Genomic DNA, 57,671 nt, shown 5'->3' on the forward strand with positions numbered 1-57,671 from the left:
TTAGAAAAATGTTCTTAGCCTGAGCAACTACGCAACCCTAAAACTATTCAAGTTTCTAGCGCAAGACAAACGTGCTTATTTGGAAGCGTAGTTTACTTGGGTAAACGAGTCCCAGAATCAATCGCCAAACAGTCACCGCGCAAAAAACTTTAGAAAAATTTTCTTAGGCTAGGCAGCCGTGCCACCCTTAAGTCATTTAAGTTTCTGATGCTAGGCAAATGTATTAATTATGAGGCGTTGTTTACTTAGGTAAACGAGCTGAGTAATTAACACATTTAACAACGCAGCAGGAAGTTAAATTAGTCTTCAGCGATCTCGTCAGCATACTCATCTGCCGACAACAAGCCATCCAAATCGCCCGCATCAACCAACTTCATCTTGAACATCCAGCCATCACCATATGGATCGCTATTAATATGTTCAGGTGAATCTTCGAGCTCTTCATTCACTTCTAGAATAGTTCCTGCTAGTGGTGCATAAATGTCAGAAGCTGCTTTGACAGATTCAACGACTGCAATTTCGTCACCTACATCTACTTCGCTGTCGACATCTGGCGCGTCAACGAATACTACGTCACCCAATAATTCTTGTGCATGATCTGTGATACCTACGGTAACTACCCCATCACCTTCGTCACGAATCCACTCATGGCTAGATACATATTTTAATTCTGCTGGAATCTGGCTCATTTAAACATTCCTCAATGATTAGCCTGTTTATCGGCTTGATGTTAATTGACGGTCAATTGTCGCTCAAAAAGTAAGCGTATTGTATATGAAACTTTTCGTCTGCCCAAGCAGAAACCACTGCCTGGGCCTACTGATTCGACTATATCAGTGACTTGCCTTGACGGACGAAACTAGGCTTTACCACCTTGGCTGCCAGTTGTTTTTTACGCACCTGAACCAAGACCTTTTCTTCGTTTAAATCACGATTGACACGCGCCATGGCGATACTCTTGCTGGTGGTTGGTGACATGGTACCTGAGGTGACCACACCGACAATTTCGTCATTAACGACCACTTCCTGGCCTTCACGCATGATGCCTTTATCTTCAAGCACAAGACCGATGAGCTTGCGTGGCGCGCCTTGTTCTTTCTGTTCAGCCAAAGCTTTACGACCGACGAAATCTCGATCTTCTGGTTGCCAGGCGATGGTCCAGCCCATATTGGCCTCAAGTGGCGATACGCTTTCATCCATATCATGGCCATATAAATTCATACCGGCTTCCAAACGCAAGGTATCTCGCGCTGCTAACCCACATGGCTTAACGCCCGCCTCAATCAATTGATTCCAGAATTCGATGCCTTTCGAGTCAGGTACGATAATTTCGTAGCCATCTTCACCGGTATAACCAGTGCGTGCTACAAACAGGTCACCAGCTTGCGCTGCGACAAAGGGCTTAAGGTCTGCTACCACAGCTTTCTGCTGGTCGCTCATGATGCTTTGCGCCTTTTCAACCGCATTAGGGCCTTGCACCGCAATCATAGCCACATCAACGCGCTCTTCAATGGCCACGTCAAATTGCTGAGCCACATTTTCCATCCAGGCCAGATCTTTATCGCGAGTAGAAGCATTGACCACCGTACGGTAATGCGTATCGGTCAAATAATAAACGATAAGATCGTCGATAACGCCGCCTTCTTCGTTCAACATGCCGCTATAAAGTGCCTTGCCCGGCTCTTTTAGCTTATCCACATCATTGGCAAGCAAATAACGCATGTAGGCCTTGGCTTCACCGCCCGTAACTTCAACAACTGTCATGTGTGACACATCAAACATACCCGCATCTTGGCGGACTGCATGATGTTCATCAATTTGAGAGCCATAGTTGAGAGGCATATCCCAGCCACCGAAATCAACGATTCGCGCATTGGCATCGACATGAGCTTGATAGAGAGGGGTTTTGTTGGCCATTAAGGTGGTGTCCAGTGGTTCATTTAATGGCCAGCGATTATACAGGGGAAAAGGGCTTAAAAGAACCCTGTGACGCTAGAATTAGCGCTCTAAATAACCTTTAATTATGGTTTACTTATTGACCAATAGATTGTCCCAATAGCTTAGACATAAAAGTTGCCGAGGAGGGACATATTCCAGCAAACTGCTTCGATTGTGCGATTGCCTCTGGAGCCATGGCTCTGTCCGCTACCTGGTAGCCCAATTTGCTAAAAAAGGGAACTGCTGTGGTGGTTAATAAATACAGCTCTTTGATGCCCTGTATGTGCGCTGCTTCTTCAGCATGTTTCAACAGCAGCACGCCCAAGCCTTGTCCACGCTCACTGTCCGCTACTGCCAGCGATCGCACCAAAGCATGGTCACCATGTAGCTCTATGCCGACGACTCCAATGATCTGGTCATCCTGCTCCAAAGTGAATAGCTGAACAAACTTTTGATAATCTACGTCTTGCAAATCTTCAACTGACAGTTGAGTCGCTTGTAATAGAGTTTCTACTGCAAGGTTATAGGTCACAGGGCCTGAAGATAATTTATACATGGTGCCGTCACTTGGAGGAATAGATAGTGCTATGGCTATTTTACGCTTGTCTTTTAGCTTTAGAAACGGATTTCGTTCAGTGAAATCTGTTAAGACTCACTTTTCTTGATCAGATAAATCACAGGCAAAATTCCGACGGCCACTAACAGAACCGCGGGCAAGGCTGCTACCTCCCACTCACCCTCTGATGTCAGCTCATAGATTCGAACTGCCAGCGTGTCCCAACCAAAAGGGCGCAGCATCAGTGTCGCTGGCAACTCTTTCATTACTTCGACGAATATGAGTAATAATGCGGTAAATACACCAGGGCGCAACAGAGGAATATAGACCCGCCAGAAGCGCTCCTTCTGGTTAGCACCAAGGCTGGCAGCTGCTTCAACCACGCTGGGTTTAATCTGTGACATGGAACTGGCCACCGGGCCATAACCTATTCTCAAGAAACGGATGACGTAGGCCAGGATTAGGGCAAACAGGCCGCTGGCCAGCCATTGACCCTTAATGCCGAATAGCCCCGCAATACCACCATCAATCCAGTTAAGTGCCATCATGATGCCTACCGCCAATACCGTTCCCGGTAATGCATAACCCAATTGTGAAAACTCGATCGCCAAATTACGACTGGTTGACTCCCGATTGCGTTTCGCCCACACCATAATTCCAGCTACCACCAGGGTAATCAGAGCCGCAACGACCGCTAGAATCATGGTATGACTTAATAATTCAAGCGTGCCATCGGTATGTCGCTCATAGGTTTTAATTGCCCAAACCAGCAGTTGGATCACTGGCAAAACAAAACCCAACGCAAAAACGGTCCAGGCAAAGATTTGTACCAGCCACCCCCACCAGCCGGTTAGTGGTTGGCGATATTCTTTCAGCGCGATGCCAGTCTGATCGTAGCGACTCTGGCCACGTCCCCACTTCTCCACTAACACCGATAAAGCCACAAATAACAATAAGATACAGGCCAATTGTGCGGCGGTTCCAGCACTAAAGAAGCCATACCAGGACTTATAAATTGCCGTGGTAAAGGTATCGAAGTTGAAAATCGCTACCGCGCCAAAGTCGGCCAGGGTTTCCATCAATACCAGCCCCAGACCTGCGATCCAGGCTGGACGCGTAAGCGGAATCACCAAACGCCAGAAGGCCTTGGCGCGACTGTAGCCCAGAGTTCTGGCGCTTTCATAACTAGTGCGGCCTTTGCGCTGCAAGGCACTGCGCATCAACAAGTAGACATAAGGATAAAGCGACAGGGTAAAAATTAAAGCCACACCAAAAACGTTTCGCGTATCCGGTAACCAGGCCACTCCTAAGCCTACTGCTTCAAGCATGTGCTGTAGCGGCCCCTCATAATCGGTAAAACCAAGCAGCGTGAATGCCAGAATATAGGGCGGGATCGCCAGCGGCAGCATCAGGCCCCATTGCAGGATCGAGCGACCTGGAAAGTCGTGCATCACAATCAGCCAGGCCAGCGATACTCCAATCAGGAAACTACCAACCCCCACCAACAACACCAGCCAGAAGGTATTGCTCAGGAGTTGAGGTATTTGGGTATTCCACAGATGTTGCCACAGCTCTGGCTCAAGGTTGAACCATGAAAATAGCAGAGGCAGCAACGGCAAGAGACAAATCAACAGAATGGCCCATAGAAGGAAACCATCCACTTTCTTTAAAACGCCAAAACGCCAGCGTTTAGTGCTGGCGTTCTGAGAGGTCTGTCGATCAGTATTATCAGTCAATATGATTCGCTTATTTTAAATTATCGATAACCTGCGCGATCCATTAACTTAACAGCAGCAGGCTGTAATTCTCCAGCTTTGGATAAGTTGGTGCTATCAGCTTTAAACTCGCCCCAGGCTGCAACTTCTTCGGTTGGCTTGACGTTTTTATTTGCTGGGTATTCCATATTTAAACCGGCAAACATCTGTTGCGCTTCTTCACTCGCCAACCATTCGATCAATTTTAGCGCATTTTCTTTGTTATCAGAATGCTTTGTGATCCCAGCTCCTGAAACATTGACGTGCACGCCGTATCCTTCTTCCGCTTGACCAGGCCAGAACAACGCCAAGGGCAAGTCAGGCGACTCTTTCTGTAAACGACCAAAGTAGTAAGTATTTACTATTCCCACATCACATACACCTGCAGTGATGGCATTCATAACCTTGGTGTCATTCGAAAAAGGATCGGTTGCCAGATTAGCGACCCAGCTTTCCACGATCTGTTGAGTCTTTTCTTCGCCATAACGAGCTATTAGCATCGCTACCAACGACTGGTTATAGACTTTTTTCGAAGTGCGCAAACACAGGCGACCGTTCCATTGTTCTTCTCCCAATGCTTCATAGGTGGTTAATTCTTCCGGTTTAACGCGCTCAGTACTATAAACAACAGTCCTTGCACGAACAGTCAAACCGAACCAATGATTCTCGGGATCCTGTAAACTATCAGGAATAGCAGCTTCTAAAGCTTGTGATTCAATGGGTTGTAGCACATCTTCCTGTGTTGCTAACCAAAGATTGCCTGCATCGACCGTAATTAAAACATCAGCTGGGGTGCGCTCACCTTCAGCTTTCAAGCGACTGATGAGAGCTGCTTCGCTATCAGTTATGTAATTGATTTCAATCCCGGTTTCGGCAGTGAACTGCTCAAAGAAAGGCTTGACCAAGTGCTCCTTGCGCGAGGTATAGACCACAATTTCTTTGTTGTTGTCGTTAGATTGTGTTGCCGCTTGCGTCTCTTGAGATTGAGCTTTGGATTCATTTGATTGTGCAGACTCATCAGAACAAGCGCTTAATACCAATAATGCAGTTGCTGACAAGCCAGTGAGCCATGTTTTCATCATAGTTATAACACCAGTAGTTCATATGAGATAAGTGCGTAAATGATAATTATTATCATTAAATATTACAAGGGGAGGATGCTATTATTTCTGTTTTATTAAGAGAGGGGATGATGTAGATCAAGGTTTTATGGTCACATTTTGCCTTTGTGTTTCGCTTCTCAGCGAGTTACTTTTCACACAATGAACATCAGAACAAGACGGTTGCTTTGTAATGATACCCCTAGGGCAGGATCTGCGTCACGACACATCCTACGTTGGCATCCAAATCGTTAGTTAATACGAGCCACTCTTATACGACCTTTTTATTTCTACAACTTCGACTGAGTAGGATTCATACCAGCGTTGTTTGCCTAGTTGCTGTGCCGCTAGATGTTCGGGATGCTGTTTCCAGGCTTTGATATGTTCTTCTGATGGCCAGTAGGATAGTGCTATTTCCAGATCACCTTCGGTGACTGCATTAAATTCCAGACAGCCAAATTCAGTTAAGGCCAATTCACGCATGCGGTTCGCCGTCTGAGAGTACTGATCATCAAACTGACGAACTTTGGCTTTAAAAATGACAACATACATCAGATGCTATCACTCTCAACTTTCTGATAGGTATATATATCGCCAGAAGAGAGACTTTGGTATACCAGTTCCTGCTTTGATGCTTTTACAATTTTGTAAGCGTCATAATTATTAGCATTAGTCGGGTCAGAGTTGACCGGCTTGTTATCTTCGAGACTACCCTGGAATATTGTAAAATATATTCCACCTGAAACTCCCCACAGACCAAACTCTTCCTGCTTAAAGACAAGATCACCTTTTTCGGAATAAAGCTCAAAGATGATAGTGTAATTGCCGTCAGCAGCTCGCTTAGTGATGGCTTTCCTAGTATGACCGTTTTCAGTCTCCTGAACCGACATCCACTCGCCAATAAACATTTCTCTCTGCGATTCCTTTACCTTAGAAATGGGAACCTTTGCATCTCTTATTGGGCTTAGCTCTGCTGCAAAGAGTCCCTGAGAAATAAGTAACATAATGAATGGTAAGATCAACTTCATAAAACACTCCTTTTTTATAATCCCATCGCATGTTTAATCAGATGTTGCTTTAGCAATGGATGCTGATTGGTTAGTGCCAAACCATAGCTTCGGGTCATTTGTATTAACGGCATTTCCTGTTCAAAGAGTAATTTAAATCCTTGCATGGCTTTTTGCATCATAAATATATCGCCTTTGCGCGCTCGCTCGTAAGGTCGCAGGTTTCTTTTCAGGCCTATGTCCTGTTGTTTGCCATGGCTTCTCTCAATAGTTTCTGCAAGCTCTATTACATCACTCAAACCAAGGTTAACGCCCTGGCCTGCTAACGGATGAATGGTGTGGGCAGCATCACCAACCAGTGCTATACGATCTTGCACCAGTGACTCTGCTGTACGCTCAATTAACGGAAAGGCGACTCTCTGGCTGGTTTCCAGACATTGACCAAGCGTGAACTCAAAGGTCTGCTCCAGTCGCTGCAAGAATTCTTTATCTTTTAACGCCATTAATTGATCGACATAGTTGCTTTTGACTGACCAAACGATCGAGCAGTGATGTTTATCGGTTAATGGCAAAAAGGCTAATGGGCCATTATGGTCAAAGCGCTGCCAGGCTGTGTATTGATGTGGATCTTCAGTTTTTATTGTGGCGACAATCGCCTTATGGCCATAAGGTTTATTCTTGATGTCGATACCACTGTTTTTCCTGAGCCATGACATGGCACCATCGGCAGCAACCAGCAGCTTGGCTGAAATAGTTTTACTATCGGCAAGTTCAATATTCGCCTGCTCCGCCTGATACGTAACCCTGTTGCATTTTTGCGGAGATATAAAGTCAATATTTCGATAGGGTTTTATTGCCTGAAACAGGCTACGACGCAGCACACGATTCTCGATAATATGCCCAAGGTTAGGTTCAGCTAATAGATTAGCATCAAATTCAATCTTGCCTCGACTGGCTTCACCATCCCACACCGACATCTTTTGATAAGCTGTTTTTTCATTCTGATCAATAAAATCCCAGGCACCAGTTTCGTCCAATAATTTCTGGCTGGCTCGGGTAATGGCACTAACACGGAGATCAAATTCTTTGCTGTCCCAGCTCATTACCACAGGTTTTGGATCTATGATGGCTATTTTAAGTTGCGATTGTGCCAGTCGGGCAGCAAGCGCCAGACCGACCATGCCACCACCAACAATAATCAGGTCATAATCAGGGTTACTGTGTTGCATACTGACTCTCGTTCAAACAGCCGTTAATGATGTTCTCATCGAATTTTTTTTGCTCAAGAAGACGCCATAACTCAGGCATCTTTTGCTCGACATTAGCGGATAATGTTTCTTTGTATTGCTTACGATTCTGACGATCCGACTTAAGTTTTTTCCGAATATCTCTAGCAGCATTTTCGATCATAGCATCAGTTATATCATTGCGTTGATAGCCTGGTTTTATAACCTCAGCAAATCGCTGCGCAAAAATATCATCAAAATCCTTAGTAATGTCGATCCAGCCCAGTAGCACGAGTCTCAACTCGAGTTGTCGTTCAGATTGTGCACTCTGATCTTTCGCCATTTGCTTGGCTACCTTTGCACCATAACTACTTATCATGCAACTGGTCATGGCACTTAAGCCATCTACCACTGCCATATAACAAAAGTGTTCGGCGCTGTTTAGGTTTCCAGAACTAAAGTAATAGTAACGCTGTGCAAGCTCTAAATTGGCTGCTTTATCACCATCCTGCGCTAAACGCATTAAGGTTTCTGTTGAGTATTTGTCATAATCCGTTTTTTGGTAAAACTTTGACTCTTTGACTGGATAGCCTCTTCCTACTTTCCACTGATAACGCTCAGAGTCAAAAGTATCAGAGACCCACTGATCGTGATACAAAACCCAGTCTTGATAACGATTTACTTCATTGCACAATTCAGCAGTAACCTGCTCTGAATAATTTTCAGCAGGACGAACATGCTTTGCACAAGCGGAAACGGACATAACACAAAGTATCAGTCCGCTTATCATCATACAAAAATGTACTTTGGTACATGTATTCATATTAACTCTTTCGCCATAAAGCACTGAGCATTATCCAAATGGAGACCCTCAAAGTAAATCGGTCTCAAAACATTGTTCAATGTCACCATCATTAACACCATTTTGCACTGCATAGACAATAATTTTCGGTGCAGGTGTTTCTAAGAATGGTCCTAAGCCCAAGTTAACTCTTTTCCTGACTAAGTCCTGATAGAGCTGTTTGGTTCTAAGCTCAATTTCTTCGTCTGTGACTTCAACACCTTCTATTTCCGACAATGAGCCCTCAAACATGATTTCGCCAAGCGGATCATGTCTTAACTCATACATTCGTTTCCAGGCCTGGGATTCAACTTGCAATTCTTCAATCCTTTTTATGTTTGGTTCTTCCTGATTTTCATGATGGGTGAGCAAATTATTTACGTAAGTAATTACACATCCATGCATTGCTGAATAACCATCAACAATTGCTCGTTCACAGTAAGGTTGCGCTTCTTCTAGAGATGCTTCATCACCTTTCAGGAACAAGCGATAGGCCATTTTAACGTTAGCAATGGTATCGCCCGCATCCGCCATTTGTCGCAAATCTTCGGTTTCGTAATAATCATAATCCGAGGTTTTCTTAATCTCCATGCGGCTACCATTGTATTCCATTTCAAAATAACCCCGCCTATCACCCCAGTTTCTAATTTCATCAATTAATTTTTGCGAAGTATAACCCGTTGAGGTTTTCTGCCAATCATCATATGTCTCCACTAGCTCACAAAGTTTTGGGTCAAGACCCTCCTCATCCCGCTCCTCATCTTGGACGTCATGTCTCATTTCATTGCTACTATCTATGGTTGGCGAAACTTCTGGTGGCACATATTCAGTCTCTTTTATCTCTTCTTCCGGTTTGCTTCTTTGCTTTTCTGCATTCTCGATAATGAGCTCGTCGTTGCCGCTTTCCTGACCTCTACTTTCATCGCTCGTGGTAAAGCTCTGCCAAGCAACTGCAGCCAACACTACAACCAATACAAACATCAGCAGGATAATGATTTTATTCTTCATGACTCGCCATTCGACTGTTGTTAAATCCAAAACCCATGGCCTGACTGGCAAATACGCCCTTAGCCACAGGGGCAACATCCATCGTTTTTAATAACATGTTTCTGGAAACTGACAACGGCAACCAGGGATTACTGAACAGACGTGCCAAAGATTCCGTTACCCATAAGGTCTGTTCTCGATCTGCCTGGCGACTTTCCTGATATTGCCTTAATACCTGATAGTCGCCCAATTGCTGTGCCAATGGTTGACCACTGTCTTCAGCAACTTCTTTTACAGACGTCAATATCTCAGTTAATGCCGCTACATCACGCAGCCCCAGGTTAAAACCTTGGCCAGCGATGGGATGCAAAGACTGGGCTGCGTTACCTATTAAAACGCAACGCCCGCGAAAAAGGCTTTCAGCTTTCAGTTGAATCAGTGGAAATGATTTTCTTGAGCCTACTTTAGTAATCTTGCCAAGACGAGCACCGAACGCTTCTTCTAATTGCTTGGAAAATTTAGCTTCATCCAGTTCCACTAACAACTGAGCTTCCTTTGTAGGCTTCGACCAGACCAAGCCCATACGATTTTTGGTTAAGGGTAGCAATGCCAAAGGTCCATCTTGAGTAAAACGCTCATAAGCACAGTGTTGATGGGGCAGTTGAGTTGTCAGGTTACACACTACAGCCGACTTTCTAAAATCATTTACTTGGGCGTCAATGTGTAATTGTTGACGTAATGGCGAACGCGCCCCATCGGCCAACACTACCAAGCCTGCTTTGACTTCTTGTGTAGCGTTACTCAATTCAATGCGAAGTGTAGCGTACTGCTCTGCTTGCTCAATATCGACAACCTTAGCCGGAGCATAGTAGTCAATTAAAGACTGCTTACTAATGGCCTGATTAAGCGCCTGACCCAATTGCCAGTTCTCTATCACCGCACCCAAGGCGGGCACGCCACACTCACTTGCATCAATTCGAGCAAAACCACAATGTCCCTGATCCGACACATGAATGTTTTTGATCGGCGCCGCTACCGAATAGAGATCTTTTTCCAACCCCAGCCTCTTTAAAATGTTCAACGATGCTGCTGATAGGGCTACGGTTCGATCATCAAACCCCGGTTGTGCATTTGATTCTGGTGCGAAGGCTTCAAATACTGCGTTTTCGATACCGATATTAGCCAACGACAAAGCCAGACTGGCTCCAGCCATACCACCACCAATAATCACCACCGGATACTGTTTCATCTGCTTGCTGTTTCCAAATTATCTGTCTGCTTTTGCCATCAGTCTTTCGATCTCTTCGCGTATTTTCGGCACGTCTTTCGATAAGATGTCATAGCCATCGCGAGTCACCACCACATCATCTTCAATACGAATACCAATACCACGCCACTTTTTGGCAGCCTTAGTATTCTCTTTTCCAATATACAGCGCCGGTTCAACGGTCAAAACCATGCCAGGCTCTAGCACTCGCGGTTGCCCATGCACCTGATAGTCGCCCACATCATGCACATCCAGACCAATCCAATGACCCGTTTTGTGCATAAAAAAATCACGGTAGGCACCGCGCTTTATCAAATCTTTCAGATTGCCTTTCAAAATTTTCAGCTCGACTAATCCCTTAGTAATAACCTCTACTGCCTTATCATGAATTTGCGCCCAGTGATTGCCCGGCTTAATCATTTCGATGGCTGCAAGCTGCGCTTCCAGCACAATATCGTATAGCTGAGCCTGTTCCTTGGAGTATCGCCCATTAATTGGAATGGTGCGTGTAATATCTGCTGCATAATGTTCAAACTCACAACCTGCATCCACCAACAACAAATCACCATCATTAAGCACATCACTGTTTTCTACATAGTGCAAAATATTGGCGTTATCGCCACCAGCCACAATCGAAGGATAAGCTGGATAGCGACAACCACCCTGCACATAGTGATAATGCAAAACCGCTTCCATCTGCATTTCCGTCTTGTCTGGCTTGCAGGCTTTCATTAACTCACAATGTGCTTTGGCCGCTGTTTTCGCCGCATGACGCAAGCGCTGGATCTCCGCAGATGATTTTATCAAACGCATATCGTGTAAATGGTGACGTAAATCAACCAGCTCGCCCGGAGGCTCAGAGCCACGAACCGATTGTGATTGCAGCTGACTACGCCAATCCATAATATCTTGGTCAAACTCAGGATGAGCACCGAAGCCAAAGTAAATTCGCTCCTTGCCTTCCATTAGACCCGGCAAAATGTCATCAATATCGGATATCGGAAAAGCATCATCCGCACCCAGCTGCTCAACAACGCCTTCCTGCCCAAGTCTCTTTCCATGCCAAATTTCTTGAGTAACATCCTTTTCACGATTAAAAAGAATAAACTCACCATGCTTGCGCCCTGGAATCAGAACCGCCACCGACTCAGGTTCATTAAAGCCGGTCAAATACCAGAAGTCATTATCTTGGCGAAAAGGGTAATGCACATCATGGCTGCGCACTTTTTCAGTGGCAGAAGGTAGGATCGCAATAGAGTTAGGACCCATCCATTGCATCAGTTTTTTACGTCGTGCGGCAAAGTTGATTGCTTGCATCAAGAATCCTGTGAGTCAAAAGTAATCTGGAAAGACTAGTGAATTTGTTTATTTTGGGGCGCCATCGGAACAGCCTTGTTCGACTGAAATATAATCTGCGCTGACATTTTTACATGCTCAGAGATGGTCATAAAGGCAGACTCCAGCTCTTCAGAGTTATCATCTTCAATGGAAAAATCAATCTTGGCAATTTCACTCATATCTCGCAGCGCTTCTTGGGCAGCATCATCTAACTCTTTTTCCTGCTTGATCAAGCCGTAGCCAGTCAAATAACCCTGACACCACTCGCCCAAAGCCTGAGCTCGGTGGTCAATTGGGCTGTCATCATCGGGAATTATCAACTCAATAGTGAAAGATTCGGGCTGATAGTCTTTTTGTGTGAAAGCAATAATTTGCTCAAGCTCATCTTCAGCCTGTTGACCCAGAGCTTCGCCATTGGCTAAAAAGTCACTCATTTGCTGCGGCCAGCGCCCAGCCTCAGGTACAAAACCATGACCGACCAGGCCATGCAACATTCCGGCTAATTCTGAGCCGGTCAAATCCGGTAAATACTTTTGGCAAAACTCATTAATTTGTAAATAATTCATTAAGTTAAACGCTTTTCATCTTGTAAAATCAGTGACAGGCCCATAGTTTAACCCGCTATACACTTAAAACCCAACACTCTGACCGCGCATTTCTTGAGTTAAAAGGTGCTAGCGTCATCACAAGTAGAGCTGATTAAACATTGACCAAAAACCAGCTAAACTTTATAGTGTGCTTTAACAAAATCGGGTAACTCACTATGACACAAGGTCAATTAGAGAAACTAGAAGATAAGATCAACGCCTTGTTAGCGCGCTTCGAGAAGATCAATCTTGAGAATAATCAGTTACGGCAACAGATCAACGAGTTGCGTAATGAGCGTGATCGTCTGCACAGCAAAAATGAGACTGCACGTAAGCAGATTGATATTATGATCTCTCGACTGAAGTCGATGTAGGTCGCATTTAAGGTTTTTATAACAATATGGCAAAACCAAAAGCTACACCGATAAACATTACAATCTTGGGGAAAGAATTCCAGGTCGCCAGTCCTGAAAGCGAGCATCAGAAGCTTTTGCAGGCTGCTAGCTTTTTAGATAAGCGCATGAAAGAAATTCGCGAAGCTGGAAAAGTATTAGGCCTTGAGCGCATCGCCGTAATGGCGGCCTTGAACCTAAGCTATGAATTGATTAACACACCTACGCTCGATAGCGGTGAAGCACAGGATATCGAGCAAAGGCTTAGCCATATGAGTCAAAAAATTGACCAGGCTCTAAAGCACAGTGAGCAAATAGAGCTCACAGATTCTTAATAAAAAAACAACAAAGAATTCTTAATCGAGCAGGAAAGCAATTTCGCTTTTAACTTTTTTGTTAGAAGTGTCTGACAGTTAGCGTCTTTTCGCCAACTGGCACCCGGAAGGATCCAGCATAACTTGAAACAGACCGCGTGCGGTGTGTTACAATGGCTCCTCCTGGGCTGTTCGTCAGTAGCGACCGTCCTCGAGCCGATAATACTTTACTTGGGACTCCTCAATGGAAGTGTTGCGCAAGTCCGTTTCGACCGGAAAGCCTGATCTTCTACATGGACTCCCCCCTGAACCTTTGGGTTCATGGGCTATTACCTACAACGGCAGTCCGGGGTTTTAATTTTAGACGCAATGAACGAAGCAGTTGCTCAAAAACATTATCTAAGAACCAGAATTAAGCATGAACGCTTAACGCTGACCAAGCCCTTTATGGAGCGCGCAGCCCTGGCCCTTCTCGGTCACGCCTCCGAAGCCAAGCTCATTGAAGATCACCATTCTATAGCCTTTTATTTGCCTACTCGTGGCGAAATCAGCTGTATGCCAATGATTGAATATGCATTAAAGCTGGGTAAAAAATGCTACGTACCCAAAATCTATCCCAATAAAAAACGCGGTATGTGGTTTTTGCCATACTCCGGCAAAGAATCTGTCAAGGAAGGGGCTTTTGGTATTCTCGAACCCACCTCCCCTATCAGCAAGGCAGTTCGACCCAGTGAACTGGATATTATCTTTATGCCGCTGGTCGCTTTCGATCTTAAAGGTAATCGGCTTGGAATGGGGGGCGGCTATTACGACACCGTTCTGGCCAACATCCCCAAGCACGAACAGCCCAAACTCATCGGCCTTGCCTACAATCTGCAACAGGTCCGCGACATACCTCAGGAAAAATGGGATATCCAAATGGATGCCGTCATCACCCCCAGCAACTATCGTCTGTTTGATCGCAAACCAAAAACTCCCACAAAACCAACCCTTACCCCTAAGCCATAACTAACAATTTTACAGCTCATGCTTTATACTTTGCGCTTTAGTCACCAACAAGCCTAGAGCACTATGAACTATTGGTTAATGAAGTCTGAGCCCGATGTCTTCGGTATTGAACACCTCAAAGCCCTGCCCAAAAAAACTGACCACTGGGATGGCGTTCGTAATTATCAAGCTCGCAATATGATGCGTGATGAGATGAAAAAAGGCGATAAAGTTTTCTTCTATCATTCAAACTGCAAACCGCCAGCCATAGTAGGCATCATGGAAGTCGTTAAAGAAGGTTATGTCGATCACACCGCTTTCGACCCCGATCAAAAATACTACGACCCCAAAAGCAATCCCGATAATCCACGCTGGTATATGGTAGACGTTAAGCATGTGCGTGACTTGAAGCGGGAAATTCCGCTAGATGAACTGAAACAGTACACTGAACTTGCTGACATGAAACTGGTGCAAAAAGGTAACCGCCTTTCAATTATGCCGGTCACCAAGGAAGAGTGGGATTTTATCTTAAGTATAGAAAAGCAATAGGAGCCGTTATGACACAGGACGAATTAAAGAAGTTAGTGGGTGAAGCCGCGCTTGAATATGTGGTCGACGATTCGATTGTTGGCGTGGGAACTGGCTCCACCGTCAACTATTTTATTGATGCGCTGGCGACGATGAAACACAAAATCAAAGGTGCAGTGTCCAGCTCTGAAGCATCAACCGAGCGTTTAAAGAAGCACGGTATTGAAGTATTCGAACTCAACGAAGTGGGCAAGCTCCCAGTCTACGTAGATGGCGCAGACGAATCCAACCATCTATTGGAGCTGATTAAAGGTGGTGGCGGCGCCCTGACCCGTGAAAAAATTATCGCAGCAGCTGCCGATCAATTCATCTGCATCGCTGACGAGTCTAAGCTGGTTCGTCGCTTGGGTGAATTCCCGTTACCAGTAGAAGTTATCCCAATGGCGCGTAGTTATGTCGCACGCCAAATCGTAAAACTAGGTGGCGACCCGGTTTATCGTACAGGCTTTGTCACTGATAACGGCAACGTTATTCTTGATGTGCATGGTCTGGTTATTAATGAGCCCATCAAGCTTGAACGAATTCTTAATAATATCGTTGGTGTTGTGACTAATGGTTTATTTGCGGAAAGAGCAGCCGATGTATTGTTGCTGGGTAAAGAAGGTAAAGTGGAAACGATAACGCGTTAGGGTATTTTTTCGCCGTAAGGCGACCTACTTTTCTTACTTGTCTAAGAAAAGTAGGCAAAAGAATGACACCCCAATCGTTAGGTCCTGCGGACTACCCTCGCTCATCAAAGTTATGACGCGCCACCAATACGAAACGTCCTGTTTCGAAGTGGCTAAATTGGGCATCCCTGCCCAATTTACGCTATAACTTCTCTTCACTCGGCTAACTCCAAGGGGTAATTGGAGCAAACCTTTCGATTCACACTACTTATTCTATAACTCATAAGACTTTAACTAATCCATCTATCACTTTCTAACTTTGAATAAACTCTCAGAACCATATTCCCCTCGTTTATAGTCAAGCAAGTACAAACCTTTTAAACAGGTCGGTTGTTGGATGGCGTTACTAAACGACTAATCCAACCTATTACGAATCTTCTTTGTGCTTCTTTCGTAATTTATCCACCCATTTAAAAAAATACATAAAAAGAATTAATGGTAAGTAAATCCATAGAGCAACTCTTAAAATAGTATCCCAAAAAGTAGTTATTGAGCTTTGTCTAAAGCTAACTTCAATCAAGCTAAAAAGTATGAACCAAACAATAGTGATACATACAGCTCTTAACCATATTGGTTGTGTTTCGGCAAACTTACTGTTAACTAAAATTACAGCCAACCCTCCTCCAACAATACCTTCAAACATACCTAGCATTTCTTAGTCCCAACTTTTTAATAATTTAACCCTTTTTGACAGCCATAAATTATGTGGTACAAGAGTATCATTAATTAACCACTAACTTTGAATAAACTCTCAGAACCATATTCTCAATATGGGTATGATTGCTTCCCTTGCGAATTTTCCCTCTATGCCTAATGTACGACGATATTCAGAATCCCCCGCAGCAACTGCCCCAATCTAAATTTAAGCCTTGGTTCTGGCTTTTAATCCTGCCGCTCTACCTGTTCGGCTGTCTTTGGGCTCTTGCAGGTTCTGTTGCTGGCTGGCAAGAATTGCTGCAACTATCCAATCTTTCAGCGCTTTCTCTGATAGTTATTGTATTTTCCCTATGCATGCTGATCTGGCTTGCCTATCAATTAATACAAGGATTCAATAAGCTGACAGAATGTTCGCGATATGAAGTGTATTTAGCCGAAGTATTTGAAAATCGAGATCGACAAAGACCAGTACAGAATGCCATGCGATTGGATTATCTGAGAAAGCTACGCAAACTCAATAGCGAAGTACGCGGCATTACAGAGTCAGGACAAAAACAATTATTAGTAATGACAATGGTGGGGTTGTTGTTGATGTTAGCTGGGTGTGTTGGGCAGTTGGTAGCTTTGTGATTTCAAACTTTTCGCTTTGGGCGACCTACTTTTCTTACTTGTCTAAGAAAAGTAGGCAAAAGAATGACACCCCAGTCGTTAGGCCCTTCGGGCTTCCCTCATTCTTCAAAGTTAAAACGCGCCGCCAATACGAAACGTCCTGTTTCGAAGTGGCTAAATTGGCCATCCTTGGCCAATTTACGCTATAACTTCTCTTCACTCGGCTAACTCTAAGGGGTAACTGGAGCAAGCCGGAATTTCCATACTATTATTTATCACCAATCGAGTCCTCAACTACTAATACTGTACTTATCCATTAAGCTGTAGAGGGTTGGTCTGGTTAGGCCTAACAGTTTTGCGGCTTGGGAAATATTGCCGTCGGATAGAACAATGGCGCGTTGGATGGCGCGGGTTTCGGCGGCTTCTCGTACCTGACGTAAATTCAATGGCATTTCGCGCAGTTGATCTTCATCTATTTGCAGATCTTTAGCGGTGATCTGATTGCTGTCTGACATGACCACGGCGCTTTTAATTTTATTTTCCAATTCACGCACATTTCCTGGCCATGCATAGGCTTCCATTGCCTGAACCGCATCTTTGCCAAACCCACGGATATTACGCGAATATTGTCGATTGAACTTTTCCAACAAGGAACGGGCGATTAACACAACATCACCATTTCGTTTCGACAAAGCTGGGATATTAAGCACTACTTCGCTAAGTCTATAATAAAGATCTTCGCGGAACTTGCCTTCATTCACTAAGTCTTCAAGCGATTGATGGGTCGCAGCAATAATGCGGACATCAACCGGAATTGACTCACGCCCCCCAACACGCTCTACCACTCGCTCTTGCAGGAAGCGTAGCAATTTTGCTTGCAAAGCCATTGGCATATCACCAATTTCATCGAGGAATAAGGTTCCGCCATTGGCGTATTCGATCTTGCCAATGGTGGTTTTATTGGCACCGGTAAATGCTCCTGCTTCGTATCCAAATAACTCGCTTTCCAATAAATTATCGGGAATTGCTGCGCAATTTATGGCGACCATACTTTTGCTACGCCGTGGGCTGATATCATGAACAGCCCTAGCCAATAACTCTTTACCAGTCCCGCTGTCACCCAGCAATAAAACACTCACATCGGTGGGTGCAACTTTCTCGATCTTTTGACAGACAGCCATCATTTCCGGGCTCGTGGCAATAATGCCGTGGAAGCTTTCTTTTTGTTGTTGGAAGTGGCGACGATTCTCGTCTTCCAGCTTTGCCAACTCAAATGCACGTTTGATGATAAGCGTCAACTCTTCAGGCTGAATTGGCTTCTGATAATAATCATAAGCACCTGCATTGACTGCCTGCATGGCAATTTCACGCTGATCGTTGCCAGTTACCACAATAACCTTACTGGTCGGTGATAAAGATAGGATTTCTTCGAGTAGTTCAAGACCTACGCTTGCGTTTGCGGGATCTGGTGGTAAGCCGAGGTCAAGTGTTATGACCTGTGGTTGGTAACGTCTCAATTCCACCAAAGCGCTGTCGCGGTCTTCTGCAAGAATCACGTTATACTGATCGAATGACCATTTGAGCTGTTTCTGTAGCCCCTTGTCATCTTCAATAATTAATAAGTCGGGTTTATTTGATTGTGCCATCCTGTCCTCTTTATTTTCTAATCTCCGGGCGTTAACGTTTGCAAAATGACAATGCAGCGTGTTCCTTTCCCTAGTTCACTTTGTATTATTAAATCACCGCCAAAGCTTTGGAGCAAATAGCGGCACTGATAAACACCGATTCCCATCCCAGCATTACCTTTGGTGGTGGCGAATGGTTTGAATAATTGTTTACGTACAAAATCCGCATCCATTCCTTTGCCCTTATCAACAATATGCCAGTGTAGCTCTTGCCCCAACTGGTCAAATCGATGATGAATTCTATCACTCTCATTACTGGCATCAATCGCATTCTGATGCAGATGCTGAATGATATTAAGCAGTTGCTCTTGATTAGCATACACTTCAACTTCAGGAATATCTCCTATCACATTCAGTCGATTAGCAGCTTCTTTAAACTTCGCAAAAACCTCTGGGATATAGGCCTGTACAATTTCTTTCTTTGGCAATTGCTTACGTTGCAACTGTTCCAGCATTTTGTTCAAACGCTGGGTCGCGCTGGCCACTGTTTCAAAGGTATCATCAACGAACTCTGGGTTATCACGATAGCGATGTGCGTTATGAGTAATCAGTTCCAATTGTGCGGTCACATTTTTTAAATCATGCACCACAAATGCTGACAAACGGTTAAAGGCATCAAATTGCTCTTGTTCATAAATTTGCGTGGTTGCTTCAAATAACGCCAGATAACTTGCCATCTGTTGGCCTGCTGCTTTAAGCAGATCATGATCTTCCCAGTTCAAACTTGGTTTTGAATAACTACTGCGTAATCCGACAACCGCAACCAGTTCTTCACCTCGCCGTAACGGAATGAAAATCTGATGCTGTTGGAATAATGGTGAGCGAACATCAAGCTTAAGCCCTTGATATACATTCTGATTATTTTGGTACTCCTTTATATCAACCACCCAGTTTGTACGCTCTATAAATTCAACCAGCTCACTCGGTAGCTGATAGGCTAACTCACCATTTAATGGCGAATTAAGTGGTGATTGCCAATTGTCAGTATAAATAAATAAATCGCCGCGACGACTCCATAACTTACCCGCAGGGCTACTGATAATATTGGCCAGAGCTTTGATCGATAGCTGATAAAAATCACCACGTACATTTGCCTCGTCGAGCGCACGGTTGAAGCCTAACCAGCTTTCCCGATAGTCGTACTTATAACTAGCGAATAGCTTGGTAATCATAATCTTAAGCTGGCTTAGCAGCTTTTTCTTGTAAGCTAGCCAGACAAAAATCACTATTGATGCCGCCAGCACCGCCAGGCCAATAAGTGGTTGCCTCCAGGCTACCCCAATCAGCATGTAACCAACCACTGCTAGCCAACATAAAATGGCAAAAATATTGAGGCTACTGTGGGGGCGGTAGGTTTGCTGGATATTTTCTAAATCAAGACGGGACTGATCGATCCGCTGAATGTGAACCAGGCTGAACGCCATAGCGATACTGGCAATGATTGCACGGGAAACATCCAATGCTTCTACATCAACATTCAAGTTCAGCATCAGCACCAGCATCGACAACAGATCCCAGACAAGGACTATGCCTAAGGCACCGCCTAGCGTAGAAATTTCAGCTCTTAAGGTTTCAGCAAATTCATTGCCAGCCCGCTCCATCATTTGCATCATCAGCAATAAAATGAATCCTGCGATTGCTGGGTTTATGACCCGCTTCATATCAGCAGAGTAGATAATAATAAAGCTAATCCAACCAGCAAAAGCGAGCAAGATAATGAAACTTAATAGTTTATGGTGAGTCGCAAAATAAAACAGAAAGAAGGTTAACGCCGCATAGATGCCAAACAATCGTCCCCATTCAATCATCCAATGATTAAGCTCAAAGCCGGTGTCGACCAAGTTCAATCCACTCCAGCCGATAAAAGTCAAAGCTAACAACAGGATCGGCCAGCCAAGCGTAGAGCCTCGCCAGCGTAATACAACGATCATGAACAACAAGCCTGCCAAAACGATACAGGCAATAAATCCGGCCATTTCCCTGCTTATCTTATTTGTTTGGAGTCTATGGCTGTTATAAAAGAAAAAGGCCGAAAAAGCTACTTTTCGGCCTTAAAAATCAATTATCTATCTATAAGTCAGACTAAATTGCTGTGGCTGCCTGCTGTACTTCCACAAACTCCGTAAGGGTGGTTACGGACTCAAAGATCTCGCCAGTCAACTCATCATCTGAAATTTCGATGGCAAAGCTTTCTTCGATCTGCATCAAAATGGAAACAATCGCCATTGAATCAAACTCCGGCAAATTACCCAGCAGCAAAGTCTCTGCCGACAACTGATCGGCATCAATCGATAAGGTCTCGCTTAGCAAGACTATCATTTTATCGATGTTGGTCTGGTATGCCATCCGGCAAATCTCCTCATTCATGCCCGATTATCAGGCGCTAATCATATGTGCCTAAACCGCTCAGCACAGCCGCTCCATTGCGACAAGGCGGCAGATTGTAGCAAAATTGCCCCTTTTAGACACCTATTTTGCACTTATGGCCAATATTTATAGTTAATAACTATTGCCTACTTTTACATGCTGATCGGATCTGTTTTAATAGACTTTCGTTGCCTATCGACCACTGAATAATCCAACATGGCAAGCACATCATTTGATAAACAACAGCTGAAAGTTTTACTCCTTGAAGGAGTCCACCCTAAAGCAGAACAAATGTTCAGACAAGATAGTTATCATCAGGTAGAAAACCTGAAAACCGCTCTATCGGCCTCAGAACTTAAAAGTGCTCTGCAAGATTGCCATTTCCTAGGTATTCGCTCACGCTCGCAAATCTCTCCTGAGGTACTGGCCGAAGCGAATAAGCTGGTCGCAATTGGCTGTTTTTGCATTGGCACTAATCAGGTCAATCTGAATGCCGCCCAGCACAAAGGCATCCCGGTATTTAATGCGCCATATTCCAATACCCGCAGTGTTGCCGAGCTGGTTCTGGGCGAAATCATCATGTTGCTGCGTGGCATTCCTGCTAAAAATGCAGCCGCACACCGTGGTCAGTGGCTTAAAACGGCTCAGAATGCTAATGAAGCCCGCGGTAAGACCTTAGGCATCATAGGTTATGGCCATATCGGTACTCAGCTTGGCATTCTTGCTGAAGGGATTGGCATGCAGGTCAAGTTCTACGATATAGAAACCAAGTTAACGCTTGGAAATGCCAGCCAGGTTGCTGATTTAGACCAGCTGTTAGCCGAATCTGATGTCGTGACTTTGCATGTACCAGAAACACCGCAAACCAAAGGTATGATGGGTAAAACACAAATAACGGCTATGAAGCCAGGTAGTATTTTAATCAATGCCTCACGTGGTACTGTAGTAGATATTGATGCTTTGGCAGAAGCCTTAAGTACCGAGCACCTTCTCGGTGCGGCTATCGATGTTTTCCCAACCGAGCCCAAGTCGAATACCGAAGAATTTCAGTCTCCTTTGCGTGAATTCGATAACGTCATATTAACCCCTCATATCGGTGGTTCGACACTGGAAGCGCAGGAAAATATTGCCATTGAAGTGACTGAGAAAATGATTAAATACAGCAATAATGGCTCAACCGTATCAGCAGTCAACTTCCCACAAGTCGCATTGCCGGAACACGTCAATACCCACCGGGTTTTACACATTCACCACAACAAACCCGGCATTTTATCGCAAATCAACCAGATCCTATCGCAAAATGACATCAATATCTCCGCACAATATTTACAAACACAAGGTGATATTGGCTATGTGGTCACCGATATCGACAAAGGGTCGAGTCAAATAGCACTTGAGAAGATGCGGGAAATTGAAGGAACGATACGAGCAAGAGTGCTCTACTAGTCTTAATGTTCAACCACAAAAAAGGCCAGCAGATGCTGGCCTTTTTTATTTTCTGAGAAATTACTTAACGCGTGGATCAAGCTTTCCAGCTTTGTAATCAAGCGCCATCTGTTCCATATTGATAGCCTTGATCTTGCCAGCGTTACCGGCGGTGCCAAAGGCTTCATAACGTGCTTTACAGATTGCCTGCATGGCATCTTGGGCCGCTTTGTTATATTTACGTGGGTCAAATTCTTTTGGATTATGCTTCAAGAATTTGCGCACTGCACCGGTCGCCGCTAAACGTAAGTCGGTATCAATGTTGACCTTACGAACACCGTGCTTGATGCCTTCCTGAATTTCTTCAACCGGTACACCATAAGTTTCGCCCAGGTCACCACCGTATTCGTTGATAGTAGCCAACCAATCTTGTGGCACTGATGAAGAACCATGCATCACTAAATGCGTGTCTGGAATACGCTCATGAATCGCTTTAATTCGCTCAATCGCTAACACGTCGCCTGTTGGTGGACGAGTGAACTTATAGGCGCCATGAGAAGTACCGATAGCGATAGCCAAGGCATCCACTTTCGTGTCTTTAACAAATTGCGCCGCTTCTTCAGGATCGGTCAGTAGCTGATCATGACTTAACACGCCTTCGGCGCCTGAACCGTCTTCTTCACCCGCCATACCGGTTTCCAATGAACCTAAACAACCTAGCTCGCCTTCCACAGAAACACCACAGGCATGCGCCATTTCAGTAGCAAGCTTGGTTACGCGCACGTTGTACTCATAGCTTGCTGGTGTCTTCATGTCTTCTTCGAGCGAGCCATCCATCATCACTGATGAGAAGCCTAATTGGATTGACTGCTGACACACCGCTGGCGATGAACCATGGTCCTGATGCATACAGATTGGAATATGCGGAAATTCCTCGGTCGCCGCCACGATCAGGTGGCGCAGGAAATTTGAACCTGCATATTTACGAGCGCCTGCAGAAGCCTGAATGATTACTGGACTGTCAGTTTCATCCGCTGCCTGCATAACAGCACGCATCTGCTCAAGGTTATTAACGTTAAATGCCGGAATACCATAATTATGCTCTGCTGCATGATCGAGTAATTGGCGAAGTGTAATTAAAGCCATTTTCTTTCCCCTTAACTTTGTATCCTGTTCGACAGTCTTTAAGCTTAGCCTTTCGCTCGCTCTTCTAAGATTGCCACTGCTGGTAATTCTTTACCTTCTAAAAACTCAAGAAAAGCACCACCACCAGTTGAAATGTATGAAACCTTATCATTGATACCGTACTTATCAACCGCCGCTATGGTGTCGCCACCGCCCGCAATTGAAAAGGCATCGCTGTCAGCAATTGCTTTAGCAATCACTTCAGTACCATGACCAAACTGGTCAAACTCGAAAACACCGACTGGGCCATTCCAGACGATAGTTTTCGCTTCTTTTAGAATCTTGGCAAGATGTTCCGCTGACTGAGGGCCAATATCAAAAATCATATCATCTTCTGCCACATCCTTAACCGATTTCGTTTCCGCAGCTGCCGATTCTGCGAACTCTTTACCGGTTACTACATCGACCGGCACCGGAATATCGCCACCCTTCGATTGCGCCTGTTCAATTAAGCGCTTGGCTTCTGGCATCAAATCTTCTTCGTACAGAGACTTGCCTACCGGATTGCCCGTTGCCGCGATAAAAGTATTAGCAATACCGCCACCAACAATCAATTGGTCAACAATGTGTGATAACGAATCTAATACCGTTAATTTTGTTGAGACTTTTGAACCGCCGACAATGGCGACCATAGGACGCGCAGGATTATCAAGCGCTTTGCCTAGGGCTTCCAATTCACCGGCTAACAATGGACCCGCACAGGCAACTGGAGCAAATTTCGCAACACCATGAGTGGATGCTTGAGCACGATGGGCTGTACCAAAGGCGTCATGCACAAACACATCGCATAAATCAGCGTACATTTTGGCAAGACGATCATCATTGGCTTTTTCACCGACGTTGCAACGCACGTTCTCGAATAAAACCACTTCTCCTTGGTTAACCTCAACGCCATTTAAATATTCAGTGACCAGACGTACCGGAACATCCAGCACATCATTTAAATAGTCAGCAACGATTTGCATGGAATCGTTTTTAGTCAACACACCTTCAGTCGGACGACCACGGTGTGACATCACCATTAATTTAGCGCCTTTCTCCAACGCCAGCTTAATGGTCGGCAATGCCGCTTGAATGCGAACATCACTGGTGATTTTGCCATCTTTAACTGGCACATTAAGATCTTCACGAATTAAAACGCGCTTTCCCTGAAGATCCAGATCAGACATCTTTAACACATTCATAGTCTTAAACCATTCATGGTAGTTAAATTTTTTAAGCTAAATTTAACCTTAGCTTATAAATACAAATGGTGGGCCAAGGCCCACCCTACATTTTAGAGCGGTGCGTCACGACGCACCCTACAAAAGATAATACCTTCCAGAAGTTAGTACTCTGGATAGCTTAGATTCGAGTATCACGACAAAAAGACCGCTAATCTAAGCACATCGGTTAGTGTAGATCAGAAAATTGCTAGACAGACATCATCTTGATGGCAACGTCCAACATCCGGTTCGAGAAACCCCACTCATTATCGTACCAAGTAACCACTTTCACAAAGTTGCCATCTTGTACGCGAGTCAAACCAGAATCAAAGGTTGATGATGCTGGGCTGTGGTTAAAGTCTACTGACACCAATGGCTCGTCGTTGTAGCAAAGTACGTGTCCATCCGCTGCTTTCTTAACGATATCGTTAATTTCTTCAGCTGTAGTGTCACGACCCGCCTCGAAGGTTAAATCAACGCATGACACATTGATGGTTGGTACGCGCATAGCGAAGCCATCCAGCTTGCCGTTTAATTCTGGAAGCACTAAACCCACTGCTTTGGCGGCACCGGTTTTAGTTGGGATGATGCTTTGTGCTGCGGCACGGGCACGGCGTAAATCTGAATGCTGATTATCGATTAAACGCTGGTCATTGGTGTAGGCGTGAATCGTATTGACCAACCCTTTTTTGATACCAATGGTGTCATTTAGGACTTTGGCCAATGGCGCTAGACAGTTAGTGGTGCACGACGCGTTTGATACGACACGGTGTTCTGGCTTAAGAATGTCATCATTTACGCCAAATACTACGGTTGCGTCGACGTCTGCTGCACCTGGTGCTGAAATAAGAACTTTCTTTGCGCCGCCTTTGAAGTGCTTGGATGCGCCAGCCTGATCTTTAAATACGCCGGTACATTCAAAAACTACGTCAACGTCCTGCTCGCCCCATGGGATTAGCTCTGGATTACGCTCAGCGTATAACTTGATTTTATCGCCGTTAACAATCATGTATTCGCCATCGGTTGAAACGTCGGCATTAAAACGACCGTGAGTAGTATCATACTTCGTCAAATGAACGGTGGTTTCCGCTGGGTGTGAAGAGTTGATCGCAACCACTTGAATGCGATCACGGTAACCGTGCTCATAAATCGCACGAAGGGCGGTACGTCCAATACGACCATAACCATTAATTGCAACTTTAACTGTCATCTTTATCTCCAGAAATTACTCACGCGTTTAATCTAAAAGTTCTTCGGCCACAGCAACCACATTGTCCACTGTAAATCCAAAATGTTTGAACAGGTCACCCGCTGGGGCTGATTCGCCAAAGCTGGTCATGCCGACGATGCGGCCATCAAGGCCCACGTACTTGTACCAGTAATCGGCAATGCTTGCTTCGATAGCGACACGACTTGGTACGTCGCTTGGCAATACCGCTTCTTTATAGCTGGCATCTTGCGCTTCAAAGACATCGGTTGATGGCATAGAAACTACTCGCACCTGCTTGCCTTTCCCACTTAACTCTTTTGCCGCCTGGATAGCCAGCTCAACTTCTGAACCAGTGGCGATAAAAATTAATTCAGGTTTGTCAGTACAGTCGACTAACACATAACCGCCACGCTCAATACTGGCTAACTGCTCTGCGTCACGCTGCTGGTGTTGTAGATTCTGACGGCTAAGGCTCAAAGCAGTAGGGCCGTTGCGACGCTCAATAGCTACTTTCCAGGCCACTGCTGTTTCCACTGCATCGCATGGACGCCATACCGACATATTCGGCGTGGTACGTAAATTAGCTAACTGCTCAATTGGCTGGTGTGTTGGTCCATCTTCCCCCAAACCGATCGAATCATGGGTGAATACATAAATCGCTTGTTGTTTCATAAGCGCCGCCATGCGCAGTGCGTTACGGGCATATTCCATAAAGATCAGGAAGGTGCCGCCATAAGGCATCAAACCACCGTGTATGGCCATACCATTCATGATGGCGCACATACCAAACTCACGCACACCGTAGTACACATAGTTACCGCTGGCGTCTTTCGCTTCAATGCCTTTGGACTGGCTATGAATGGTCAGGTTTGAACCTGCCAAGTCTGCCGAACCGCCAACTAGCTCAGGTAATAAAGGCGCATAAGCATTGATCGCCATTTGTGAAGCTTTACGAGAAGCAACTACCTGGCCTTCTTCTTGCAACTTAGCAATATAGGCTTGAGCCTGTTCAGCAAAGTCTTCAGGTAGGCGACGGCTTAGACGACGCTCAAGCTCACTGCCTAACTCTGGGAAAGCCTCTTTGTAAGCAATAAATTTCTTATTCCAATCAGCTTCCTGCTGCTGACCAACTTGACGTGCGCTCCATTGTTCACGAATGCTTTCTGGAACTTCAAAGGCTGGATGTGGCCAGTTCAATTGCTTGCGAGCCAATTCGATTTCGTCATCACCTAACGGAGCACCGTGACATTCTTCTTTACCTTGTTTATTAGGCGAACCAAAGCCAATAATAGTCTTACAGCAAATCAGGGTTGGGCGCTCACTGTCGGCGCGCGCTTCTTCAATGGCTGCTTTAATCGCTTCTGGATCATGACCATCTACCGCTGGAATTACCTGCCAGCCATAAGCTTCAAAACGCTTTGGTGTATCATCAGAGAACCAGCCGTCGACTTCACCATCAATTGAAATGCCGTTGTCGTCATAGAATGCGACTAGTTTACCCAAGCCGAGTGTACCGGCTAGTGAGCAAACCTCATGCGATATGCCTTCCATCATGCAGCCATCACCCATAAATACATAAGTGAAATGGTCAATAATGTCATGGTCAGGCTTATTAAATTCTGCTGCCAGCTTCTTTTCGGCAATCGCAAAACCTACCGCATTGGCAATACCTTGCCCTAATGGGCCAGTAGTCGTTTCGACACCAGGGGTATAACCGAACTCTGGATGGCCGGGTGTTTTTGAATGCAATTGACGGAAGTTCTTCAGATCATCGATCGATAGGTCATAGCCTGTGAGATGCAGTAAAGAATAGACCAGCATAGAACCGTGCCCATTCGACATTACAAAGCGGTCACGATTAACCCAGTCAGGGTTTGCAGGATTATGAACCAGGTAGTCATTCCACAGGACTTCAGCGATATCAGCCATACCCATAGGAGCTCCGGGGTGGCCGGACTTGGCTTTTTGCACCGCATCCATACTCAAGGCGCGGATAGCATTAGCAAGTTGAAAACGGGTAAGCGAGTCGTTACCTGACAATGACATGAGGTCTCCTCAAAAGGCAGCATTTTTTAGGCCGCATATTGTCGCAGACCCGCCCTGACCAATCAAATGATTTGCCTGTTTTTTACTCAGTTTTTTCCTTTGCAAGGCAATAAATTCGGGCATTGTGGCCAAATTTATGCAAATCTGAGTTTTCCATTAGTAGAATTAGTCCGATTCGTTCTGAGTAATGAATTCGTCCAGATCAAAGTCTTCAATATTGAGCATCGTCTCGATATCCCAAGGTGGAACCGGACGGCTGAAGATGAAGCCTTGAATTTCTTCGCAACCCATTTCGCGCAATGCATCTACCTGGTTGCGATTCTCGACTCCTTCTGCCACCACCTTGATATCAAGGTTATGAGCAAGCGTCACAATCGAAGCGACCAGATTGCGATCTCGGTCAGAGTCTTCTAAATCCCAGACGAAGGTTCGGTCAATCTTAAGGGTATCAATGGGGAAATCCTTGAGATTGCCCAGCGAAGAATAGCCAACACCAAAGTCGTCCAGGGCCAGGCTAATGCCCATCTCACGCAAAGTACGCATCTGCTGTAGTGATTGAGCTAGGTCTTCCATCACCATACCCTCGGTGATTTCAAACTCTAACGCATCCGGCTCAATCTTGGCCAAATGTAGTGCGTTTTTGACTGTTTCCCATAGATTTTCATGATAGAACTGAACAGCAGACAAATTGACCGCCACTTTACCGTGGAAAATTCCTCGGTTCTGCCAATCGCGGATTTGCAGACAGGTTTTCTCAATCACCCGCTGACTGATCGGGATGATGAAGCCGGCCTCTTCTGCCAATGGAATAAACTCACCTGGCAGGACCAGTCCTCTTCGCGGATTACGCCAGCGCACCAAGGCTTCCATACCGGTAATCTTGCCGGTTTGCAGACTCACTTTCGGCTGATAGAACATCACAAACTCATCTTTCTCGATTGCTTGGCGTAACTCGCTCTCTAATGTAATACGCAATTTGGCTTGCTCATTCATCTGGCGAGTGTAGAACTGGTAGGTGTTCTTACCCTTTTTCTTGGCGTAATACATGGCGGTATCCGCGTTTTTCAGCAACTCTTCGGCAGAGGTGCCATTTTCAGGGTACATCACAATGCCGATGCTAGGTGACACCACCACTTCAGCGGTAGAAAGAGGCAATGATTTGGCAAACTCATCCAGGATCGCCTGTGCAATTTTGGCCGGTTTATTCCATGTATCTACTTCCTGCAACAATACAGTAAATTCATCCCCTCCCAAACGAGCCACTACTCCATTCTGGTCACTCACAATCTCCTGGAGTATTTTAGCCACATAAATTAGAAGTTCATCGCCTATACCATGTCCGAGCGAGTCATTAATACGCTTGAAATTATCGAGGTCAATAAATAACAAGGCATGCTGATCACCTCGTCCAGAATCCTCAATTAAATGTTCGAAGAGAGTTCGGAAACTAGTACGGTTTTTAAGGTCAGTCAACTGATCCACCGTAGCTAAACGACGCAACTCTCGTTCCGCCTGTTTGCGGAATGTAATGTCCGAAAAAACACCTACATAGTTAATAATTTCGCCATCATTATCGCGCACCACATCGATATTAATTTCTATCGGATAAGTATCGCCATCTTTGCGTTTAGCGACCAACTCGCCGTACCAGAAACCTTTCTCCGTTAATTCGTTGCGCAAATCATAGAATTCATCATCAGTGATTTGATGTAACGAGCTAACCTTCATTAGCTTGCCCAGCACTTCAGATTCATCAAAACCGGTAATCTTAGTGAATGCTTTATTTACTGCAATGTAATGGAAATTTTCATCGAGAATCCAGACACCATCAGAAATATTATCGAATGATTTTACAATCATACTAAGCTGCTGTTCGGTATTCTTCAGCTCAGTAATGTTTTTTAAAGTGCCTGCCATACGGAGCGGCTTCTGGTTTTCATCACGGCTAACCACCTTGCCTCGATCAAGCACCCAAATCCATCCACCATGTTCATCGCTAATCCGGTAAGTACTTTCATAGTGCATGGATTTATCCGCTAGATGGGCATTCAGCGACTGTCGCACGTAAGGTAAATCATTGGGATGAATATTCGAATTAGCCATCGAATAGCCACTACGTATTCCGTCCCTCGGAAAATCATAGGGCCATTCATTGGATAAGTGCAGTGCACCGGACTGAACCTGCCAATCCCAAAGCTCATCACCACTGCCCCATAGTGACAACTTCAACCGCTCCTCACTTTGCGTTAGCTGTAATGCGGCCATTCTGCGCTCGCGCATACGTGCCCAGATCAGATAAGAGAAAGCCAGAATAATCAGCCCAAGGATAAAACCATACAAAGTAAAAGCGGAAGGCGTTAACCAACCGGATGTCTTCACATGAATCTGTAACGCGGTTGGCTCTTCACTCCAAACACCGTCTTTATTCGAAGCCATAACTAAAAATCGATAGTCGCCTGGCTTAAGATTGGTGTAAGTTACGCGGCGACCTTTATAGTCAGTTTCAACCCAGTCCTGGTCATGACCTTCCAACATATAACGATAACGATTACTTTTGGGGTCAGCATAGTTCAACCCTGAAAATTCAAAGCTGATACTGGTGTCTTCTGGGAAAAAGGTTACTTTGTTAGCTAAATTTGGCAAGGTATCCAAACGCTTCTGGTATTCATCATCGATCACGATAGGTAGATTATTGATGAGAATGTCTGTAATCACAGGATTTGGAGGAGCCACATCAGGTTCATAGGCCTCAGCTCTGAAATTAACGATACCGTTTATGCCGCCAAAATAGAGGTTGCCATGTCGGTCCTTAGCACTGGAACCCGTATTAAATTCCAAAATAGGCTGATCCTCTGCGAGTGCAAATTGGGTCAGACTAAAATCATTGGGCGATACCCTATACAAACCCCTTCCAGTTCCAAGCCACATATAATTATTGGCATCCAGCTCCATGCTGTAAATACTATCGTGCAAACCAGAGCTGGTGCTGTTAATAGTGGTAGCTACCTGTCGAGTAAGATCGATAACGATCAATCCATTACCGAAAGTTCCAATCCAAAGACGATTGAATTGATCAAGGTTTAAACTTAACACCACATCTTTGGCCTCTTCCGGCAGGTCTTGAATCAATTGACCCAGTCCATCGAAACTCATATCTTTGGTATCGAATAAATGAACGCCGCTTTCGGTTCCAATCCATAAGTTATCACCCTCTACACTCGGCTGTATGGTGTTGATCCTGTTATTTCTGTGGAAATCAGCATCAATCACTCGATAACGTGTGACCTGATAATTTTGGTCGAGTCGCCACAAGCCTTCCGTCGTACCTAACCATAAATTACCATTCTGATAGTGAGCGGTAAGTAACTCAGCGGTATAGCTTTCATTTTCAAATACCATTTCCAACTTTTGCGTGGTCAAGTTGTAAAGCCAAACAGCATCATAGGTCACTACCCAAGCTTTGCCCGAACTGGCGCCTCCAATATAGTGGATACTTTTATTATCCAGCGTAGAAGGATTGATGATTGCCAAGCGCTTTAAATCCAATGGATCACGTACGTCCATAACCGTAATACCATGTCCATCGCTTCCCACCAGTAGTTTGTCATCTTGAGTAACATGCAATGCAAACGTCGTATCGCCCGCCAACGAATCTACCGAATCAGGCTGAAAGTAATGATGGTTGAATAAAATAGCATCCGGATTGATTTTATTCAGGTAAGCCGAAGTCCCGACCCACAAAATGCCATTACTATCGGTAAATAAACAGTTGATGGTATTGCTGCCAATTGAGCCAGGCCGTCCATAGCGATAGTGGTTCGAACGCCCTGTTTTAAGATTTATCGAGTAAAGCCCTTCCTTGACTGTCCCCAGCCATAAATTATTTTCACCATCAAATATCAAAGTACTGGCCTGAATGCTGACATCACGCAAACCCAAATCAGCGAAGTGCACCAGACTAAAACGATTTTCATCTGGCTGATACTCAACGATTCCTTGCTGGTAAGACAGTAGCCAAATTTTACCCTCGGGCGTTTCAGCAATGTCCGCTATCACTCCAAATTGGCCACCGGTAGTCACATTAACAATAAAAAACTGTTCGCTGGTCGGATTAAACTGCGCCAGCTCACCTCGCGTAGTAACCGCCCACACTCGCTGCTGGCTATCAACGTATATCTTGCGTAATTCACTGACGGTTGCTGTAACGCGGCGACTGAGCATGATGGGGTAGGTTTTAAAGCCTTCGATCTCTGGATCGAAATAGGAGGGGCCATTAAAGGTTGAGACCCAAACGCCCCCTTTATCATCTTTTGCAAGACTGGTGACATAGTCATTCGCCAAAGTAAAAGGCTCTAAGGGATTATGATGATAACTGATTATTTTGCCGGTATTTTGCTGATAAATATTAAGGCCGTTTTCGGTAGCAATCCAAACATCGCCATTATCAGCAATCAACAGGTCATGAATGGTGGTATGGGAAAGGTTACTGTTCTGTTTTTGAAATACCTTAATTTGATAACCATCATAGCGGTTAAGGCCATCTTCAGTACCGATCCATAAAAACCCCTGCTGGTCTTCAACGATGGCAGTGATCACGCTTTGCGACAACTGATCTTCAATGCCAATAGCATCCACAAGCTGTTGGTTTGCTTGAGTCTGTTGGCTAAAAAGTATTGTCCCAATTAAACAGAAAAGAAAAAGAATTCGTGTCACTATGTTTTGGCCCTTTGCGACGTTATTGACGCCTTTATGTATTCCTACCCGGCAGGCTGTCCTCTAGTTTCGGTTAAAACGTCTCAAAAATCAAAATTCTTACCGCCTGACAGCAAATTTTGCTTATATTATGATGGTATTTCTATTTCACTCGATTGATTTGAGCAGGGAGAATTATGAAAAAGATTGCTGTTATTTTATCTGGCTGCGGTGTCTATGACGGGGCCGAGATTCATGAAAGTGTACTAACGCTGTTAGCGCTTGAACAAAACGACCTGGACTACCAATGTTTCGCTCCTGATATCGACCAGATGCATGTCATTAACCACCTCACCGGTGATGTTAGCGAAGGTGAGTCGCGCAATGTGTTAGTTGAGGCGGCTCGTATCGCAAGAGGAAATATCAAGGATTTAGCAAAGGCCAAAGAATCCGACTTTGCTGCGGCTGTGTTACCTGGTGGATTTGGTGCCGCTAAAAACCTGTGTGACTTTGCAGTAAAAGGCAGTGATTGCACGGTAAACCCCGACCTGGAACGCTTTATCAAAGCCATGGCAGCGGCCAAAAAGCCGGTCGGCTTTATCTGTATTTCGCCAGCCATGATCCCAAGACTATATGGTGCGGGAAGCAAGTTGACGATTGGTAATGATAAGGATACTGCTGAGGCGATTGAAGCCATGGGCGGCGTGCACATGGCCTGTCCAGTCGAAGACATTGTGTATGATGAAGGCAATAACCTGATTTCAACACCAGCTTATATGCTGGCTGGTAGTGTTTCAGAAGCCGCCAGCGGTATTAACAAACTGATCGCAAAACTGGCCAGCTTGCTGAAGTAAACAGAGACTCACTCTGCTTGCAGAAAAGTCTGTATCGCATCGAATGACTCCAGCGCAGGGAAGCACTGGCGATTGCGACAGCAATAAGCCACGGCTTTTTCTTGTGCAGGATACTTGTCCTTTAGTAAATCACTGTTCGACTCAAGGCTAAACACCCAGCGCTGACTATATTGTCCGGTACTTAGATACTCTTGCCAGCCTACGGTCTGATGTAGATCACCTCGCAGCACCCAGACTTCAGAACCTTTTTCATAGGCATTCAACACACGTACCACCGATGGATACTGCAAAGGTGCTTTGATCGCTTCTGCGCTGGCCTGTTGCAGACTTATCTCGATAAACTCCAACCACTCCATCTTACCGGTCAGCTCGCCTACCAGCCACAACACTTCCAGAGCCTGGCATGCGCTGTTAGGCATGGCATCATCGCTCCAACTTTTGTGCCTTGTTATGACCATTTCCGCATCTTCAGCCGTATAGAAAAACCCCCCTTGTCGCTTATCGGCAAACTTGGTCCATAAGCCATCACACAGGTCGAGTAACCAATGCCAACTTTGCTCATCAAAATCAAAGGTCAACCTCATCAGCAGTGCCTTTGCAAAATAGGCGTAATCATCCAGAAATGCTGATTGATAAGCCTGTCCCTTTCGATAACAAGCCTTCAGTTCTGTGCCACTCCAGACAGTTTGATATAAGCCCAGCTGACAATCCTTGGCCTGCTGCAAAATTGCATCATCGCCTAGCTGGCGCGCAGCACTGAATAGCCCCTGAAGCAGCAAACCATTCCAACTGGTTAATTGCTTATCATCGAGAAATGGTAAGGGACGCTGGTCACGCTCTGCCTTTAATTGTTGACGCACCGATTCAATCAGCAAGGGCAGCTGCTTTGGATGTATTCCGGTCTGTTCGGACACTTGCTTTAATGAATTGCGGCAAACCAAGTGCCAATGCCCCTCAAAATTAGGCTTGTCCGCGAATCCATAATAAGCTTTGGCAACCGCTTGCTCCTGTTCATTCATGGACTGGATGTCACTTTGTTGCCAGACGTAATAAGCACCTTCTTCACTATGGCCATCAGCATTCAAACTGTCGGCATCGAGCGCAGAATAATAGGTCGCCTGTTCGCTTTGCATTTGTTCGGTCAGCCAACTAATGCTTTGTTTTACCCGCTGCATCCAGTCGCCTTGCGCATAGTAATTACCCGCTTCTGCCATCAGCTTGATTAACTGCCCATTGTCATAGAGCATTTTTTCGAAATGCGGAATATCCCAATATTCATCGACACAATAGCGGAAGAAACCACCACCGAGGTGATCATACAAACCATAGTCAGCAAAGGCGTGCAGGGTTTTAGATAGATGCTCGCTTAACGCCTGTTGCTGGCCGTCTTCATCAATAAGCAGTTCAAAGGCAGCTTGCCAGATGGCAGCTTGTGGAAATTTAGGAGCACCTTTTAAACCACCAAAATCCTGATCAGAGCGCTTTAACACTTCTTCTATAAAAGCTTGGCTGAGTGATGCCGAACTGGTCGTAGCGTTATTTTCAGCTTGTTGACCCGCTGAGCCTGAAATAAAGCGTAACGCTTCCTGTATCTGGCCATTCTGCTGCTTGATTTCGTCTCGCTTCTCAGAAAAGACTCCAGCGATATTATTCAACAAGTCAGTAAATGCAGGCATACCGTACTTGGGCTGCTTGGGAAAATAGGTGCCACTAAAAAATGGAGTAAGCGTTTGTGGATCTAAAAAGGTGGTCAACGGCCAACCGCCTGCCTGTCGATTGAGCAGTTGATGGGCGAGCTGGTAGGTTTTGTCTAAATCAGGCCGTTCTTCACGATCCAACTTGATATTGATGAACAACTGATTCATCACCTCTGCGGTCGCTGCATCTTCGAAAGATTCATGCGCCATAACATGACACCAATGGCAGGATGAATAGCCCACCGACAGCAAAATCGGTTTGTCGAGCTGCTTGGCAAGCTCCAACGTTTGCTGGTTCCATTGCTGCCAATGCACCGGATTATCTTTATGTTGCTGTAAATATGGACTGGTTGCATCCTGCAAATTATTCTTGCCCGCTGATTGCTGTGTCATAAAGTTATGAGGCCATACCATAAAGTTGCTTGAACTGAATCCTAAAGCATGGCACTTTTAACCTCTCTTCTGCAACCACTTATGCCCAAGTTTGAGGCTTACTTATGAACCTGTCCTTTTTGCCTTTACTCGACTGGATAGCGCTAATCTGGTTTTTAATTTGCTGGGTTGGTTACACTCAATATGCTCGCATTCAACACGGCAAACGCCCGACCATTGCTAACCAACTGGCGGCCAATCGAGAACAGTGGATTCAAAAAATGGTTGCTCGTGATGTCAAAATTGCCGATGTCACCAGTCTGGGCATCTTGCAGCGTAACGTTACCTTTTTTGCATCGACCACCATTTTTATTATCGCCGGTTTGCTGACCGTTTTGGGGTCCACCGAAAAAGCCATTCATCTGTTGTCCGCCTTACCCTGGATAGAGATTGCATCGCGGGCTGTGTGGGAAGTTAAAATTATTCTGCTGGTAATTTGTTTCGCCTATGCTTTCTTCAAATTCACCTGGTCTATGCGTCAGTATAACTTTGCGGTTGTCCTGTTTGGTGCCGCACCCGACCAGGACTGCGATGAAAAAGAGCATCAACTCTTTATCAAACACACCAACTGGTTATTAAGCCGAGCTTCCAACTCTTTCAATTATGGATTGCGTGCCTACACCTTCGCCATCGCGGTATTGGCCTGGTTCTTCAACTCCTGGATTTTTATTCTATGCGCCAGCATCGTTGTTCTGGTTTTGTATCGTCGGGAATGCCGCTCAGCAACCTTGGCGGCACTCTACAACACCAGCCACCACAGCAGTGAAAAACCCTTACCGGATTATTGGGGATGATATTAAAAAATATTAATTAAGAAGAGCCGTCCACCCAATCAAATGGTGGACGGATAACGATGGATTATAACGACTTCAAATAACGTAGCACTTCAGCAAACCGATCAATTTTCATAGTGTGGTTAGCATCCGTTGCGAATTGACCTTTAATGACAACGGTTGGTGCATATTGAATTCGATATTTTGCTGCTAAGTCTTCGGCTCTTTGTACTTTACGATACAGCTCTTTGTTCTCAAGTAGCAATGTTAGAACTTCTTCATCAACCTCCATCGCCAATAACTCTTCCTGCATGGCATTAAAGTCAGTGACGTCTATTTCGCCCGCATCTATTTTAGTGATCATGTTATTCTTTTGCTCATCGCTAAGCTCTAGCAGCTGCATCACATAATGCAGCTTGGCGGCCGCCCGCCACTCTGGGCGTGCTATCAATGGAACATACTCCAGCTCATCTAGCTCACTGGCAAGCTCTTGTTCAAGCATGCGGCATGAAGTGCAGCCCAACCAACTAAAATAGAGGTTATCTTGAGTGTTCAGCTGACTTTCGTCGGTCAGAGTAATGCGCCAATAGTCTTGACCTTGCTCAATGGCATGAACGGTATCTACATTGGCACCAAGCAGGAAAACTAAGCCAGAAACTAATAAAAAATGCTTCATAAGTGTTCTCTAGTATATTGAATGAAACGAATTGCAAAACTATGCGCCATAAAAAAAGGCGACCACTGTCGCCTTTTTTACCCTGATTCAACAGGTCATTGCAACTTTAAGCGGTCAAATTAATGAAGACCCAACATAAAGTATGCAACAGCTTCAATTTGTTGCTCTGACATACGGTTTGCAATATCACGCATGACCGCATTGTTGTCGTTGGCACGCTCAGCCCAGGCAAATGCTTTCAATTGCTTGATAGCATATTCAGGATGTTGACCTGAAACTGCTGGATAACCTGCTAAATCAAGACCTTGGCCAGTAGCACCGTGACATGCCGAACATGCTGGAATGCCGCGCTCTGCGTCGCCCTGGAAGTAGATTTTCTTACCAAGATCCACGAATTCTTTCGGCACAGCACCCAATTGTGTCTCTTGAGCAGCATAGTAAGCAGACAAATCAGCAATGTCTTGCTCGCTCAAATTAGCAACCATTGGTGCCATTGATGGATCATAACGACCTTGAGACTGATCTTTCGCACCAGCTTGGAAATCTTTAATCTGCTTTTCCAAGTATTTTGCGTTTTGGCCGGCTAGTTTTGGCCACATCGCATTGGCGCTATTACCGTCTTTACCATGACAAGCGGCACAGGTTGCTGCCAACTCGGCACCTTTGGCGGCATCACCATCCTGCGCAGAAGCAGTAGCACCAAATAAGAATAATGCAATAATTGCTAACTTTTTCATCAGGTTACCCGTATAGTTCTGTTAAAAGGTCATTGCTGAAGCGCAACGACAGAGAAATCGAAAAAAGTTCGATGAATTATAGGGAACTAACCAGTAAAATGCCAATATCTCTGATAAAAAATACACTCTTATGAATTATCACATTGCCAAATATTTACTTGGTGCTGCAAAACTCACCCAGCTGCCAGACGATCAGGGTATCGAAGTTGCCTTTGCTGGTCGCTCCAATGCCGGTAAATCTAGCGCGCTTAATACCTTAACTCAACAAAAAAGTTTGGCCCGAACCAGTAAAACCCCCGGACGTACTCAGCTCATTAATGTTTTTACACTAGATGACGATCGACGCCTAATCGACCTTCCTGGCTATGGTTACGCCAAAGTCCCAGAAGCGATGAAGCTGCAATGGCAAGCAGAACTCTCTAGATATCTACAACAACGTAAATGCTTACGTGGCTTAGTGTTATTAATGGATATCCGCCATTTCCTAAAAGACAGTGATCAGGAAATGTTAGTGTGGGCGGCAGAAGTCGGTCTTCCGGTGCATTGCCTGCTCAGTAAATCGGACAAACTCAGCCAGGGAGCCAAATCCAAAGCCGTCCTGCAGTGCAAAAAAGCACTTTCAGAACTCCATCCCAAGGCTACCGTTCAAGCATTTTCATCTCTAAAGCGTGTTGGCCTTGATCAACTGTATGCAGTACTCGATCAATGGTATGCCATTCCAACTGATATAGAATCACCCACCGAGCAAGACTAACTTCAAACCTCCGTTCCATCGGTAATACCTTCTCATATATATGTTGATTAAATATTAGTGGTGCTTTGTTTTGCAAAGCACTGCGCCCTTCGCTAGGATCAAGCCACTAAGCCTTTGTTTATCCGAGCGAGGAAGCCCATGACCATCCGTATCATTGCAATTATGCTGTTCTTTTTCAGCACCACCATTTTTGCTTCAGAGCAAAACAAACCCCAAGAGCAGCCAGCAAAAACCAATGCTACCAGTACCCAGTATCCTCCATTGATAGAACGTTACATACTGGATGAGCTGAAAAGTATTCGTCAGGATCAACAATCATTCAGAGCTGAGGTTGAACATAAAGTTGCTAATGCTCGTCTTGATGTTTCTGATCGCGCGATCCGTTACACCACCGATACGCTCAATAATGTCTTCATTATCATCACTACCGCAGCCTCACTATTAGTATTAATGGGCTGGCGCTCATTACGCGATGTACGCAGCAAACTTAACGAAGTGGTCGAAACAAAAATCACCGAACTGACCAGTAAATATGAACTTCGCTTAAAAGATCTTGAAGACAAGCTTAAACGTCGCTCACAAGAGATCATCGACGCTCAGGAAGACATCTCCAAAGCGAATGAAATCCATTCGATCTGGATGCGTGCTGCTCTTGAAACCAATATGCATCAAAAAATAAAAATGTATGACGAATTGCTAGCAATTAACCCGACCGATATCGAAGCACTAATTTATAAAGCAGATGCCGCTTTTGAACTAGGCGACTACGAATGGGCCTTCAGTCTCGCCAACCGAGCCATTGAGCAAGATGAAGAATATGGCCTTGCCTACTGGCAAAGAGCCTGCGCCAACGCGGCCAACGGCGCTCTTCAAGAAGCTATAAGCGATATTAAAATAGCTGTCGAAAAGGCGCCCAAATTAGCAGAAGAAATAGACCGAGAACCAGCCTTTGAACCTCTACATGACTTAGAGGAATTTAAAGAGCTACTATCTTAAGTATTTATTATTGGTAAAAAAAGGCCAGCAGATGCTGGCCTTTTTACTACTGTACTTCGGTTGGGATTGGACGCCCTGATGATTTAATTAAATATCTTGCATAAATCATGTCATATACCCAAAGAGCTTGTAGCTCAGGAGAAAGATCTCCATAAATACTTGGTAACATATTAACTTGATATTGGTAAGTTACATATTGCTTGCCTTGTAATTTCTCAAACATATCAAATGTTCGTCTCATATATACAAAACAGTCACTTGTAATTACAGTACATACTTGATTTGAAATGTTTCTGTATATATTTAACTGTAGCTTGCCATCAACAATCTCCCAGAAAAACTGATTCCGACTGTACTCACTCGTTTCAAGGATGCCATTATTATTAGAGTCATTACCTCCAAATTGATAACCAACCCCACCCTCCTGAACTTCAAACCAATAATATGTGGAACTTGTGTCAGATATTAGACCATCTACCGCATAAACACCTACAGCGCCCTCTTCATCCAGCAACGTTCCATCTTTTAAAGCGGACATTCCTGCAGCAAAGCCAAGCGAAGTACCAAATGCATCATAAGCTTCAACAGCCCATAGATTTGTAGAAACTTTTCTAACTTTCAGGTTGGCATTTTCTAAATACAGAGCCAAGGAACCTTCGCTAGTAATATTCCAGCTACCATTACCAAAGTTTCCAGATATACTTTCCGCTGTCCCATTTTCAAAGAACTCTATTACAACAGCTTCTGTTGAAACAATTTTGGGGAAGGTGCCATAAGGGGTATCAAGATCTTCATCAGGATCTAAACTAGGAGCTAATGTAGGAAGCATTCGAACGCCTAACAGATCGTCATTTGTAATCGGTAACGTTTTCTTGATAAATAATTTGACGTCATATTTAGAAAATAGCTCATCTTCAAAATCATAAAATGGGCTTGTATCAAACTGATATCGACCATCAATTTTTAATGCTACTAAATCTGCAAGTTCAGTTGACTTAATAACCTTTACCTCAATATTCTCCCATATTTCATCTCGATATACTTGATACTCAGTACCCATGTAGTCTTTAAAAATACTTCCTGTCGAAACTACTTTTCCTTCGAGACTTAATTGAAGTTTATCAACTGCATTATTCACACTTAGCGATTGCTCAACCGCACTGTAGTTCATGCGTCCACCACCGGACTCTTCAAAATTAAATTGTGTGGTTGTCATGAACTTATTGTTAACTTCTATGTACTTCTGTGGTGTTATGATGCTTGGTTCGAATAATGGAGCTTGATCATAAGTAGAGTTCTTTATTTCATTATATAAAGCATCATGATGATCTGGAATGTCACTAAGATATTCATTAATGGCATTTTTATTTGATGCAAACTCCCAACTATTTTCAACACCCTCTGGAAGGCCTAACTCTGGATACTGATCAGAATAATCGATAATTAATTTAGTGGCTGTAGCAATTTCCCATACGCCAATACCTGACAATGTAGGGAGTCCAGCTTCAAAGCTACTGCTATTAGTCAGATAATTCTCACCTTTCTCTATTACTAGCAAGCCCAAAATTGCTGTTGAAAAGTGAGTAACATTAACTCCATTATTCTCATCAGCAGTTAAGATATTGTCATTCCCCGCTTGCTCTAAAATGCTGCCAAAGCTATCCACAAGTGACTTTAATTTTACATGTAACTGCTCATCCACGCCGTCAGCAGTTAGAACCACTAACAACTCACTCAGATTTTCATCTTCATCAGCACCAATTTCTAGCGTGTAGTTACCGCTAGCATCGGCTGTTGTGCTGTAAGTTCGACCTGCCACTTCAGCAGTTACTGCTGCGTTTGCTATTGGTCCATCGGTTACAACACCTTGTAGGGTAACTTTTTGCTCATCTACAGGGTTGACGGTTACAGTGACGCTGTCTGAACCTGAGGCTCCGTCATTGTCGGTTACTGTTAGTGTGAACTCTAGGCTAGTCGCCTGCTTTGCAACTGGAGCAGTAAATTCAAGATTTTGTTGACTGGTATTGCCTAATGAAATTTGCGGTCCTGAAGTTTGTGTCCAAGCGTAAGAAGCAATGCTTCCGTCACTATCTGTACCCGAACCTTCGACAGTCACTGCTGTTTGTTCATCAACAGATTGGTCGGCACCTGCATTTGCTGTAGGCTTTTGATTAACAGGTTCTTGTTCAGATGAAGAGTCAGAGCCTCCGCCGCTACAATTGATAATTCCCAAAGAGAAAATAGAAACAAGTAAGAACTTAAACCCTTTATTATTCATGATGAATTTCCTATGTAATTATTAACAATGCGCTTTTTTTAGCGAGTTGAATAATAGCGGGATTTGTTCACATTTCAAGCAAAAATGTCATTTATGCATTAATTCATTTCATATTAGAAATATTAAATGTGAACAAAAATTATACGTGCTTCTTTATGTTTTAAAGACTTACAGTTTCTATTATTGATAATTATCACGAATTTATTTGAGGCAAAAAAAAGGGGTGGCCTGAGGGAACAAAGGCACCACCCCAAATGCGCAATTCAGCTTGGGGGGGCCGAATTGCAAATCCCGCTGGAAGGAGGGAGTCGCGGGGAGCGCATTCGTTGCGCTCAGTTAAATAGACATTGGTTTGGTGAGTTTGTTGCAAGAAAAGTGTCAGCTTTTGTAAAGACTGGTAAGAAATGTGAACCGGCTAACGATAGCCATTTTAAGCTTCAAAATGACTCACAACCTTGATCGCTAGCGGTTCACATTTTAAGATGGTTTTACAGGTTTTGTTTATACAAATTTAATGTGCTTCGTCCCAATTATCGCCAACGCCGACATCTGCAATCAAAGGTACTGAGAGTTCAGCCACACTTTGCATCAGTTTAGGAATTTCTTTTTGCGCTAATTCGAGTTTGTCTTCTTCAACCTCAAATACCAGTTCATCGTGTACCTGCATGATCATCTTGATGCCTTTAACGTCCTTGAGCCATTTATCCACTTCCAGCATTGCCAGCTTGATGATGTCCGCAGCACTGCCTTGCATTGGGGCGTTGATCGCCGTGCGTTCGGCTGCTTTTCGCCGCATACCGTTTTTAGAATGTATCTCCGGTAAATATAAGCGGCGGCCATAAAGTGTTTCCACATAACCTAAATCTGCTGCTTTTTCCTTAGTGGATTCCATATAAGTTTCAACACCAGGATAACGGGCGAAATAGGTGTTGATGTAATCTTGTGCAGTGTTACGGTCGGTGTCTATTTGTTTGGCCAACCCAAAAGCAGACATGCCATAAATTAAACCGAAGTTAATGGCCTTAGCATTACGACGTTGATTGGATGTGACTTCGTCCAGTGGTACATCAAACACCTCAGCGGCGGTTGCCGAGTGAACATCCAGGCCTTCTTCAAACGCTTTTAGTAAACCCTCGTCTTGAGACAAATGAGCCATGATGCGCAACTCAATTTGCGAATAATCCGCGGCTAAAATTTTGCTACCTTTCGGTGCAATAAAAGCGGTACGAATACTACGACCTTCTTCTGTCTTGATCGGAATATTTTGTAAGTTCGGTTCGGTTGATGACAGTCGACCGGTTGCGGCAATTGCTTGATGATAAGAAGTATGCACGCGACCTGTTTTGTCACTAATCATCCGCGGCAACTTATCGGTATAAGTTGACTTCAACTTGCTTAACCCACGGTGCTCAAGAATTAATTTCGGCAAAGGATAATCTAGCGCCAGTTCCTGCAAAACCTCTTCCGCTGTCGATGGCTGACCTTTCGGTGTTTTTTTCAAAATCGGCAAGCCAAGTTCTTCATAAAAAATTACTTGTAATTGCTTTGGTGAGCCTAAATTAAATTCCTTACCAGCAATCTCATAAGCCTCTTTTTCTAACTCTTTTAAGCGCTTTTCGAATAGATGACTTTTTTCCAGTAATAATTTTCCATCAACTAACACACCATTACGCTCTACTTTAGAAAGTATTCTTAATAAAGGCATTTCAATATGCTGGAAGATTTGTGTAGGCCCTTCATTTTGTTTTAGCTCTGGCCATAATTTTTGATGTAACCGCATGGTGATATCAGCGTCTTCTGAAGCATATGGTGCAGCTTGTTCGACTTCAATCTGATCAAAGGTTAGCTGATTTTTTCCCTTACCGGCGATTTCTTCAAATTTGATATTAACATGATTTAAATGGTGCAGTGCCAGTGTATCCATATCATGCCGACTGGCCACACTATTCAAACAATAGGATTCCAGCATGGTATCAAACTCAATGCCTGCGAGCTCAATATCATAATTCGCTAAAACGCTCATATCGTATTTTAAGTTTTGTCCAACTTTCTTATGCTTCTCAGACTCTAGAAGTGGCTTTAACTGTTTTAATACTTCATCCCGCTCAAGCTGTTCTGGTGCACCCATATAAGAGTGAGCAACGGGTAAATAAGCAGCTTCACCATTGTCTAGGGCGAATGACATACCCACTAACTCTGCTTCAATATAATTCAGGCTTGTTGTTTCAGTATCAAAAGCAAACAACTCAACTTCTTCTAACTTTTTTATCCACTTATCTAGCTCTTTTTGTTCAAGGATAGTTTCATATTTAGAACGGTCTACCAGCGCAACACTTGGTCCATCTTCTGAATCATCGCCCGCTGAATCGCCTGCTTCACCTTCGCCAAGTTCTTTTAACACTTCAGTTAACCAACGGCGAAACTCCATATCGCTGTATAGTTTCTTTAGCTCTTTTAAATCAGGCTGACCAATGTTCAATTGCTCTGGCTTAAACTCCAGGTCACAGTCCAACTTGATAGTCGCCAACTCATACGACAATGGCAACCTGTCTATGGCTTCGCGCAAGTTCTCACCGATCTTGCCACCGATCTCATCGGCATGATCAATCACGCCTTGCAAGCTACCGTACTGCTCTAACCATTTCACAGCAGTCTTTGGGCCACACTTATCCACGCCGGGGATATTGTCTACTTTGTCGCCAACTAAGGCTAAGTAATCAATAATTTGCTCAGGCTTCACCCCAAACTTCTCAATCACTCTATCCCTGTCCGTGATTGGATTGGTTTTATCCATGGTATTAATCAAGGTGACGTGATCGCTGACCAGCTGCGCCATATCCTTGTCACCGGTAGAAATCAGAGTTTCACGTCCTTCTTTACAGGCCTGCTTGGCCAAAGTACCAATCACATCATCCGCTTCGACACCATCAATCACTAAAAGCGGCAAGCCCATCGCTTTAACAATTTCGTGAATCGGCTCGATTTGCTGACGCAGATCCTCAGGCATCGGTGGTCGATTAGCCTTATATTCAGGATAGAGATCATTGCGGAAGGTTTTGCCCTTAGCATCAAATACCATCGCCATCTGCTCAGGCTCGTATTCTTTGATCAGGCTTTTCAGCATATTGATGACACCAAACACAGCGCCAGTCATCATGCCGCTAGAATTGGTCATGCGTTGTAATTGAGGCACATGATAAGCACGGAATAAATAGGAAGAACCGTCAACGAGGATAAAGGGAGCTTTTTTTTCTGACATGTCAGTAATATTACTTGTGATTGAATGGAGCTAGTGTAGCAAAATTTTCCATCATCCCGCAGTCACTTTCATGTCCACAACGCCACAAACCATAAAAAGAAGGCCGCAGATGCGGCCTTTAGTCTTACTTTACTTGCTGATTATTTACTTTCTGGAATCTTCGCCACTAAACGTAATGAGGTGCTGAGTTCTTCCAGTTGTAACCATGGCTTCAACCAGGCTTTCGCGTGATAGACTCCCGGACTACCTGGCACCTCTTCAACTTCAACTCGAGCTTCGGCCAGTGGATACTTGGCACGAGACTCTTGACCAGCGGCCTCATCAGCATTGACGTAGTTTAGAATCCAGCGATTTAACCATGATTCGCAATCTTCCGGCTCCATGAAAGAGCCAATCTTATCGCGCGCCAGGACTTTCAGGTAGTGCGCAAACCGCGACGTGGCCATGATATAAGGCAAACGCGATGAAATATCGGCATTAGCGGTTGCATCAGGACTGTCATAGCGCTTTGGACGCTGCGTGGTGTTTGAACCGAAGAACACTGCATAGTCGGTGTTTTTATAATGACACAAGGGTAAGAAGCCAAGCTTGCTTAACTCAGCTTCACGACGATCGGTAATGCCTACTTCAGTTGGACACTGCATATCCATATCACCATCATCACTGAGGAAGTTGTGCATTGGCAATGAAGTCACTTTACCACCACCTTCAGCACCACGAATTGCAGTACACCAGCCGTGTTCAGTAAAGGCCTGGGTTAGTTTACTGCCCAGCACATATGATGCATTCATCCAGCAATAATCTTTATTATCAACACTGTTAGCCACTTTAGTGTTGCTGTCGACTGGCAGTTCTTCAAATGCAAACTCTTCTATCGGACGGGTTTGCTCACCGTATGGCAAACGAGCCAACACGCGAGGTGCCGTCAGTGTTACAAAGCGAGAATCTTCCGAGTCTCTGAAACCACGCCAGCGGGCGTATTCTAATGAATCAAAGATCTTTTCCAAATCACGTGGTTTTGATAACTCTGTCCAATCATTGAATCCAAACAGTTCCGGAGATGATGCTGAAATGAAGGGCGCGAAGGCTCCGGCGGCAACATTCGAAGTCAGTTCTAATGTTTCAATATCTTCTGGATGATTGGTAAACTCGTAGTCACCAATCAAAGCACCGAAAGGCTCACCACCAGCAGTACCGAATTCACTCTCATAGATTTTCTTAAACAGCTGGCTTTGGTCAAACTCTACTGCTTTGCTTAAATCTTTAAATAATTCACGTTTCGGTAAGTTGATCACCTTAAGTTTCATGGAAACCGAGGTATCAGTGTTTTGTACCAGATACTGCAAACCACGCCATGAACCTTCCAGCTTCTGAAAACGCTCATTGTGCATAATTTTAGATAACTGGTCGGATAGAGCCTCGTCAATTTTGTCGATGGCTTCTTTGAACGTAACGGTCAGGTTTTTATTCCAGGTGACAGTTCCCTTCATCGCTTCTGAAGTTAGCGCTCTCAGCAACTCTTCCGCGCGAGTCGCTTCAGTTTGCTTAGTCGCCGCAATGGCCTGGCTTAATATATCTGGGCTTTGCTCAACGAGCTGCTCCTTTGCGGCAACTTTTTCCATTTCTGTCATTGCTCATCTCCTGTCTTTTCATCGATTTGTCCAAGAGCCTCTGCTAGCGCATTCAAGTCATCACTATTTTGTAAGACTTTTTCCATTAACCCTTCCAACTCTTCAGAACGGTCAATCTTAGTCATCAAATCACGTAACTTATTACGCGTGTCCATTAACTTCTTTAATGGTTCAACTTGATCAACGATAGCTGCTGGCTCAAAGTCTTCCATCGAATCGAACTTCAAGTTAACCGCCATTTCCGAACCATCATTTTCTAAAGTATTGTCGACTTTAATATTGAGTCCCGGCGACATATTTTTCATCACTTCATTGATATTGTCTTTATCAATTTGAATGAAGCGTCGCTCCTTTAATGGCTTCACTGGTTTTGTAGAGTCGGCACTAAAATCGCCCATGACACCAACTACAAAAGGCAGCTCCTTTTCCAATACTGCGCCATCGGTTTCCACATCATAGGTAATGTGGACTCTTGGCTTACGCACTTTTTTCAAACGATCATGTATACTCGCCATGTGTTTCTCCTTTAGCTTGAGGGTTCAGATTTATTGGTTACTACCCGCATCGATCCCTGTTAGTTTAAAATACTGTTCACGCGCACCTTCTTCTGGAATCAATTGCTGCAACAATTCTGGTAATGACAAATCACTCCAACGAATACTTTGCTCCAGCAGATATGAAATAGGTGAGTGAGGTTCAGTTTCTCGAAAATACTGTGCTACCTGTCTCAGTGTATTAACCGCCTGCTCGCGTCGGTTAATAGCTCGCACTTCCGCACCAGGGCTATCAGTAACTCCTTCTTTACTATCCTGACTGACCAATTCATCTGACGACGCTAATTTGTCTCTTGCCAGATACTCAACAGCCTCAATACACTCTTTCAGTGCATTCCTGATATTAGAGGTTGGTTGCGGCAATGAATCACACACTCGATCAAATTCATTGGTAAAGGTTTCGTAGGTTTCTAAAGCAGATTGCACGTCGGCAACAAGCTCTCTATAGAAGCTCGGCTCAGTCAACAGCACCGCTTTCTTAATACTTTCTAATGGTATTGCGCCATTATCAATTCGGTTTTGTTTTTTCTCAGCGTCTAATCGTTCCAGCTGCACGGCCTGTTCATACTGCCAAACACAAACCGGCAAATACTCTTCACTATCGGTAATCGCTACCGATTTAATTGGGGTAATCAGTGTGCCGGCACCATCAAACCCGTTAAGTCCTGATAGAGGTGCTACCCGAGTTTCAATACCATCTTCATCAATTGCTGGATAAATTCCTTTGTCCCAGAAACTGGAAATCAATTCATTGGCTATCCTATAGCCAAAACTTAACCCCTTGATGCCATCAATTCTGGTCAAAGCTTCAATCAACCAGGCAACTACTTCTAGATCCTTTGTCTCATGCTCTAAAGCCTGTAATGCCAGCTCTTTTAGCTGAAACCAGTTGTCATCAACGGCCCCTGCATCCTCGGCATCAGCTAATGCCAAACGCTCAGTTTTTCTTGCTGAATTTCGGGCGTCTCTTAACTTGTAATATATCGATTCAACACTGGTGTCTTCTCGTAAGTCTCGCCCACAAGGATTGTCTTCACTAATCGGTTTGATATAGTTTTCAATATACATTTAACGAACTCTCCTCTGACTTATGTGTATTCCAGGCAGGGATTGTCTGGTCGTTGCCGACACTTCCTTCAACTCGCACTGAGATTGCAGTGATATTATCTTGTGCACCCCTGACCAGAGCCGAGTGAATTAATGCCTTATTGATTTCATCCACATCGCCCGAGCTGAAAAAGGGTGAAATTTCACTGTCAGTTAACTCTTTATTTAATCCATCACTGCACAGCATAAAAATGTCGCCATGCTTTAACTCACCATCGATTCTTTCGAGGTTAAGCGTTTGCGATGCCCCAATGGCTCGAGTGATGACATTGGCCAAAGGGTGATCATCAACTTCATCTTGCGTCAACAGCCCTGAATCCAGCATGTCATTGACTTGACTATGATCACGGGTTAATTGCTCAAGCTGACGATTCCTGTAACGGTACACTCTGCTATCGCCAGCCCATAAGATGGTGTAATGATTTTGATCCAGAATGAGAACGGCAACCGTAGTCCCCATCACTGCCTGTTTATCAAACTTCTGAAACGCCAGCTGCCTTAGCTTTTGATTGGTAATACTCAATACTTCAACAACACGCTCAATAAACGCTTCATTGTTTCCATCCCGCCTTACCGCTGATAGCTCATCAACCACCATGCCACTCGCCACATCACCTGCGCTATGACCACCCATACCATCAGCGACAACCCACAGGCCTATTTCAGGTTTTTCGATCTGATTATCTTCATTGACTTCTCTTACAGCTCCCACATGGGTAGTAGCTGAAGATAGCCAGCGATATTCAATGATTGCTTTATCTTGTTCAGCTTTAATCACAACATACTTCCATTGTTATTTTTTTCATCGTTATTTTTTTCTGAGTTTTCAATATCCGTTATTGGTTGCCATCCTGCTCCGAACCAATCACCGTCAAGAGTTGCATGAATTCCAGCTATCGGCGGTAACCCTTGGCACAAAAGCATTGTCGCCCCCATATGAGCAGAGCCTTTTGTCCACCAAATACTGGAAGGAACTCCGTTAACTTCAGACTCATGACGGTATAAATTGATGCTCTGTTTTTCTGTTGGCATCAAGCCATTTTGTTCAGACCATAACTTGGCAACTGTATCTCCGGCGACCTGAGCGCAGTTCGTGAAAAATGCTCTTAACTGGCTGAAAGAAATATATCTTTGCCCCTGATCTTTTTCTGGACCGCTATTTTCATGCAGAAGGTCTAATGCCTGTACGAATTGTTCCTGCTCAACACCTTTATCTAATGTACTTAGCATCAGCGTTTCTACTTCTTCCAACAGGCTTACATTCAAACCGGCATCATGATTGATAGTTTGTAAAACGATTAATGGATAATATCGCCCAACTTTATCCATGCTTGGCATCATGGTGCCGACTATCACCTGCTCGGAATCAGGTTCTTCTATCACAAAATTCCAGATCGGACTTGTCAGAAAATAATCAAGCCATTGTTGCTGGAATCTTTCCTTAGTTTCAGCCAGCCCTTCCTCTAACCATTCGGTAAAACTACTCTCAATTTCATGAGGCATATGACGACTTATAAAATCACCACAATTACGTATTTTCCCAAAGCAGCCCAGTCGCATAGCACACATATCCATTACAAATCCGTCGGGCAGTTAAAGCCTTCCAGGTCAGACCCAAAAAATGGGTTGTTAACACTGTGGGCTTGCAACTCAAAGGTTGCGTCAAATGGCGCCTGCTTGAATTCAACGAGAAACTTGTCATAAGCCAATGTCTTCTTTAACTTCGCCTTGTCCAGCAATCTGAACATACCCCAAAAACCCGAAGTTCTGACTGTTTCAGTCTGACCGCCGTTAGCAGGAGTAAAGGATATCGATGTTGCTACTTGTGGTTTTGGCCCTGGCCAGCGGGTAGGGTATGAGCGTAACGGGCCATGTCGATAGGACAAAACCTGACCTTCAATATCCACTAATACCTGACCTGCATTAACACTTAAGCTTGATGGTTTTAAGGTAAAGTTGACTGATATGTCAGAGCCATTCCTAACGAAGAAACTTTCTCTGATTGACTTGGCTTTTTCCAGTTGTCTTAAAGTGTAGTTGCTGATGCCAATATCTTTTAGTAGTCGCCAGCGACCTCGAGATGTGTCCACAAATACACTTAAGTGTTCATCAAAAAAGCGGTCAATGGTACCGCCATAGGAAAAGAAACTTCTGAAATCATCCAGAGTAATATCTTGACGACTTCTTTTGTTTACCGGATATCTACCTTCAATAGCTCGACGACACTCAGCTAATACCTGTGTCTTCCATAGATTATTCAGATAGGAATAGGTACCCGTGTTAGTTAATGTTTTGCCACTATTTTCGACTTTTCCCAACCATTCATTCATCGGTTGTGGCGTAACGCTGGCTTCTTTTTCAAGCTCACTGATAATGCTGGCTGCCTGCGGACTACTGGTCACTTCATAGGTTTTTTCTGCTGCATTATTAGCATTACTAATTGACTCCAGGAATATCTGCATATTCTTGAGGGCACCAATACTTTGCTTTAACGCACTTGCACTACCGGGGTCACCCACATAATGAATAATTTCACCAAATGCATCATTGACCACCTGCTCTGGTACCACATCAATATCAGCACTGTCAGGAATAAGTCTTTCATAACGATTAATATTGTTATTAACCCGAGAGGAACCTGCTGAATCGACCACATCCTTAGCTGCATCAAGATCCAAGCCCTCGGCTTTAGGTCTTGCCAGCATGACATTGTCGCGGATAGCTGAGTACAGCCTTTCTATCGGTGCATTGACCCCAGTCAACTCCTGCAGCATCAAAGCACCTTCTTCAGGTGTAGAAAATTCTCTGACAGCCACATCACCGATCAACTCTTTCCAATAAAAGATATAGTCATTGAAGTATTTATTGCGAACCTGTTCCTGAATATCGAGTATCGAAAGTTTATCCAGGCTTTCAGTCTCACCAGAAGGAAGTACCCATGAGTCTTTTGACAGAATCTCACTAATTTTTTTGCTCTCTCTTTTGAACACGCCGTGATAACCAGCCTGGGTGTAGAGTCCGGGAATCCCTTCTCGTAACGACTTACCACTTTTTCGGTAGAAGTAGCCTTCGACTTTTTGTGATAGATAGTCGCTAGGCTTAAATTCCGGCATGGCATTTATGTAATTATCTAACAGGCTGTTATAAACGCGTTCTACCAAAGACACTTTGCTGAGTTTGTTTTGCGCATATTCAATCAACTTGCCATCTTGCTGTGGTAGAGCCATTTGTTGAACCAGAAAGTAGTTCAAGTGGGACTTAAGATCAGATCTGAGTTCTTCGTTGATTTCACCTGGAAAGTCTCTGCGCCATAAGTGTTCAAATAGCGAAGCAATGTCTTTATCTTCTTTATGCTGTGGCAAGTAGAACATCAAATATATTCGCAACAGTTCATACAAATAGTCATGATGATTTTTTGCCTGGAGCATTTCTTTTTCTAAGGTCCCTTTCAGATAAGGGCCATAATAATTAGTCAATCCTTTACTGTATACTTCGCTGCTGATACCACTAAACTTGTCCCCTTGGTACAGGCCAAAACCCTCACTTAGCGCATTCTTATTTGCCACTATCTGGCTAGAAAATCTCTTTAATACATTAAGGCCACCGTTTAGTTCAACAAGGTTAGACTGCTCCGTTATTCCACCGTTACTGGCCTCGGTATATTCAGATACTAACGAAGAGGTGCTATCGATAATCTGCTTATTATTAGCATAGCTGTGTGACCACAGATAACTCAAAGTGATAAGACAGAATCCAGCAACTGCATAGCCAACACGTTGAATCAGGCGCTGCCTTTTCTGGTAACTGATATTAATCCCAACCAGTTTATCTTCCTTAAATATGACATCCTGCAAAAGCCGCTTAATGAAATAACCTTTACCTTCTATCTGACTTGCAGCGCTGCGTTCTCGCTGAAAACCGAAGCTATTGGATATCTCACGACCAATACGGTTTATCGGCGTACCTTCCTGGGTAGCGCTGGTGAAATAAACACCTCTAAGCAAGATTGGTTCTTCATAACGGTTCTGACTAAAAGCCACCTGAATAAAGTCATCTATATTCTTTTGTGCTAAACGTAGCTGTCGTGGGAAGCTATAAATCAGAGCTCGTCTTTGCTCGCTTTTTTCGGACTGCAGTTTCTTTGTCAGTTTCCGCTCAATCTTTTGAATCAACTCTACAAAATATTGATTAAACTTTGCAGCCGCATAATGATGGCCAAAATCTTCATCTACTTCAAAAGTGAAGCCAAACACTTCCTCTCTTTCGTCACGTGAAATGTCATCAAACAGCTCGTTGAAGCCAGCCAACAAATCACCTTTGCTTAGCATTAAGTAAACCGGGATATTGACTCCCAGCTGCATTTTTAATTCCTGGATTCTTTTACGAATAGTTCCTGCCAGCTCATTGACTTCAGACTGCGTTTTCTGCAACAAGTCCTCAATGCTGATCGTGACAATTGCGCCGTTAACCGGTCGCATTGGTCGCGACTTTTTTAACAAGTCCAGAAAGCCCAGCCATGCTCTTGAGTCAACCTCTCGGTAACTATCTTGAGTGGTGTATCGCCCAGCGGTGTCCAGCAATACTGCATCATCGGTAAACCACCAATCACAATTTCTGGTGCCACCAATACCTTTAATCGGGCTAGCTCCAAACTCTTCTGCCAGCGGTAGGTTTAGCCCAGAATTAACGATGCTGGTGGTTTTACCGGCGCCGGGCGGGCCAATTAAAACATACCAGGGTAATTGATAGAGGTTTTTACCTTTAAAGTCGCTTTTCTTGAGGTATTGCAGCCCATCAGACATACGCTTCTCCAGTACTGCAATCTCATCATCCGACGACTGTTCGATTTCGAGCTGATCCTGCTCTTCTTTTGAGATGTGCTCAATGAGCTTTTTGTTTTTACTACTCGCCTGATGCAGCTTCCAGAATTTAATCCCCAGCCATGCACATGCAATAATCAACAACAAACTCACTCGGGCACTTGCGCTGGCTAATATTTCATAGCCACCAATACTAATCAAAGGCCCACCGAACCATACTAAAGCAATAACTGCGAGCACCACCAATACCGTTATGGTGATTTTATGTGTTATTACTTTACCTATTTTTCTTATAGTCCCTGACATACTATAGCTCACTTACTTCCACTGTTTGTTTATCCTTAAACTTGTCTTTTACCCACAAAAGAATTTCAACCCGCCTGTTTAATGCTCGATTGGTATCAGTATCATTGGCTACTCTTGGCTCCGCCGCCCCACGACCTTCTGCTGTCACTCGTCCGGCCAAATTTTGATTCTGGTTTAATATCCTCACTACTGAATTAGCTCTGGCTAACGAAAGCTCCCAGTTGGAATGATATTTTGCGGTAAATATTTTCTGGTCATCACTATGCCCAACCACTTGAATGTGACCCGGAGTAGTAGTCGCGATCTGTCCAATTTTTTCAATCAGTGCGATGCTATTCTCATTGAGCTGAGCACTCGCTGATGAGTACATTTGATTGCTGGTTATAATGATTGCTACGTGGTCGATATCTTCAACCACTTGCAATAATCCACGCCCAATTTCTGTGCTTAATAATTGTCGTAAGTTTTTCGCATAATTAATCACTGAATCACTACTAGCCAGATCTACTTTGTTTTCTGGCACTAAAGAAGCGATGCTGTTATAGACTGGTTCTGCTTTTTGACTGAGCTGATAACTAAAAGACATATATAATCCAAGAAGAATAGTTACGGTTAAGATACCAACCGCCCACAAAGGAACTGCTCTTTGCTTTTCTATTAAGTCTGTAACATTGCTGCGCCAACGGGGTGATAGATCTTTTTCTTGCTCAGGCTGAAGTTTTTTTAACACGGCATAGAGCTGCTCTTTTTCCATCTCCAACCGCTCAAAACCATTATCCTCAACTTGGTATTTACCTTTAAAGCCAAGCTGTAGACACAAATACATCAGCTCTAATAGATATTGATTATTGAGCGCCACTTTGACTCTTTCATGGATAATTTTATAAAACTGTTCCCCACCCCAGGTTTGCTTATAAAAAACACTTAATAAACTTTTTGTACTCCAGATACTATTTGCACCCCAGGGTGAATTAAGAACAATCTCATCAATCAATGAGCAAATAGCATATCTGGCTTCAGCAATCGTCTCTGAACTGATTTCATCCTGTCTCAGTTGCTGCTCAAATTCTTTGATATGATTCATGCACTGCTTGTGCAGCATATTGATATTATTGATTTGAGTCGCCTGCTTTAGCTCAATAGCAAGACTCAATAAGGTAGTGGCAGCATCAATGATCGGGTTCACCCCAATCTTAAATGCGCTTAACGGTATTTTCTGACTTCTGCTTAGATCTGGCTCCAACGTCTGCTCATTAGCATCCAGCGGGCGCTGTACTCCTCCCGGCCTTGGTACCAGTATTGTTCTATCCATATCCCTCATATCATTACTCTTATGTTCTATTCCTTTACATTATTTAGGACAGTTCATTTTTGATTGCCCATAACTCAACATCGAGACCTGGGAAGTCTCCAGAAATATGGAATGCAATACTTCTGGAAGTACTATTTTCATTCCACAGCGGAGAACGGCTATCAATAGCAAAATAACTGTAATCTTTTTTAACCGGTACTTCTCTTGGCGCAACCGACATTTCAGACAGGTTTATCCCTGGTAATTGCGCATTGACCAATTGCCTGATGTTGCTCAGACTGCCAATTTTTATTTGTCTGGGTAATTGCTCTTTTAATTCTCTTGTCGCTATTTCTGCTTTTACAGCAATCACAAAACTGGCCTGCTTAAACAGTTCTACCTGATCAATATGAGCAACTCTTACGCCATAACCCTTATCTTCCAACACTATTTCATGAGCACTTTCATCTAACACATGGCTTAAGTATTGCTTAATGCTCGCCTCGACCTGACTGAAACATTCATCGATCATGTTTTGCGAGTAGGCCATTTGCTTTTGTGGTTTACGCGCAGAGCTGTAGAAGGTAGCCAACTCCGCTTCGAGATTAATCAAGCCCAAATACAGCTCATAAGGAATGCTATACTCCTGCTCCAGCAACTGTTGTAACTCTGCTAAATATTTATTGAGCAATTGCAATATGAGGTAGTTATGGATGCTGCTCGCTGTCGAATTATCGACACCCATGACTTTTGCGGCTAATTTTTCTCTACGGTGTTCAAGCAGACTCAATAAATTATTCATTCTGCTGCTGAGAATACCGCTAGCATGAAGGTCCAGCACTACAGGTACGAAGGACTCATCAAGCTCAATGCTGCCGTCCTGCTTTTTCTCTTTTATTCTAGCGATTGGCAGACATTCATAACCATCCTGACTTTTACCCTCTACCATCAACTGATAATTTTCTTCAGCTACTTCAATGGCAATCTCGCTCTCTTCACCTACATTGATACTGCTAACTTTTTTGAGTTCTTTTCGATATCGCTTACTGGATTCGCTGTTAATTTCCTGAGCTACCAGTTTCTTATTATCGACATTTTCGGCAATGGCCAGCATGATTCGCTTGTCATTGATATTGTCCACTTCCGACAGGTCTAACAGTGACGGCAAGAGGTTCCTCTCAGGAATCGAAAAATAAGTACCGTCCTTCAGCAATCCTTCGGCTTCCTTTACGCCAAGCTTGCCTTGTAACAGTTGCTCTTTATTGAGTATCAGCTTCTTTAATCCATAGCCATGCCTGGACAATGACTTGATCATCCTCTTTAGCTGGTATTCATTGTATTGGTCTTGTTGTTGAAAGTGCTCAGGGGTTAAAAATAAGCCTTGTGACCAAACCACCTTGTTGCTCATCGAATGTCCTTATTGCTTAATTATAGTTTTACCTTCTATGGCTATCGTTAGCTCATCAGATTGTTCCAGGTCATGTGTCACCTTCCATTGGCTGTTATCAATATCTTTAAATGCAGCCACTATCATGAGATGTTTTGTTGACCCATCGGTTAAAACTGTTTGCACGATCGCCTGTCCAGGATTGACCTGAAATTCTTTCATGCTCGAAACAGCTGCTTTAAACTCAGGTCCTGTCTGGTCATAGACACTAAAAAAATCCAGGCCATCTATCGCAACTGCTTTCTTCAATTCGTACAGCCGGATAACGATAGGGGATGAGCGCCCTAGCTCATCAGGATTTACTTGTTCGGCTACATTTATACGTAACTCTACCTCTTCCCCGTCACCACTTTTCAATAAACCACAACCCGCTAGCCCAGCTGCCACAACAATAACTAATACTATTTTTTGCAAACTATTTATAACTTTCATTTTGGCCTCTATCTCACACCCAATGCTGTCAATTGCGCTTCATACGCTTCAGCAAACTCTTCAGAAAAACGCTTACCAGAACCTTGGCCTAACTCTTCGTTAACTCTCTTATACTGGTCTTTGTATCGATCCCAATGCCTTGCTTTCTTGGCCACTGGAATCCACTTTTCAAGACTCTTGTTATTGTCTTCCTCCACTGTAAAGTTCTCAGGGCTTAACTGATCCAACACGGCATTCACCGCACCTTCTGTGCCAGCCATCAATGCCAGCTCATGACTGCTCATATCTTTAAAGCATTCCTGTATTGCCTGATCCCAATTTAAGAATCCTGGAATACGTCGAGCAAAAAGATTTCTTATCGCTTCATCTACATTGATTGAGAATTTCAAAGGATTGTTTTCCTGAGTCCTGATAGTGGTCTGCATCACTCTGAACTCACTTTTCATGCTGGCTCGAGCGCGCAAAATATCCAGCATCCCTTGCAATGACAGCCTCAAGGCTGCGCCCAGTCGATGATAAAACTCTGGCTGATTACTCAGCTGGATTTCCTCGGCATTTAAACCGAGTCCTTTCAAAAGGGCAGTCAGGCACACTTGTGAATTGTCGCTACTATTTTCGACTCCATTATCCCCGCTAGCCACGACATTGTGTTGAGTTACAGCTGCTGGAATTGGCGGTATTTCTTGTGGTTCTGATGCTTGTACTGATTGTGATTGCGTTACTTTTTGCTGTGGCTGATGCTGCGTTGGCTGGCTACTCTGAATACCGGCCTGAAGGCTCTGTTCCCACTCCTCAGGAATTGGCTGAGCTTTGGCTTGCTGCGCAGCTTCAACTGCTTTATCCGTTGCAACAGTAGAAGAATAAGGGCTTTGCTTAGGAGCTGGTGCACTGTAACTCGCATGAAGAGGATTCGAACTTACCTGAGTTTCATGCTGACTCTGTTCATATTCTGCTTGCTGGCTGGTTGCCAGCTCATGGTATGCAGGGATAGCTTCA

Annotated in this window: 48 protein-coding genes and 1 other RNA gene (1 of these 49 running past the window's edge); 12 read left to right on the forward strand and 37 right to left on the reverse strand. The window is 44.2% G+C overall.

The annotated features are described in order from the left end of the window. Window positions 1-299: 299 nt before the first annotated feature. The 13 genes from gcvH to KKOR_RS12390 form a co-directional block, all read right to left on the reverse strand. Window positions 300-689, reverse strand: a complete 390-nt coding sequence (gcvH, locus tag KKOR_RS12330; RefSeq protein WP_015781470.1) for a glycine cleavage system protein GcvH — start codon at window positions 687-689, stop codon at window positions 300-302. 139 nt (window positions 690-828) lie between these two features. Next, window positions 829-1,917 (reverse strand): glycine cleavage system aminomethyltransferase GcvT, encoded by a 1,089-nt coding sequence (gene gcvT, locus KKOR_RS12335; RefSeq protein WP_015781471.1) that lies wholly within the window; start codon window positions 1,915-1,917, stop codon window positions 829-831. Window positions 1,918-2,032: 115 nt separating this feature from the next. Beyond that, a complete protein-coding gene (arsN2, locus tag KKOR_RS12340) occupies window positions 2,033-2,494 on the reverse strand; it encodes an arsenic resistance N-acetyltransferase ArsN2 (protein ID WP_015781472.1) in 462 nt (153 codons plus the stop codon). Window positions 2,495-2,583: 89 nt separating this feature from the next. After that, complete coding sequence (locus tag KKOR_RS12345) at window positions 2,584-4,230, reverse strand: ABC transporter permease (RefSeq protein WP_015781473.1); 1,647 nt, start codon at window positions 4,228-4,230, stop codon at window positions 2,584-2,586. A gap of 20 nt (window positions 4,231-4,250) precedes the next feature. Beyond that, a complete protein-coding gene (locus KKOR_RS12350) occupies window positions 4,251-5,330 on the reverse strand; it encodes a Fe(3+) ABC transporter substrate-binding protein (RefSeq protein WP_015781474.1) in 1,080 nt (359 codons plus the stop codon). A gap of 273 nt (window positions 5,331-5,603) precedes the next feature. Further along, window positions 5,604-5,900, reverse strand: coding sequence for an antibiotic biosynthesis monooxygenase family protein (locus KKOR_RS12355; protein ID WP_015781475.1), 297 nt, complete (start codon window positions 5,898-5,900; stop codon window positions 5,604-5,606). Next, window positions 5,900-6,376, reverse strand: coding sequence for a hypothetical protein (locus KKOR_RS12360; protein WP_015781476.1), 477 nt, complete (start codon window positions 6,374-6,376; stop codon window positions 5,900-5,902). Before KKOR_RS12360 ends, KKOR_RS12355 begins: the two co-directional genes overlap by 1 nt. 14 nt (window positions 6,377-6,390) lie before the next feature. Further along, the gene (locus tag KKOR_RS12365; RefSeq protein ID WP_015781477.1) at window positions 6,391-7,584 is read right to left on the reverse strand and encodes a UbiH/UbiF/VisC/COQ6 family ubiquinone biosynthesis hydroxylase; all 1,194 of its coding nucleotides are present in this window, start codon (window positions 7,582-7,584) and stop codon (window positions 6,391-6,393) included. Continuing rightward, window positions 7,571-8,404, reverse strand: a complete 834-nt coding sequence (locus tag KKOR_RS12370; RefSeq protein ID WP_015781478.1) for a hypothetical protein — start codon at window positions 8,402-8,404, stop codon at window positions 7,571-7,573. The genes KKOR_RS12365 and KKOR_RS12370 overlap by 14 nt, the downstream gene beginning before the upstream one ends. 48 nt (window positions 8,405-8,452) lie before the next feature. After that, complete coding sequence (locus KKOR_RS12375; RefSeq protein ID WP_015781479.1) at window positions 8,453-9,430, reverse strand: hypothetical protein; 978 nt, start codon at window positions 9,428-9,430, stop codon at window positions 8,453-8,455. Continuing rightward, a complete protein-coding gene (ubiH, locus tag KKOR_RS12380; protein WP_015781480.1) occupies window positions 9,420-10,658 on the reverse strand; it encodes a 2-octaprenyl-6-methoxyphenyl hydroxylase in 1,239 nt (412 codons plus the stop codon). Before ubiH ends, KKOR_RS12375 begins: the two co-directional genes overlap by 11 nt. 18 nt (window positions 10,659-10,676) lie before the next feature. Further along, complete coding sequence (pepP, locus tag KKOR_RS12385) at window positions 10,677-11,993, reverse strand: Xaa-Pro aminopeptidase (RefSeq protein ID WP_015781481.1); 1,317 nt, start codon at window positions 11,991-11,993, stop codon at window positions 10,677-10,679. A gap of 35 nt (window positions 11,994-12,028) precedes the next feature. Beyond that, entirely contained in the window at window positions 12,029-12,580 is a 552-nt protein-coding gene (locus KKOR_RS12390) for a UPF0149 family protein (protein ID WP_015781482.1), read from the reverse strand. Window positions 12,581-12,777: 197 nt separating this feature from the next. Between KKOR_RS12390 and zapB the strand changes: the two genes are divergently transcribed. The 6 genes from zapB (at window position 12,778) to rpiA (ending at window position 15,511) form a co-directional block, all read left to right on the forward strand. After that, window positions 12,778-12,975, forward strand: a complete 198-nt coding sequence (zapB, locus tag KKOR_RS12395; RefSeq protein ID WP_015781483.1) for a cell division protein ZapB — start codon at window positions 12,778-12,780, stop codon at window positions 12,973-12,975. A gap of 26 nt (window positions 12,976-13,001) precedes the next feature. Then, window positions 13,002-13,328, forward strand: a complete 327-nt coding sequence (locus KKOR_RS12400; protein WP_015781484.1) for a cell division protein ZapA — start codon at window positions 13,002-13,004, stop codon at window positions 13,326-13,328. 156 nt (window positions 13,329-13,484) lie between these two features. Beyond that, window positions 13,485-13,664, forward strand: a non-coding RNA gene (ssrS, locus tag KKOR_RS13375) — 6S RNA. Between the two features lie 12 nt (window positions 13,665-13,676). Further along, window positions 13,677-14,315, forward strand: a complete 639-nt coding sequence (locus KKOR_RS12405; protein WP_015781485.1) for a 5-formyltetrahydrofolate cyclo-ligase — start codon at window positions 13,677-13,679, stop codon at window positions 14,313-14,315. A 63-nt stretch (window positions 14,316-14,378) separates the two neighbouring features. After that, the gene (locus KKOR_RS12410) at window positions 14,379-14,843 is read left to right on the forward strand and encodes an EVE domain-containing protein (RefSeq protein ID WP_015781486.1); all 465 of its coding nucleotides are present in this window, start codon (window positions 14,379-14,381) and stop codon (window positions 14,841-14,843) included. An 8-nt stretch (window positions 14,844-14,851) separates the two neighbouring features. Further along, window positions 14,852-15,511 carry a ribose-5-phosphate isomerase RpiA gene (rpiA, locus tag KKOR_RS12415; RefSeq protein WP_015781487.1) on the forward strand — a complete coding sequence of 220 codons (660 nt, stop codon included), beginning with the start codon at window positions 14,852-14,854 and terminating at the stop codon, window positions 15,509-15,511. A gap of 406 nt (window positions 15,512-15,917) precedes the next feature. Here rpiA and KKOR_RS12420 read toward each other — a convergent pair whose 3' ends face one another. Next, window positions 15,918-16,193, reverse strand: a complete 276-nt coding sequence (locus KKOR_RS12420) for a hypothetical protein (RefSeq protein WP_041296062.1) — start codon at window positions 16,191-16,193, stop codon at window positions 15,918-15,920. A 170-nt stretch (window positions 16,194-16,363) separates the two neighbouring features. On the opposite strand from KKOR_RS12420, the gene KKOR_RS12425 reads away from it, so the two are divergent. Beyond that, window positions 16,364-16,837, forward strand: a complete 474-nt coding sequence (locus KKOR_RS12425; protein ID WP_015781489.1) for a hypothetical protein — start codon at window positions 16,364-16,366, stop codon at window positions 16,835-16,837. 269 nt (window positions 16,838-17,106) lie between these two features. Here the strand turns inward: KKOR_RS12425 and prsR are convergent, their stop codons facing one another. The 3 genes from prsR to KKOR_RS12440 all read right to left on the reverse strand — a co-directional run bounded on the left by prsR (window position 17,107) and on the right by KKOR_RS12440 (window position 20,847). Further along, entirely contained in the window at window positions 17,107-18,462 is a 1,356-nt protein-coding gene (gene prsR / locus KKOR_RS12430; RefSeq protein WP_015781490.1) for a PEP-CTERM-box response regulator transcription factor, read from the reverse strand. A gap of 17 nt (window positions 18,463-18,479) precedes the next feature. Further along, window positions 18,480-20,477: an XrtA/PEP-CTERM system histidine kinase PrsK gene (gene prsK / locus KKOR_RS12435; RefSeq protein WP_015781491.1), complete on the reverse strand. Its 1,998-nt coding sequence runs from the start codon at window positions 20,475-20,477 to the stop codon at window positions 18,480-18,482. Between the two features lie 106 nt (window positions 20,478-20,583). After that, on the reverse strand, window positions 20,584-20,847 hold the full coding sequence (locus KKOR_RS12440; RefSeq protein ID WP_015781492.1) for an acyl carrier protein: 264 nt from the start codon (window positions 20,845-20,847) through the stop codon (window positions 20,584-20,586). 237 nt (window positions 20,848-21,084) lie between these two features. On the opposite strand from KKOR_RS12440, the gene serA reads away from it, so the two are divergent. Then, complete coding sequence (serA, locus tag KKOR_RS12445) at window positions 21,085-22,314, forward strand: phosphoglycerate dehydrogenase (RefSeq protein WP_015781493.1); 1,230 nt, start codon at window positions 21,085-21,087, stop codon at window positions 22,312-22,314. Window positions 22,315-22,374: 60 nt separating this feature from the next. Here the strand turns inward: serA and fba are convergent, their stop codons facing one another. The 5 genes from fba to KKOR_RS12470 form a co-directional block, all read right to left on the reverse strand. After that, on the reverse strand, window positions 22,375-23,439 hold the full coding sequence (gene fba, locus KKOR_RS12450; protein ID WP_015781494.1) for a class II fructose-bisphosphate aldolase: 1,065 nt from the start codon (window positions 23,437-23,439) through the stop codon (window positions 22,375-22,377). A 44-nt stretch (window positions 23,440-23,483) separates the two neighbouring features. Then, the gene (locus tag KKOR_RS12455; protein WP_015781495.1) at window positions 23,484-24,662 is read right to left on the reverse strand and encodes a phosphoglycerate kinase; all 1,179 of its coding nucleotides are present in this window, start codon (window positions 24,660-24,662) and stop codon (window positions 23,484-23,486) included. Window positions 24,663-24,891: 229 nt separating this feature from the next. Next, window positions 24,892-25,893 carry a type I glyceraldehyde-3-phosphate dehydrogenase gene (gene gap, locus KKOR_RS12460; protein ID WP_015781496.1) on the reverse strand — a complete coding sequence of 334 codons (1,002 nt, stop codon included), beginning with the start codon at window positions 25,891-25,893 and terminating at the stop codon, window positions 24,892-24,894. A 27-nt stretch (window positions 25,894-25,920) separates the two neighbouring features. Then, window positions 25,921-27,939 (reverse strand): transketolase, encoded by a 2,019-nt coding sequence (gene tkt, locus KKOR_RS12465; protein ID WP_015781497.1) that lies wholly within the window; start codon window positions 27,937-27,939, stop codon window positions 25,921-25,923. A gap of 165 nt (window positions 27,940-28,104) precedes the next feature. After that, window positions 28,105-32,652 carry an EAL domain-containing protein gene (locus tag KKOR_RS12470; RefSeq protein ID WP_015781498.1) on the reverse strand — a complete coding sequence of 1,516 codons (4,548 nt, stop codon included), beginning with the start codon at window positions 32,650-32,652 and terminating at the stop codon, window positions 28,105-28,107. A gap of 176 nt (window positions 32,653-32,828) precedes the next feature. On the opposite strand from KKOR_RS12470, the gene elbB reads away from it, so the two are divergent. Continuing rightward, window positions 32,829-33,485: an isoprenoid biosynthesis glyoxalase ElbB gene (gene elbB, locus KKOR_RS12475; protein WP_015781499.1), complete on the forward strand. Its 657-nt coding sequence runs from the start codon at window positions 32,829-32,831 to the stop codon at window positions 33,483-33,485. 8 nt (window positions 33,486-33,493) lie between these two features. Here elbB and KKOR_RS12480 read toward each other — a convergent pair whose 3' ends face one another. Continuing rightward, a complete protein-coding gene (locus tag KKOR_RS12480; RefSeq protein WP_015781500.1) occupies window positions 33,494-35,575 on the reverse strand; it encodes a thioredoxin domain-containing protein in 2,082 nt (693 codons plus the stop codon). Window positions 35,576-35,679: 104 nt separating this feature from the next. Here KKOR_RS12480 and KKOR_RS12485 point away from each other — a divergent pair, with 104 nt between their 5' ends. Continuing rightward, complete coding sequence (locus KKOR_RS12485; RefSeq protein WP_015781501.1) at window positions 35,680-36,408, forward strand: DUF599 domain-containing protein; 729 nt, start codon at window positions 35,680-35,682, stop codon at window positions 36,406-36,408. Window positions 36,409-36,472: 64 nt separating this feature from the next. Here KKOR_RS12485 and KKOR_RS12490 read toward each other — a convergent pair whose 3' ends face one another. Together KKOR_RS12490 and KKOR_RS12495 are read right to left on the reverse strand one after the other, a co-directional pair. After that, window positions 36,473-37,063 carry a thioredoxin domain-containing protein gene (locus KKOR_RS12490; RefSeq protein WP_015781502.1) on the reverse strand — a complete coding sequence of 197 codons (591 nt, stop codon included), beginning with the start codon at window positions 37,061-37,063 and terminating at the stop codon, window positions 36,473-36,475. A 119-nt stretch (window positions 37,064-37,182) separates the two neighbouring features. Beyond that, window positions 37,183-37,800: a c-type cytochrome gene (locus KKOR_RS12495; RefSeq protein WP_015781503.1), complete on the reverse strand. Its 618-nt coding sequence runs from the start codon at window positions 37,798-37,800 to the stop codon at window positions 37,183-37,185. A gap of 130 nt (window positions 37,801-37,930) precedes the next feature. On the opposite strand from KKOR_RS12495, the gene yihA reads away from it, so the two are divergent. Both yihA and KKOR_RS12505 read left to right on the forward strand, forming a co-directional pair. Next, window positions 37,931-38,554, forward strand: coding sequence for a ribosome biogenesis GTP-binding protein YihA/YsxC (yihA, locus tag KKOR_RS12500; RefSeq protein ID WP_015781504.1), 624 nt, complete (start codon window positions 37,931-37,933; stop codon window positions 38,552-38,554). 138 nt (window positions 38,555-38,692) lie between these two features. Next, window positions 38,693-39,550 carry a tetratricopeptide repeat protein gene (locus KKOR_RS12505; protein WP_015781505.1) on the forward strand — a complete coding sequence of 286 codons (858 nt, stop codon included), beginning with the start codon at window positions 38,693-38,695 and terminating at the stop codon, window positions 39,548-39,550. Between the two features lie 46 nt (window positions 39,551-39,596). On the opposite strand, the gene KKOR_RS12510 is transcribed toward KKOR_RS12505, so the two are convergent. From KKOR_RS12510 to tagH, 12 genes are all read right to left on the reverse strand, one after another. Further along, entirely contained in the window at window positions 39,597-41,828 is a 2,232-nt protein-coding gene (locus KKOR_RS12510; RefSeq protein ID WP_015781506.1) for a PKD domain-containing protein, read from the reverse strand. A gap of 511 nt (window positions 41,829-42,339) precedes the next feature. Further along, window positions 42,340-45,087 carry a DNA polymerase I gene (gene polA, locus KKOR_RS12520; RefSeq protein ID WP_015781507.1) on the reverse strand — a complete coding sequence of 916 codons (2,748 nt, stop codon included), beginning with the start codon at window positions 45,085-45,087 and terminating at the stop codon, window positions 42,340-42,342. A gap of 140 nt (window positions 45,088-45,227) precedes the next feature. After that, window positions 45,228-46,718, reverse strand: a complete 1,491-nt coding sequence (gene tssC / locus KKOR_RS12525) for a type VI secretion system contractile sheath large subunit (RefSeq protein WP_015781508.1) — start codon at window positions 46,716-46,718, stop codon at window positions 45,228-45,230. Continuing rightward, a complete protein-coding gene (tssB, locus tag KKOR_RS12530) occupies window positions 46,715-47,233 on the reverse strand; it encodes a type VI secretion system contractile sheath small subunit (RefSeq protein WP_015781509.1) in 519 nt (172 codons plus the stop codon). The genes tssC and tssB overlap by 4 nt, the downstream gene beginning before the upstream one ends. Before the next feature lie 30 nt (window positions 47,234-47,263). Further along, entirely contained in the window at window positions 47,264-48,340 is a 1,077-nt protein-coding gene (tssA, locus tag KKOR_RS12535) for a type VI secretion system protein TssA (RefSeq protein ID WP_015781510.1), read from the reverse strand. Next, on the reverse strand, window positions 48,330-49,157 hold the full coding sequence (locus tag KKOR_RS12540; protein ID WP_015781511.1) for a PP2C family protein-serine/threonine phosphatase: 828 nt from the start codon (window positions 49,155-49,157) through the stop codon (window positions 48,330-48,332). Before KKOR_RS12540 ends, tssA begins: the two co-directional genes overlap by 11 nt. After that, window positions 49,154-49,954 carry a type VI secretion system-associated protein TagF gene (gene tagF, locus KKOR_RS12545; RefSeq protein ID WP_015781512.1) on the reverse strand — a complete coding sequence of 267 codons (801 nt, stop codon included), beginning with the start codon at window positions 49,952-49,954 and terminating at the stop codon, window positions 49,154-49,156. The genes KKOR_RS12540 and tagF overlap by 4 nt, the downstream gene beginning before the upstream one ends. Further along, entirely contained in the window at window positions 49,954-53,505 is a 3,552-nt protein-coding gene (gene tssM / locus KKOR_RS12550) for a type VI secretion system membrane subunit TssM (RefSeq protein WP_015781513.1), read from the reverse strand. Before tssM ends, tagF begins: the two co-directional genes overlap by 1 nt. A 1-nt stretch (window position 53,506) precedes the next feature. Then, window positions 53,507-54,817: a type IVB secretion system protein IcmH/DotU gene (icmH, locus tag KKOR_RS12555; RefSeq protein WP_049756765.1), complete on the reverse strand. Its 1,311-nt coding sequence runs from the start codon at window positions 54,815-54,817 to the stop codon at window positions 53,507-53,509. A 43-nt stretch (window positions 54,818-54,860) separates the two neighbouring features. Continuing rightward, window positions 54,861-56,204 (reverse strand): type VI secretion system baseplate subunit TssK, encoded by a 1,344-nt coding sequence (tssK, locus tag KKOR_RS12560; RefSeq protein WP_015781515.1) that lies wholly within the window; start codon window positions 56,202-56,204, stop codon window positions 54,861-54,863. Window positions 56,205-56,213: 9 nt separating this feature from the next. Beyond that, the gene (tssJ, locus tag KKOR_RS12565; protein WP_015781516.1) at window positions 56,214-56,675 is read right to left on the reverse strand and encodes a type VI secretion system lipoprotein TssJ; all 462 of its coding nucleotides are present in this window, start codon (window positions 56,673-56,675) and stop codon (window positions 56,214-56,216) included. An 8-nt stretch (window positions 56,676-56,683) separates the two neighbouring features. Further along, window positions 56,684-57,671: the 3' portion of a type VI secretion system-associated FHA domain protein TagH gene (tagH, locus tag KKOR_RS12570; protein ID WP_015781517.1), read on the reverse strand. 413 nt of this gene lie beyond the right edge of the window; 988 of the gene's 1,401 nt are visible here — the last part of the coding sequence; its start codon lies off the right edge, out of view; it ends in the stop codon at window positions 56,684-56,686.

Origin of the sequence: Kangiella koreensis DSM 16069 (assembly GCF_000024085.1) — a bacterium.
Classification (GTDB): domain Bacteria; phylum Pseudomonadota; class Gammaproteobacteria; order Enterobacterales; family Kangiellaceae; genus Kangiella; species Kangiella koreensis.

What these genes read in the sequence shown, in the direction of transcription:
- tssK (WP_015781515.1), bottom strand. Translation starts at nt 56,204, where the DNA reads ATGAGCAACAAGGTGGTTTGGTCACAAGGCTTATTTTTAACCCCTGAG.
- gcvT (WP_015781471.1), bottom strand. Translation starts at nt 1,917, where the DNA reads ATGGCCAACAAAACCCCTCTCTATCAAGCTCATGTCGATGCCAATGCG.
- KKOR_RS12485 (WP_015781501.1), top strand. Translation starts at nt 35,680, where the DNA reads ATGAACCTGTCCTTTTTGCCTTTACTCGACTGGATAGCGCTAATCTGG.
- KKOR_RS12400 (WP_015781484.1), top strand. Translation starts at nt 13,002, where the DNA reads ATGGCAAAACCAAAAGCTACACCGATAAACATTACAATCTTGGGGAAA.
- arsN2 (WP_015781472.1), bottom strand. Translation starts at nt 2,494, where the DNA reads ATGTATAAATTATCTTCAGGCCCTGTGACCTATAACCTTGCAGTAGAA.
- KKOR_RS12495 (WP_015781503.1), bottom strand. Translation starts at nt 37,800, where the DNA reads ATGAAAAAGTTAGCAATTATTGCATTATTCTTATTTGGTGCTACTGCT.
- gcvH (WP_015781470.1), bottom strand. Translation starts at nt 689, where the DNA reads ATGAGCCAGATTCCAGCAGAATTAAAATATGTATCTAGCCATGAGTGG.
- prsK (WP_015781491.1), bottom strand. Translation starts at nt 20,477, where the DNA reads ATGGCCGGATTTATTGCCTGTATCGTTTTGGCAGGCTTGTTGTTCATG.
- KKOR_RS12350 (WP_015781474.1), bottom strand. Translation starts at nt 5,330, where the DNA reads ATGATGAAAACATGGCTCACTGGCTTGTCAGCAACTGCATTATTGGTA.
- KKOR_RS12420 (WP_041296062.1), bottom strand. Translation starts at nt 16,193, where the DNA reads ATGTTTGAAGGTATTGTTGGAGGAGGGTTGGCTGTAATTTTAGTTAAC.
- KKOR_RS12455 (WP_015781495.1), bottom strand. Translation starts at nt 24,662, where the DNA reads ATGAATGTGTTAAAGATGTCTGATCTGGATCTTCAGGGAAAGCGCGTT.
- KKOR_RS12425 (WP_015781489.1), top strand. Translation starts at nt 16,364, where the DNA reads ATGTACGACGATATTCAGAATCCCCCGCAGCAACTGCCCCAATCTAAA.
- serA (WP_015781493.1), top strand. Translation starts at nt 21,085, where the DNA reads ATGGCAAGCACATCATTTGATAAACAACAGCTGAAAGTTTTACTCCTT.
- tkt (WP_015781497.1), bottom strand. Translation starts at nt 27,939, where the DNA reads ATGTCATTGTCAGGTAACGACTCGCTTACCCGTTTTCAACTTGCTAAT.
- tssJ (WP_015781516.1), bottom strand. Translation starts at nt 56,675, where the DNA reads ATGAAAGTTATAAATAGTTTGCAAAAAATAGTATTAGTTATTGTTGTG.
- tssC (WP_015781508.1), bottom strand. Translation starts at nt 46,718, where the DNA reads ATGACAGAAATGGAAAAAGTTGCCGCAAAGGAGCAGCTCGTTGAGCAA.
- KKOR_RS12370 (WP_015781478.1), bottom strand. Translation starts at nt 8,404, where the DNA reads ATGAATACATGTACCAAAGTACATTTTTGTATGATGATAAGCGGACTG.
- KKOR_RS12480 (WP_015781500.1), bottom strand. Translation starts at nt 35,575, where the DNA reads ATGACACAGCAATCAGCGGGCAAGAATAATTTGCAGGATGCAACCAGT.
- ubiH (WP_015781480.1), bottom strand. Translation starts at nt 10,658, where the DNA reads ATGAAACAGTATCCGGTGGTGATTATTGGTGGTGGTATGGCTGGAGCC.
- icmH (WP_049756765.1), bottom strand. Translation starts at nt 54,817, where the DNA reads ATGGATAGAACAATACTGGTACCAAGGCCGGGAGGAGTACAGCGCCCG.
- zapB (WP_015781483.1), top strand. Translation starts at nt 12,778, where the DNA reads ATGACACAAGGTCAATTAGAGAAACTAGAAGATAAGATCAACGCCTTG.
- tssM (WP_015781513.1), bottom strand. Translation starts at nt 53,505, where the DNA reads ATGTCAGGGACTATAAGAAAAATAGGTAAAGTAATAACACATAAAATC.
- KKOR_RS12355 (WP_015781475.1), bottom strand. Translation starts at nt 5,900, where the DNA reads ATGTATGTTGTCATTTTTAAAGCCAAAGTTCGTCAGTTTGATGATCAG.
- KKOR_RS12440 (WP_015781492.1), bottom strand. Translation starts at nt 20,847, where the DNA reads ATGGCATACCAGACCAACATCGATAAAATGATAGTCTTGCTAAGCGAG.
- KKOR_RS12410 (WP_015781486.1), top strand. Translation starts at nt 14,379, where the DNA reads ATGAACTATTGGTTAATGAAGTCTGAGCCCGATGTCTTCGGTATTGAA.
- KKOR_RS12375 (WP_015781479.1), bottom strand. Translation starts at nt 9,430, where the DNA reads ATGAAGAATAAAATCATTATCCTGCTGATGTTTGTATTGGTTGTAGTG.
- fba (WP_015781494.1), bottom strand. Translation starts at nt 23,439, where the DNA reads ATGGCTTTAATTACACTTCGCCAATTACTCGATCATGCAGCAGAGCAT.
- KKOR_RS12390 (WP_015781482.1), bottom strand. Translation starts at nt 12,580, where the DNA reads ATGAATTATTTACAAATTAATGAGTTTTGCCAAAAGTATTTACCGGAT.
- gap (WP_015781496.1), bottom strand. Translation starts at nt 25,893, where the DNA reads ATGACAGTTAAAGTTGCAATTAATGGTTATGGTCGTATTGGACGTACC.
- KKOR_RS12505 (WP_015781505.1), top strand. Translation starts at nt 38,693, where the DNA reads ATGACCATCCGTATCATTGCAATTATGCTGTTCTTTTTCAGCACCACC.
- tssA (WP_015781510.1), bottom strand. Translation starts at nt 48,340, where the DNA reads ATGTATATTGAAAACTATATCAAACCGATTAGTGAAGACAATCCTTGT.
- yihA (WP_015781504.1), top strand. Translation starts at nt 37,931, where the DNA reads ATGAATTATCACATTGCCAAATATTTACTTGGTGCTGCAAAACTCACC.
- KKOR_RS12365 (WP_015781477.1), bottom strand. Translation starts at nt 7,584, where the DNA reads ATGCAACACAGTAACCCTGATTATGACCTGATTATTGTTGGTGGTGGC.
- pepP (WP_015781481.1), bottom strand. Translation starts at nt 11,993, where the DNA reads ATGCAAGCAATCAACTTTGCCGCACGACGTAAAAAACTGATGCAATGG.
- rpiA (WP_015781487.1), top strand. Translation starts at nt 14,852, where the DNA reads ATGACACAGGACGAATTAAAGAAGTTAGTGGGTGAAGCCGCGCTTGAA.
- elbB (WP_015781499.1), top strand. Translation starts at nt 32,829, where the DNA reads ATGAAAAAGATTGCTGTTATTTTATCTGGCTGCGGTGTCTATGACGGG.
- tssB (WP_015781509.1), bottom strand. Translation starts at nt 47,233, where the DNA reads ATGGCGAGTATACATGATCGTTTGAAAAAAGTGCGTAAGCCAAGAGTC.
- KKOR_RS12405 (WP_015781485.1), top strand. Translation starts at nt 13,677, where the DNA reads ATGAACGAAGCAGTTGCTCAAAAACATTATCTAAGAACCAGAATTAAG.
- prsR (WP_015781490.1), bottom strand. Translation starts at nt 18,462, where the DNA reads ATGGCACAATCAAATAAACCCGACTTATTAATTATTGAAGATGACAAG.
- polA (WP_015781507.1), bottom strand. Translation starts at nt 45,087, where the DNA reads ATGTCAGAAAAAAAAGCTCCCTTTATCCTCGTTGACGGTTCTTCCTAT.
- KKOR_RS12490 (WP_015781502.1), bottom strand. Translation starts at nt 37,063, where the DNA reads ATGAAGCATTTTTTATTAGTTTCTGGCTTAGTTTTCCTGCTTGGTGCC.
- KKOR_RS12510 (WP_015781506.1), bottom strand. Translation starts at nt 41,828, where the DNA reads ATGAATAATAAAGGGTTTAAGTTCTTACTTGTTTCTATTTTCTCTTTG.
- KKOR_RS12360 (WP_015781476.1), bottom strand. Translation starts at nt 6,376, where the DNA reads ATGAAGTTGATCTTACCATTCATTATGTTACTTATTTCTCAGGGACTC.
- tagF (WP_015781512.1), bottom strand. Translation starts at nt 49,954, where the DNA reads ATGGATATGTGTGCTATGCGACTGGGCTGCTTTGGGAAAATACGTAAT.